This window comes from Streptomyces noursei ATCC 11455 (assembly GCF_001704275.1).
Classification (GTDB): domain Bacteria; phylum Actinomycetota; class Actinomycetes; order Streptomycetales; family Streptomycetaceae; genus Streptomyces; species Streptomyces noursei.
This window is the reverse complement of the sequence record NZ_CP011533.1, coordinates 1,759,710-1,815,722: the sequence shown is the minus strand read 5'-3', so window position 1 is coordinate 1,815,722 and position 56,013 is coordinate 1,759,710. Positions and strand designations below refer to the sequence as shown.

The window sequence follows — 56,013 nt, the reverse complement described above, 5'->3', positions numbered from 1 at the left end:
CCCGCGCACACCTCGGGGTAGTCGTCGCCGAGCACGCTGGGGAACTGCGCGGGCGTCAGCAGCACCGCCGTCAGCACGAACAACTGGTCGCCCAACTGGTCGTCGTCGGCGCTCTCGGTCGTCGGCACGCCGCGCCTCCCTTCCATAGCCGGTCCGCACTTCGCCGCGCACCCTAATTGGCCGGGCCCGGCCTTGTCACCAGCCGTACGCTGCGACGATGCGATCCTGTGACGTGGACCGCGGGATCGCCGGGGCCACGGCCCGTCAGGGCAGCGGCAGCCCGAGGAGCTCATGGGCGACCTCCTGCGGCGACCGCCCGCGCTCCCGGGCCAGCACCAGCACGGCCCGGCAGGCGAGTTCGTTGATGCCGAAGGCCAGCGCCTCGGGCGACACCCACTCCGCCGCCTGGGCACCCCGTTCCTCGTCGCCCTCGGCGCCCGCCGCCACATAGCAGGCCGCCGCCTCGAAGATGTTGTGCGGACGCCCCGCCGGCCGGCCGCCGCGGTGGAACACCGCCGGACGCCTGCCGCCGGCCCGTCTGCCGAGGTGGAGCACCCCGGCCATGTCACGTATGAATCCGGTCATCCCGACCCCCGGCCCCTCGCCCTACACCGTCGTAGAAGTCTGCCCGCAGCCCTTACTGTGGGAACTTCGGCCGAGGAAGGGACGGACAACAGGTGCGGCGCTACGACTGGTTGAGGGAGATCCGACGGCTCGATCCGGAGCGCGACTTCCTGCGGATCCACCGCATCACCTACGCCCACGAGTTCCCCTGGGACATCACCAGGGCGCTGGAACTGGCGCTCTACCGCACCTACGCGGTGCCGAGCATCGGGCGGCTGCTCGCCGAGACCGCCGAGCTGACGGAGCGCGCGCAGAAGCGCTACGACGACACGGCCCTCCTCCTGGACACCGTCATGGAACACGGCTTCGACAGCGGCGACGGCCGGACCGCGATCCGCCGGATCAACCAGATGCACCACGGCTACGACATCTCCGACGAGGACATGCGTTACGTCCTGTGCACCTTCGTGGTGGTGCCGATCCGTTGGATCGACCAGTACGGCTGGCGGCGGCTGAGCGAACACGAGAAGCGCGCGATGGCCGCGTACTACGGCACCCTCGGCCGCTATCTGGGGATCCGCGACATCCCGCAGACCTACCAGGAGTTCGAGGTCTTCCTGGACGCCTACGAGGAGGCGCACTTCGGCTGGGACCCCGGTGCTCGTCGGGTGGCCGACGCGTCCTTGGACCTGATGGCGGGCTGGTACGGCCCGCTCGCCCCGGTGGTGCGCAGTGCGAGCATGGCCCTCCTGGACGACACGCTGCTGGACGCCTTCCGCTTCGACCGGCCCCGGCCCGCGGTGCGGACGGCGGTGCGCACCGCCCTGAAGCTGCGGGCCAGGGCCGTGCGACTGCTCCCGCCGCGCCGCGCCCCGCACTACGGCCGTCAGAACCCGGAGATCAAGGGCTATCCCGACGGCTACCGGGTCGCCGAGCTGGGGACCTTCCCGTCGTCCCGCCGGCTGGGCAGCTGCCCCGTCCACCCGGTGGGCGACGACGCACGCGTCCAGGAGGACCCGGCGGCGTCCTAGCTCGTGTCCGCCCCACCCGGTCCGTCGGGCCGGCCCGCGGTGTGCGGTCCGTCAGGGTGCCTCACCCGTGGCGGACCGCCAGCGCCAGATAGCGGGCGTCCTCGTCGACGTACCGGACGAGGTCCCAGCCGCTGCCGGCCAGGAGGGGACGCAGATTGGGTTCGGCCCTGAGGTCGTCGGGGGTGAGCGGGTGCCCCTTGCGCGCCGCGAGGGCCGCCCGCCCGACGGGGTGGAAGAGCGCGAGCCGGCCACCGGGGCGCACCACCCTGGCCAGTTCGGCCAGCCCGGCTGCGGAGTCGGACAGATGGGAGACCAACCCGGCGGCGAACACGGCGTCCAGCGCGGCCGACGGGAGCGGAAGCCGGGTCACGTCGGCGAGCAGCAGGCCCGCGCAGGAGTCGCGTCCGGCCCGGACGGCGGCCGTCAGCATCTCCGGGGTGAGGTCGGCGCCCAGCACCGCCCCGCGCACTCCCACGGCCGCTCTGAGGGCCGGCAGGGCGCGTCCGGTGCCGCAGCCGGCGTCCAGCACCCGTTGGCCCTCGCACAGGCCCAGTGCGGCGACGCCGGCGGCGTAGGCGGGGCCGTCGTCGGGGAACTTGGCATCCCAACCGGCGGCGCGGGCGCCGAAGAACGCGCGGACGTCGTGCGGGCGTGTGGTGGGCAGGCTGGTCATCGGTCTCCTTCGGGAGCGGTGGGGCGGTGGGCCAGGGGTGCGGTGACGGCATAGAGGATGCCCGCGACGAACAGGGCGGCCACCACCCCGAGGTTCATGGCGCCCAGCGTGCCGTGCGCGGCGCGGTCGGTGAGCAGGAACCCCACGGCCCGGGCGATGTTGGGATCGGCGGAGGTGATCAGGCCGAGCCCGACGACGGTGGCGACGGCCAGTGAGAGGACCGCCGGCCACCCTATGGCCGGCACCGCGGACGGCCCGGAACCGGAGCGGCGGTCGCGCCACCGCTGGACCAGGAAGACGGATGTCCACGCGGCCATCGCCACCCCGACCACCGACAGGAACGCCTGGAAGGTGGCGAAGAAGCTGGGTGAGACGAACAGCACGTACCAGCCGCCGACGGTCATCAACGCCCCGTCCACCAGCACCGCGAGATGCCGCCGGACGGGCACGCCGAGGGCCAGCAGCGACATCCCCGAGCTGTAGATGTCCATGATCGCTCCGGACGCGAACCCCCCGATGGCGGTCAGCAGATACGGCACCAGGAACCACGTCGGCAGCGCTGCCGCGAGTGCGCCCACGGGATCGGCGGCGGCCGCCGCGGCGAGCTTCGGGTCGCCGGCGTTCAGCAGCACCCCGAAGACCAGCAGCGCCACCGGGGCCAGCACCCCGCCCAGCGTCGTCCAGCCGGTGATTGCCCGGCCGCTGCTGCCACGGGGCAGGTAACGGCTGTAATCTGCCCCGCAGTTGACCCACCCCAGCCCCAGCAGGGTCATCGCGAAGACCACGCCCCCGATGGCCGTGCCGAGCCCGCCGGGACGGCCCGCAAGGAGGTCCGAGGGCTGGATCCGGTCGGCCATCAGCACCAGGTAGGCCGCGGTCATCACGGTGATGGCGGCGGTCAGGTACTTCTGCACCTTCATGATCAGCGCGTGTCCGTAGATGCCCACGACCACCACCGAGACGGCGGTCACGGCGAAGCACAGCGCCTGGGCCCCGGTGGTCGGCGTGCGCCCGTCGGCCCGGGCGAAGACCGCCGGCGAGACGCGCGCCAGGATGGCGGCGCCGCCCAGGGAGGAGAGCGCCACCAGGACGGTCTCCCAACCGACGTTGGAGACGTAACTGAACACGGTGGGGAGCTTGTTGCCCTGCCGGCCGAAAGCGGTCCGTCCGATGGCCATGGTGGGCGCGCCGGTCCGCGCCCCGGCCACCGACACCAGGCCCACTAGGAGGAACGACAGCACATAGCCGAGCGTCCCGGTGACCACCGCCTGCCAGGCATTGAGGCCGAGCCCCGTCACGTAGATCCCGTAGGCGATGGAGAGCAGGGACAGCCCGGAGGCGGCCCACGGCCAGAACAGGGAGCGGGGCGTGCCGTGCCGTTCGGCGTCCGGCACCGGGTCGATGCCGTTGCGTTCCACGGCCGCTGCCGAGGTGTTGGCCCCGGCGGACACGGCGCGCCGGCCGGATGACTGCGGTGCCCGCTGCTGCGTCATGCGCACATGATCCCCCAAGGCCGGCGCTCCCGGGGAACGCGTGTGCGGCGACGGGAACGACGGCACCGGCATGGCCGGAAACCACATCATGGCCCGATGTCCGGGCGGCTTTCCCGAATTCGAGAAAATCCCGATCAGCGGGCGGTACGGTCCTCGCCATGGATTTCCGGACGGCACCCGGTGCCGCCCCGGTCCCATCGCTGTGCCCTGGATCCGCACACCCGCGCCTGGCGGGACCCGCACCCTGAAGGAGACGGCCGATGAACGCCGTACAAGGGACCCCGGAGGACGTAGTTCCTCGCCCTGCCCCCGGATTGGCCCTGAAGATCTTAGTCGCGGGCGGTTTCGGGGCGGGCAAGACGACCCTGGTGGGCGCGGTCAGCGAGATCCGGCCGCTGCGCACCGAGGAGCGCCTCAGCGAGGTGGGCCAGGCGTTCGACGACATCGGGGGAGTGGCGGCCAAGACCACCACCACGGTGGCGATGGACTTCGGCCGCATCACCATCAGGTCGGGGCTCGCCCTGTACCTCTTCGGCACGCCGGGACAGGACCGCTTCTGGTTCCTGTGGGACGACCTGTCGGAGGGCGCGCTGGGAGCCGTGGTGCTGGCCGACACCCGGCGGCTGCCGGACTGCTTCCCGGCCGTCGACTACTTCGAGCGCCGCGGCCTGCCGTTCGTGGTGGCCGTCAACTGCTTCCCGGGTGCCGGGTCCTACGGGGCCGACGAGGTCTCCCGGGCCCTGGACCTGAACCGTGGCACACCCGTCGTGCTCTGCGACGCCCGGGACCGCGACTCGGGCAAGGAGGTGCTGGTCCGGCTGGTCGAGCACGCCGGACGGACGCACTCCGCACGGCAGTTGGACTCGGTGGTCTGACCGGCCCGGGGTGCGGCCCCGGCCGCCCCAGGGGGCGCGGAACGCCGAACCGTCCGCGCCCCCCTGCCCCTCAGTCCGCGACCCCGGTGAGCGCGACCACCTTGTCGATCCGGACCCGCACCAGCAGTTCACCCGGGACGCCGTTGCGGGCGCCGTATGCCTCCGCCCGTTCCTCGCCCATGTAGCGGGCCGCGATCCGGGTCGCCCAGTGCCGGACGTCCGACAGCTCCTCGCTGAGCTCCGCCGTCCCCTGCACCACCACGAACGCGAACGGCGGCCGATCGTCGTCGACGCAGAGCGCCACCCTGCCGTCACGGGCGAGATTGCGGCCCTTGACCGTGTCCTTGCCGGTGTTGAACACCAGCTCCTCGCCGTCCACGAGGAACCACACCGGTGCGATGTGCGGAGCGCCGTCGGCCCGCACGGTCGACAATTTTCCGGTCCGGGTGCCCTCGGAAAGGAACGCCCGCCACTCATCCTTCGTCATTGTGTGTGCCATGCCGCCATCCTCGCCGCCGACAGAACGCGAAAGGCACGGGGCACGCCGGGTGCGGAGCCGCTTGCCGACACGGCGGAGGTGGGACAGGCTGGCACGGCGGCCCGCCGACGGGCCGCGAACTGCCGTCCGGCCACACCTGCGGACGGGGATACGGGGAGGAACGGGCATGGCACTGAGCAGCGGACTCGATTGGCTGCTGGACGACCTGACCAAACGGGTGGAGCAGGTACGGCACGCGCTGGTGCTGTCCAACGACGGGCTGGTGACCGGCGCGAGCCAGGGGCTGGCGCAGGAGGACGCCGAGCACCTGGCGGCGGTCGCCTCCGGACTGCACAGCCTGGCGAAGGGATCGGCGCTCCACTTCGGGGTCGGGCGGGTGCGCCAGACCATGGTCGAGTTCGACGACGGGGTGTTGTTCGTGACGGCCGCGGGGGACGGCAGTTGCCTGTGCGTGCTGGCCGGCGCCGACTCCGACATGGGTCAGATCGCCTACGAGATGACGCTGTTGGTCAACCGCGTCGGGGAGCACCTGGGCGTCGCGGTGCGCCGACCGGAGAGTTATCCACAGGTCTGAGTCGAGCGTTGACGTGCTGTCACCGCCCGCGGCTATCGTCGTAACCGTCAGTGATCGACGATCGAGTCGCAGGGGGAAGCACCATGACGGTGACAGTGATGTGCGACGGGCGGCAGACGCTTTCGATGGCGCGGGCCGCCCAGGAACTGGAGCTGCGGACCGGCGAGTTCGAACTCGCCACGCAGCTCGGAGAGGTACGGACGGTACCGGCGGCGCCCGACCGCCGGCCGGGAAGCGCCGGGCCGCCCGCCCGACATCGGGTGCCGGCGGCGGAGGTCGCCCGGCTCCAGGCCGAGCCGGGATTCCCCGAGACGCTCCGCGCGCGCCTGCGCGCGGTCACCACCAATGAGGCCGCGGCGCTGATGGGCATCGGCCCCGGCCGGGCCCTGCGGCTCACCCGGGCCGGATGCGTGGGCCCCGTCCGCTTCTATGTGAACCGCTTCGGTGCGGTGGTCTGGCTCTATCTCGCCTCGGAGATCACCGAGTTCGCCGACCGCGAGCCGGAGTTGCTGCAGGGCAACACCCCCGTCGCGATGCGGGTGATGCTCACCAGCGGACAGGACTGGCGGGCCCGCCAGTGGCGCAGTCGCCGGGTCGCCCAGCTGATGGGGCGGACCGACGATCCATGGGAGTCGGCCGCGGTGATCGCCGCGGTGCTGCCGCCGGAAGAGCTCGCCTCCGTAGCCGAGGACCCGCTGGAGCGTGCCCTGCTGCGCCGGCTGCGGCCCGTCCTCGCTTCCATGATCACGGCGACCCCGGCGGCCCGGGAATCCTTCGAACGGGTCCTGACGGCCGAGGAGTTCGACGAGGTCCTGTGGTATCGGGTCAACCTCTCCCGGGCACTGGAGACGGCCCGCCGCGAGGATCCCGGCCGGGTCCGCCCGTCGGCCACCGTCCGAGCCGGCCGGCCGCCGACCCGGGGGCCGGGCCCGGGGAACAGTCCGACCTGGGGGCCGGACCCCAGAAGCCTCTCCGTGCGGGCGTAGCACCGCGGGCCCGGCACGGCCATGACGGCGGGGCCGCCCGGCGTCAGCCCTGCGGCTCCCCGGCATCCCCGCGGTCGGTCACCACGGCCCGCGCGATGGTGGACAGGGTCAGCGTCCGCCCCTCGCCGACGACGAGCCAGCCCTTGTCCAACAGGGATTGCAGCAACGGGCGGGCCTCGTCGCCGAGCTCGTCCGCCACGTCGTCGTCGGAGGGCGGCACGCCGGCCCGGAGGCGGAGGGCGACATGGCGGACGACGGTCTCCTCCGCCGCGGTGAGGGTGAAGTCCATGAGGCGAGCGTAAGGCGGTGCGGCCGCTGCCGCCCACGCGCCCCTCAGTCACCGAGCCGGCGGAACAGCCCCTCCTGCACCACGGAGACCAACAGGCGGCCGGCGCGGTCGTAGATGCGACCGCGGGCCAGGCCCCGGCCGCCGGTGGCGATCGGGGACTCCTGGTCGTAGAGGAACCACTCGTCCGCGCGGAAGGGACGGTGGAACCACATCGCGTGATCGAGGGAGGCCATGTCGAAACCACGGGGGCCCCACAGGGGCTCGATCGGGATGCGGACCGCGTCCAGCAGCGTCATATCGCTGGCGTAGGTCAGCGCGCAGGTGTGCACCAGCGGGTCGTCGCCCAGCGGGCCGACGGCGCGCATCCAGACGGCGCTGCGCGGTTCCGCGCCCTCGATCTCGTCCGGCGTCCAGCGCAGCCGTTCGACATAGCGGATGTCGAACGGCTGGCGGCGGGCCATCCGCTCCAGCGCCTCGGGCAGACCGCCCAGGTGCGTGCGGACCTCTTCCGCGACGTTCGGCAGCTCTTCCGGGTCGGGTACGGCCCGGCGCATCGGCAGTTGGTGTTCGAAGCCGGGTTCCGGCTTGTGGAAGGAGGCGGTCAGATTGAAGATCGTGCGTCCCTGCTGGACGGCGACGACCCGACGGGTGGTGAAGGACCGCCCGTCACGGACCCGCTCGACCTGGTACACGATCGGCACCCCCGGCCGGCCCGGCCGGAGGAAGTACGCGTGCAGCGAGTGGACCGGGCGGTCCCCTTCCGTGGTCCGCCCGGCGGCCACCAGCGCCTGGCCGGCGACCTGCCCGCCGAAGACCCGCTGGAGGCTCTCCTGCGGGCTGCGGCCACGGAAGATGTTCACCTCGATCTGCTCCAGGTCCAGCAGATCGACCAGCTTCTCGGCCGGATTCGTCATGACCGGTGGCCCTCCGTCATCTCCTTCGGCGGCCTCGGTCGAAGCCGTCGGCTCACAACTGCCCCACGTCGGTGACCCGGACCACCGCGCGTCCCTCCTCGTCGGAGGCGGCCAGGTCCACCTCGGCCGAGACGCCCCAGTCGTGATCGCCCTTCGGGTCGGCGAAAGTCTGCCGCACCTTCCACAGTCCGTGCGCGGTGTCCTCGTCGATCCGCAGGAGTTTCGGGCCGCGGGCGTCCGGCCCGGTGCCCAGTTCGTCGTACTCGTCCCAGTAGGCGTCCATCGCCTCGCCCCAGGCGTCGGCGTCCCAGCCGGACTCGGCGTCCATCTCGCCGAGCTCCTCGACCTTGTCCAGCGCCGCCAGCTCCACCCGCCGGAACATCGCGTTGCGGACCAGCACGCGGAACGCCCGCGCGTTGGCGGTGACCGGCCGGACCTGATCCGCCCGCTCGGCCGCCTGCTCCGCCGTCTCCTCCTCCGGGTTGGCCAGCTGCTCCCACTCGTCCAGCAGGCTGGAGTCGACCTGCCGGACCATCTCGCCCAGCCAGGCGACGATGTCCTGGAAGTCCTCCGACTTCAGGTCGTCCGGCACGGTGTGGTCCAGCGCCTTGTACGCACTGGCCAGGTAGCGCAGCACGATGCCCTCGGTGCGCGCCAGCTCGTAGAAGGAGGTGAACTCCGTGAAGGTCATGGCGCGTTCGTACATGTCGCGGATGACCGACTTCGGCGACAGCGGGTGGTCGCCGACCCAGGGGTGGCTCTTGCGGTAGAGGCCGTAGGCGTGCGACAGCAGCTCGTCCAGCGGCTTGGGGTACTCGACGTCCATGAGGCGCTCCATGCGGTCCTCGTACTCGACGCCGTCGGCCTTCATCTGCGCGACCGCCTCGCCCCGTGCCTTGTTCTGCTGGGCGGCCAGGATCTGCCGGGGGTCGTCCAGCGTCGACTCCACGACCGAGACCATGTCCAGCGCGTACGACGGCGACTCGGGGTCGAGCAGGTCGAACGCCGCCAGCGCGAACGTCGACAGCGGCTGGTTGAGTGCGAAGTCCTGCTGGAGGTCCACGGTGAGGCGGACGATCCGGCCCTCCGCGTCCGGTTCCGGGAGCCGCTCGACGATCCCGCCGTCCACGAGGGAGCGGTAGATCGCGATCGCGCGGCGGATGTGCCGCAGCTGGTTCCGGCGCGGCTCGTGGTTGTCCTCCAGCAGCCGGCGCATCGCCTCGAAGGCGTTGCCAGGCCGGGCGATCACCGACAGCAGCATCGCGTGCGTCACCCGGAAACGCGAGGTCAGCGGCTCGGGGTCGGAGCCGATGAGCTTCTCGAAGGTGTTCTGGCCCCAGTTGACGAAGCCCTCCGGCGCCTTCTTGCGGACCACCTTGCGGCGCTTCTTCGGATCGTCGCCCGCCTTCGCCAGCGCCTTCTCGTTCTCCACGACGTGTTCCGGGGCCTGTGCGACCACGAAGCCTGCGGTGTCGAAGCCGGCCCGTCCGGCGCGGCCCGCGATCTGGTGGAACTCCCGCGCCCGCAGCGTCCGCACCCGCGTCCCGTCGTACTTCGTCAGCGCGGTGAACAGCACCGTACGGATGGGGACGTTGACGCCCACGCCGAGCGTGTCGGTGCCGCAGATCACCTTCAGCAGACCCGCCTGCGCCAGCTTCTCCACGAGCCGCCGGTACTTCGGCAGCATGCCCGCGTGGTGCACGCCGATGCCGTGCCGGACGTATCGCGAGAGGTTCCGCCCGAACTTGGTGGTGAAGCGGAAGTTCCCGATCAGCTTGGCGATCTCGTCCTTCTCGGCCCGAGTGCACATGTTGATGCTCATCAGCGCCTGCGCCCGCTCCACGGCGGCGGCCTGCGTGAAGTGCACGATGTAGACCGGCGACTGGCGGGTCTCCAGCAGCTCGGTCAGCGTCTCGGTCAGCGCCGTGCTGCGGTACTCGTACGACAGCGGCACGGGCCGGGTCGCGGAGCGGACCACCGCGGTCGGCTTGCCGGTGCGCCGGGTCAGGTCCTCCTCGAAGCGCGACATGTCGCCGAGCGTCGCCGACATCAGCACGAACTGTGCCTGCGGCAGCTCCAGCAGCGGGATCTGCCAGGCCCAGCCCCGGTCCGGCTCGGCGTAGAAGTGGAACTCGTCCATCACGACCTGGCCGATGTCGGCGTGCTTGCCGTCACGCAGCGCGATCGAGGCGAGCACTTCGGCGGTGCAGCAGATCACCGGAGCGTCGGAGTTGACCGACGCGTCGCCGGTGAGCATCCCGACGTTCTCGGTGCCGAACAGCTTGCACAGGTCGAAGAACTTCTCCGAGACCAGCGCCTTGATGGGCGCGGTGTAGAAGGTGACCTGGTCGTTGGCGAGCGCGGTGAAGTGCGCGCCGGCCGCCACCAGGCTCTTCCCGGAGCCGGTGGGGGTGGACAGGACGACGTTCGCCCCCGAGACCACTTCGATCAGCGCCTCCTCCTGGGCAGGGTAGAGCGAGATGCCCTGCTGTTCGGCCCAGCCCGAAAAGGCTTCGAAGAGGGCGTCGGGGTCGGCGGTGTTCGGGAGATGATCGATGAGGGTCACGCCCCCCATACTGCCTGCCTTCGGCCCGGATCCGGGAACCGGTGCTCCGGATGGAGATCAACTGGAGGCCGACGGCGGCCGGCGAGGGCGGCTCCGCGCCGCCGTCGGCAGGGGTGTGCACACCCCGCGCACGGCCGGGTGCGGATCGTGTTCGCCCCGTCGCCCACCCGTGTTCCGGCCCGCCACCCGCTCCTCGACCGTAGATCATCTGACGCTACGCTGTGTCGCCGACCAGGCGTCAGAAGCGCAGAACAAGGGGTGGGGAACGACCATGATGGGACCGGCGCACTCGCTGTCCGGAGCCGCGGCCTGGCTGGGGGTGGGCGCGGCGGCCTACGGTGCCGGCCATCCGATGCCCTGGCCGGTACTGGTCAGCGGCACACTGATCTGTGCCGGGGCGGCACTGGCGCCGGACCTCGACCACAAGGCCGCGACGATCTCGCGTGCCTTCGGGCCGCTGTCGCGCTGGCTGTGCGACGTGGTCGACACCCTCTCGCACGCCGCCTACAAGGCGACCAAGATGCGCGGCGACTCGCACCGCTCGGGCGGGCACCGGACGCTGACCCACACCTGGCTGTGGGCGGTGCTGATCGGCGCCGGCATGTCGCTGCTCGCCATGGAGGGCGGACGCTGGGCGGTGCTCGGCATCCTCTTCGTCCACATGGTGCTGGCCATCGAGGGGCTGCTGTGGCGGGCGGCGCGGGTCTCCAGCGATGTGCTGGTGTGGCTGCTCGGCGCCGCGGCGGCGTGGATCCTGGCCCAGGAGATGGACCTGCCGGGCAACGGCGCGAGTTGGCTGTTCACCGAGCCGGGGCAGGAGTACCTCTGGCTCGGCCTGCCGATCATGCTGGGCGCGCTGGTGCACGACATCGGCGACGCGCTGACCGTCTCGGGCTGCCCGATCCTGTGGCCCATCCCGATAGGCCGCAAGCGCTGGTACCCGCTGGGCACGCCCAAGCCGATGCGCTTCCGGGCCGGCAGCCGGGTGGAGATCAAGGTGCTGATGCCGGCGTTCATGCTGCTGGGCGGCCTCGGCGCGCTGGGGGCACTGGGCTACATCTGACCCGTGCGACCCGCGCGACGCCGGCGGGTCTGCGGCCCCGCCCGGCCCGTCCGGTCCCGTTCCCCGGTGGCGCCCCACGCAGCCGTGGGGCGCCACCGTGCGTCCGCGGCGGCTCAGCCGTGCCAGGACCGCCACAGCGCCGCGTACGCGCCGTCGGCCGCGACCAGCTCCCGGTGGCTGCCCAGTTCACTGATCCGGCCGTCCTCGACGACCGCGATGACATCGGCGTCGTGGGCGGTGTGCAGCCGGTGGGCGATGGCCACGACCGTGCGCCCGTCCAGGACCTTGCCCAGCGACCGCTCCAGGTGACGGGCGGCGCGCGGGTCCAGGAGCGACGTCGCCTCGTCGAGCACCAAGGTGTGCGGGTCGGCCAGCACCAGGCGGGCCAGCGCGACCTGCTGGGCCCGGGCCGGCGTCAGGGCCGTGCCGCCGGAGCCGACCTCGGTGTCCAGCCCGCCGGGCAGGGCGCGGGCCCAGCCGTCCGCGTCCACCGCGCCCAGGGCCGCCCAGAGTTCGGCGTCGGCCGCGTCCGTGCGGGCCAGCAGCAGGTTGTCGCGCAGCGTTCCGACGAAGACGTGGTGCTCCTGATTGACCAGGGCGACGTGCTCCCGCACGCGTTCGGCGGGCATCGCGGAGAGCTCGGCGCCGCCCAACGACACCGAGCCGGCCCGCGGTCCGTAGATGCCGGCCAGCAGTCGGCCCAGCGTGGACTTCCCGGCACCGGACGGACCGACCAGCGCCACCCGGCTGCCTGGGCGCACGCTCAGCGAGACCTGGCGCAGCACGTCGACGCCGGCGCGGTAGCCGAAGCTGACGTCCTCGGCGCGCATCTCCCGGCCGCCGGGGACCACGGAGGCGTCGGCGGCCTCCGGCTCGATCTCGCGGACGCCGACGAGCCGGGCGATGGACACCTGGGCCACCTGGAGCTCGTCGTACCAGCGCAGGACCAGGTTGACCGGTTCGGTGAGCATCTGCGCCAGCAGCGCGCCGGTGGTCAGCTGCCCCGGGGTGAGCCAGCCGTGCAGCACGAACACCCCGCCGAGCACCACGACCGCGCCGAGGATCACCACATGGGTGACGTTGATGACCGGGAAGAGGACCGAGCGGAGGGAGAGGGTGTAGCGCTCCCACTGGGTCCAGGCACGGATCCGGTGCTCCGACAGCGCGATCCGGCGGGTGTTCAAGCGGTGCGCCTCGATGGTGCGGCCGGCGTCCACGGACTCGGTGAGGACGGCGGAGACCGCGGCGTAGCCGGCGGCCTCGGAGCGGTAGGCGGCGGGCGCGCGCTTGAAGTACCAGCGGCAGCCGACGATCAGCACCGGCAGCGCGATCAGCACGGACAGCGCGAGCGGCGGTGCGGTGACGGTGAGCCCGCCGAGCAGCAGACCGGCCCAGACGACGCCGATGGACAGCTGCGGTACGGCCTCCCGCATCGCCTCGGCGAGCCGGTCGATGTCGGTGGTGATCCTGGACAGCAGGTCGCCGGTGCCGGCCCGCTCCAGGACGCCCGGTGGCAGGGCCACCGACCGGACGAGGAAGTCCTCGCGCAGGTCCGCCAGCATCCGTTCGCCGAGCATGGCCCCGCGCAGCCGCACCATGCGGACGAACGCCGTCTGGACGACCAGGGCGAGCGCGAACAGGCCGATGGTGCGGCCGAGTTGGATCTGTCCGCCGCGGCCCGCGGACAGGTCCTCGACCAGGCCGCCCAGGAGATAGGGACCGACCATCGAGGCGATGACCGCGACGGCGTTGACGGTGACCAGGACCGTGAAGTCCCGGCGGTGGCGGCGGATCAGCTCGGCCACATAGGCGCGCACCGTCGCCGGCGAGCCGACCGGCAGGGTGTCGACGGTCGTGGGCGCGTTGGGATCGTGCTCCGGCGGGGCCAGGCCGATCATGCGGTCTCCTCGATGACGGTGCGGTCGGTGATGTGCGGCGCCGCGGGGGCGGGGTCCGGTTCGCGGGTGACGACGGCGCGGTACTCCGGGTGGGTGTGCAGCAGTTCGCGGTGCGCTGCCTCGCCGGCGACCTTGCCCTCCTGGAGGAAGACGACGTGGTCGGCGCGGTCCAGCAGGAGCGGGCTGGAGGTGAGGAGCACGGTCGTGCGGCCCGCCCGGATCTCCCGCAGACCGTCGGCGACCCGGGCCTCGGTGTGCGCGTCGACGGCGCTGGTCGGTTCGTCCAGCACCAGCACCTCGGGGTCGGCGACCAGCGACCTGGCCAGGGCCAGCCGCTGGCGCTGGCCGCCGGAGAGCGACCTGCCGCGTTCGGTGATGTGGGTGTGCATCGGGTCGCCGGAGTCGTCGGCGGACGCCTGGGCCAACGCGGCCAGCACATCGCCGCATTGGGCCGCGTCGAGCGCCGCCTCGTTGGTGACCCGGCCGGACGCCGGGACGTCGAGGAGTTCCCCGAGCGTCCCGGAGAGCAGTACGGGGTCCTTGTCCTGGACCAGGACGGCGGTCCGGGCGGTGCCGCGGGGGACGTCGTCCAGCGGGGTGCCGCCGAGGACGACGGAGAGCGGACGGTGCGACTCCGCCTCGTCGGCGTCCGGGCCGGTGGCCGCCGGAGCCGCCGGGGCCGCGCCGGGGGACTCCGGGACCGGGGCCGGGTGCGGGGCATGGCCGCCGAGGCGCTCGGCGAGCCGGCCCGCGGCGTCCGGGTCGCCGCATACCACGGCGGTCAGCCGGCCGGCCCGCGCGGTCAGCCCGCTGACCGGGTCGTGGAGGTCGCCGGACGGCGGTTCCGGGTCGGTCAGCCGCCCGCCGGCCGGCCGGCTCAGTGCCAGGACGCGCGCCGTCCGCTCCGCCGACGGCCGGGAGAAGGACCAGGACATCGTCATCTCCTCGAAGTGGCGCAGCGGGTAGAGCAGGAAGGAGACCGCGCCGTAGATGGTGACGAGTTCACCGACCGCGATCCGGCCGTCGAGCGCGAGGCCGACGCCGTGCCAGACGACGGCGATCAGCAGCAGGCCGGGCAGGGCGACCTGCACGGCCGAGATCAGCGACCACATGCGGGCGCTGCGGACGGCGGCCCGACGGACCTCCTGGGAGGCGCTGCGGTAGCGGCCGAGGAAGAGGTCCTCGCCGCCGATCCCGCGCAGGACCCGGAGCCCGGCGACGGTGTCGGAGGCGAGTTCGGTGGCCCGCCCGGCCTTCTCGCGCTGGGCGTCGGCCCGGCGGGTGGCCGGCGGCAGCAGCGGCAGGACGGCCAGCGCCAGGAGGGGCGTGCCGAGGGCCACCACGAGGCCGAGCTGCGGCTGGTAGACGACGAGCGCGAGGCAGACGCCGACCGAGGCCACCAGGGCCGCGCCGAAGCGGGACAGCGTCTCGACGAACCATCCGATGCGCTCCAGGTCGCCGGTGCTGACCGCGACGATCTCGCCGGCCGCAACCCGGCGGGTCATCGCCCCGCCCAGTTCGGAGGTCTTGCGGGCGAGCAGCTGCTGCATCCGGGCCACCGTGACGATCCAGTTGGTCACGGCCGCGCGGTGCAACATGACGTCGCCGATCGCGACCAGCCCGCCGAGCACTGCCAGCAGGCCGCCCGCCAGCACCAGCCGGGCGCCGTGGCCGTCCACCGCGGCCTGCACGGCGAGGCCCACCGGCAGCGGGAACGACGCCATCGAGGCCATGTGGACCAGCCCCCAGAAGAGGGCCTTGGCCTGCCCGCCGCGCTGTTTCCGGCACAGCCACACGAGGAATCTGCCGCCCGTACGGACGTCGGGGACGCCGGGGTCGGGGTGGGGAAGATCGCGAATGCGCATGATGTCCAAGGAGTCGTCGCGGCGAGTGGGGTGGGCCGCGCGTGCTCGGCGGGCCGGCAGCGGCGGCGGTGGTCGTCGGGGGAGTGGTGAGACGCCGTCCGGGCAGGCCGGCGTGACCCTCGCGCCTTGGTGACAGGCCCCGGCGCGAGCGGGGGCACAGGGAAGGTTCGCGTGCCGGGCGGCCCGGTTTCAAACCGTTTTTCCACCGAAAGCCGGTAAGGCCGACGGTTCCTCCGGGCCGTGGACGCCGGCGGGCCCGCGGACGCCGACAGCGGACCCGCGGACCCGGCGGCCGGCGGGTGAACGGTCGTCAGGGCGCGGTGGGAGCATGGGCGTCATGCGGACAGCGGGCGGTGCGGTGCGGATGGCGGCGGTGGCCGCGGCGACGGCGTTCCTGGTGGCGGGCTGCGGAGCCGGTGGCGAGGACGGCCGGGACGGCAAGGGCGGCAAGGGCGCCGAGAGGGACGGCGTCGGGGCGCGGCCGCATCCCGGAGGGTCGGCCGGCGGCGGGTCGGACACCGCGCACTCCGCGGGCGTCCCCGGCGTCGGCGCGGCGCTGCGGGCACGGATCCCGGCCGCCACCCGCCAGGTCGTCGCGGTCTACGGCGCGGGCCCGAACTCCCCGGACGCGACGGTGGTGCTGTACGAGAAAGGCGCCAATGGGTGGGAACGAAAGGGGAGTTGGCCGGCGCACAACGGGCGGCGCGGGTGGACGCTGGACCATCACGAGGACGACCAGCGCAGCCCGGTCGGGGTCTTCTCGCTGACCGACGCCGGTGGGGTGCTCCCCGATCCCGGGACCCGGCTGCCCTACACGCACGCGGCGGCGTTCACCCCGCCGGCGTACTGGTCGAAGAACACCCGTCACGATTTCGACTACGTGGTGGCGATCAACTACAACCGGGTCGTCGGGGCGTCCCCGCTGGATCCCACGCGCCCCCAGGGGCAGTCCAAGGGCGGCGGGGTCTGGCTCCATCTGGACCACGGGACCGGGACCTCGGCCTGCGTGAGCGTGGCGAAGTCCGCGATGGCGGCGCTGCTGCGGGCGCTCGATCCGGCGCGGCACCCGGTCGTGGTGATGGGGGACAGGGCGCACCTGTCCGGCTGAGTCCGCCGCTCCCGCCGCGAGGACGGAAGTCCGCGGGCGCCGCTCCTTGGATCAAGCTCCAAGATTTCACGGGAAGTTCCCTGCCCTCTTTCGGGAGAAACGACAACCGGCCATAGTGACGGACCGCGGAAATATGTTTCCGCATTTCAAAATCCGTCCATGGAGGAGTGCCCGTGCCGCACGCCACCGGAAGCATCGCCCGCCGTGCCGGGCGGTTGTTGCGCACCAGTCTGTTCGCCCAGGTACTGCTCGCCCTGCTGCTCGGTGTCCTGGTCGGACGCCTCTGGCCGCAGGCGGGCTCCTCGCTCCAGCCGCTCGGGGACGGCTTCGTCCGCCTCATCAAGGCGGTCATCTCCCCGCTCGTCTTCTGCGTCGTCGTCGCCGGCATCACCAAGGCGGGCGACCTCAAGTCCTTCGGGCGGATCGGGGTCAAGGCCCTGATCTGGTTCGAGGCGGCGACCAGTATCGCCCTGGTCGTGGGCCTGTTGGCGGCCAACGTCTTCAGCCCCGGCGCCGGGATGCACGTCGATCCGGCCTCCCTCGACAAGGGGGCGGTGGACGCCAGGACAGGTGGCGGGAAACTGCCCTCCGCGAGCCAGTTCGTCCTGGAGGCGCTGCCGGACAGCGCGGTCGGCGCGTTCGCCGAGAACTCGCTGCTCCAAGTCCTGGTACTGGCCTGCCTGGTGGGGGCGGCGCTGCTGCACCTCGGGCAGCGGCGTGTGCCCCAGTTGCTGCCGCTGATCGAGCAGACCCAGGACGTGGTCTTCACCATCGTCGGCTACATCATGAAGCTCGCCCCGCTCGCGGTCTTCGGAGCCACCGCCCACCTCGTCGGCCAGTACGGGCTGGGCGCGATGTCGACGTACGGCAAGCTGATCGCGGTCTGCTACGGCGTCGCGCTGGTCTTCCTCGTCCTGCTGGGGCTCGCCCTCAAGGCCGTCACCGGGCTCAGCCTGTGGAAGTTCGTCCGCTACACCCGCGAGGAACTGCTGCTGGCGCTGGGCACCGGCTCCAGCGAGACCGTGATGCCGAGGATGATGCAGAAGCTGCGGGCCGCCGGCTGCCGGGACGACGCGGTCGGCCTGGTGCTGCCCACCGGGTACTCCTTCAACCTCGACGGCGCCGCCATCTACCTCTCCGTCGGAACGCTCTTCATCGCCCAGGCCATCGGCGTCCACCTCTCGCTCGGCCAGCAGATCACCGTCGTCCTGGTGCTGATGCTGACCAGCAAGGGCATGGCGGGCGTGCCCGGTTCGGCGTTCCTGGCGCTGTCCGCGACCGCCACCGCGCTGGGCGTCATCCCGGCCGCCGCGGTCGCCCTGCTGCTCGGCGTCGACCGGATCATGGACTCCATGCGGGTGGCGACCAACCTGCTCGGCAACTGCGTCGCGGTCTTCGCGGTGTCCCGCTGGGAGGGGGCGCTGGACCGGGTGACGGCCAAGCAGGTGCTGGCCGGCGCGGCCCCGGCCGGCAGGGCGCCGCAGCCGGCCCCCGCCCCCGCCGGCCAGGAGGAGCCGGACGACGCCCCCGTCGCCCCCGGAGAGAGGTGACGGCCGGAGGGGAGCGGCGGTCGGAGGGCAGTGGTCGCGGCATGTGGTGACGCCCGGGACCCGGTGGTGGACGGCCTGTCACCGGGTCCCGGACCTCTGCCGGAGCTCAGGAGGCGCGTGGGAGCCCCACGCGCCCCGTCACTCGGCGGGCTTCTGGGAATCCATCCCCGGCCGCGCCTTCCGCCACAGCCCCCGGGTGAAGTCCGGGATCTCCTGCGGGGCGCCCTGCGCCTTGATCGAGCGGTCGCTCAGTGCCACCGGCGCGGACCAGGTCGCCGCGTCATAGACGTCGAAGTCCGGTACCAGGCCGAGACGCAGGCACTGGGTCAGCCGGAGGACCAGCATGTAGTCCATCCCGCCGTGGCCGCCGGGTGGGTTGGCGTGCTCCTTCCACAGCCAGTGGTCCCACTCCGCGTACCGGCCGAAGTCGCCCCACTCGTCGTTGTTCTGGTCGGGCTCCAGGTAGATCCGCTCGGGGTAGTCCTCGAAGAGGCCCTTCGTGCCGCCGAGGCTGTTGATCCGGCTGTAGGGGTGCGGGGTGGAGACGTCGTGCTCCAGCCGGATCACCCGGCCCTTGGCGGTCTGCACCAGACTGATCGTCCGGTCGCTCTCGATGTAGGACTCCTTCCAGCTGGGGTCGCCGGGCGGCATGTGCTCCTTGCGGTACGCGGCCAGGCCCCGCGCCTGCGAGCCGAAGCTGGCGATCCGCACCGCCCGGTCGCCGCGGTTGACGTCCATGTAGTTGGCGACCGGCCCGAAGCCGTGGTTGGGGTAGAGGTCGCCGCGCAGCCGGGTGTGCCACAGCCGGCGCCAGGGCCCCTCGTAGTACGTCGGATCGAACATCAGGCCCCGCAGGTCGTGGATGTACGCCCCGGCGCCGTGCAGCAGTTCACCGAAGAGGCCGGCGTGCGCCATCCGCAGCACCCGCATCTCGTTTCTGCCGTAACAGCAGTTCTCCAGTTGGAGGCAGTGTCTGCGGGTGCGCTCGGAGAGGTCCACCAGTTCCCACAGCTGGTCCAGGCGCAGCGCCAGTGGGCATTCCGTGCCGACGTGCTTGCCGTTGAGCAGGGCGGTCCTTGCCATCTCGAAGTGCAGGTCCCAGGGCGTCGCCGCGTAGACGAAGTCGATGTCGGTGCGCCGGCAGAGGTTTTCGAAGTCGTTCTCGCCGTTGGTGTAGACGGCGGGCGCGGGCTGTCCGGCCTTGGTGACCTTCGCCGCGGCCTTGACGACCTTGTCCTTCACCGGGTCGCAGAGCGCCACGACCCGGACGTCCGGCATCGCCAGGAACAGGTCGATCATGCTGCCGCCCCGGTTGCCGAGGCCGATGATGCCGACGCGGACCGTGCTGCGCGGCTCGAACGGCACCCCGATCATGGTCCTGCCCTGGGGCCTGGGGGGCGCGGCGGCGGCCTCGGCCGAGCCGGCCGCCCCGGGCGCGGCGGCGGCCGCCGGCCCGCTGCCCAGCCCGGCGAACCCCAGTCCGGCGCCCGCCGCGCCGGCGGTCCACAGGACCGAACGGCGGCTGGGTCCGGCCTCGTTGGGCTCCTGGTTCTGCGGTTGTGCCTCGTGCATCGGTCCTCCAAAGGAGCGGATCGTACGCGGGACAGTCGTGAACCTCGTTGAGGACCCTGTCGGTTGGGTGGCCTGGGGCACAAGAGGGCCCATTGGACTCTTGGTACGCGTATGTGGACTCTTCGCAGCCGTCCGCGGAGGCCGCACGGCGGTGCCCCGCCCGCTGCCTTCAGTACCTTTCGCAAGAGCCTGAAAAGCCTTGCCGAAAGTCTTGACGTGTCCACGCGCGAAAAGGCAGGCTCCGAAGCGGAATCCCCCCATGGCGGCCTGGCGCGTGGCTGCTCTCGTGGGCGCGGTCCCCGTGCCCCATGACGAAGGAGCCGCAACAATGCAGCGACGCAGGAGCCGCCACCGCGCCGTGCCGAAGGAGCCGCGTGGCGGGCACCGCTCCCGGATGCTGGGCAGAACGCTGACCGGCGCACTGGCAGCGGCGGGCCTCGCCGCCCTCGCCCCCTGGCCCTCGCAGGCCACCCCACCCGGCGACCGGACCGTCACCGCCACCCTCTTCGAGTGGAAGTACGCCGACGTCGCCCGCGCCTGCACCGACCAACTCGGCCCGGCCGGCTACGGCTACGTCGAGGTCTCGCCCGCCTCCGAGCACATCCAGGGCGACCAGTGGTGGACCTCGTACCAGCCGGTCAGCTACAAGATCGCCGGCCGGCTGGGCGACCGCGCCGCGTTCGCCTCGATGGTCGGCACCTGCCACGCCGCCGGCGTCAAGGTCATCGCCGACGCCGTCATCAACCACATGGCGGCCGGATCCGGTACCGGCACCGGCGGAACCCAGTACACCAAGTACAACTACCCCGGCTACTACCAGGACTGGGACTTCCACGGCTGCCGCCGGAACATCTCCGACTACACCAACCGCGACGACGTCCAGAACTGCGAACTGGTCGGCCTCGCGGACCTCGACACCGGCAGCGACTACGTCCGCACCACCCTCGCCAAGTACCTCGACGACCTGCGGTCACTGGGCGTGGACGGCTTCCGGATCGATGCCGCCAAGCACATCGCCGCCGCCGACCTCGCCGCCATCAAGGGCAAGATGAAGGACCCGGGGTACTGGGTGCAGGAGGTCGTCTACGGCGCCGGCGAGGCCGTCCAGCCCGACGAGTACACCGGAACCGGCGACATCGACGAGTTCCGCTACGGCACCCACCTCAAGAGCGCCTTCCAGAGCGGCAACCTCGCCCAGCTGAAGTCCGTCGCCGACGGCAAGCTCGGCGGCGACCGGGCCCGCACGTTCGTCGACAACTGGGACACCGAGCGCAACGGTTCGACCCTGACGTACAAGGACGGCGCCGCCTACACCCTCGCCAACGTCTTCATGCTCGCCTCGCCGTACGGCTCGCCGAACGTCTACTCCGGCTACCAGTGGTCCGACAAGGACGCCGGACCGCCCGCCTCCGGAAGCTCCGGCTGGACCGACGAGCACGCCAAGCGGGAGATCACCGGCATGGTGGGCTTCCGCAACGCGGTGGGCTCGGCGGGGCTGACCAACTGGTGGGACAACGGGGGCGACGCGATCGCCTTCGGGCGCGGCTCGGCCGGGTTCGTCGCCCTCAACGCCGGGGACGGCGCGGTGAACCGGACGTTCGCGACGTCGTTGCCGGCCGGGACGTACTGCGACGTCGTCGCTGCGGTGCCGACGTCGTGCGAGGGGCACACCGTCACGGTCGGGCAGGATGGTTCGGCGCAGCTCACCGTGCCCGCGCACGGGGCCGTGGCCCTGCACATCGCTCGCTGACGCCCGCTCGTCCTCAAGCGCCGGACGGGCTGGTGTCCGGCCGCGTCGCCCACTCCAGGGCGAGGAGGGCCGAGCGGTACCCCCGGCCGTCCGTGGCGTGGTCCATGCCGATCTCGCACATGCGGTTGGCCGAGAGGTGCGCGTCGAAGTGGCGGGCGGTGACCTCGGCCGCCTCCTTCGCGGTGGCGGACTCGGTCAACTCCCGGTGCAGCAGGCCGCGGTCGCCGGCGAAGGCGCAGCAGCCCGCGTCGTCCGGGACCATCACCTCGTGGGCGCACGCCTCGGCGACCCGCCGCAACTCCTCCTCGTCGCCCAGGTGCTGCATGGCGCAGGTGGGGTGGAGGACGGCGGAGCCGAGGGTGCGGCGGACCGCCAGGTCGGGGAGGAGGTCCGCGGCCCAGACGACCGAGTCCACGACGGTCAGTTCGGCGTGCAGCGAGCGGTTGAACGGGGTGAGGTGCGGCTCGACCTCGTGGGCCAGGCCCAGGGCGCAGGAGGACGCGTCCACCAGCAGCGGCAGCTGTCCGCCGGCCGTCCAGCCCCAGGCCGCCTCGACGACGCGGTTGGCCATCAGGCGGTTGCCCCGCTCGTAGCCCTTGGAGTGCCAGATGGTGGCGCAGCAGGTGCCGGCGACGTCCGGCGGGATCCACACCGGGCGGCCGGCCCGCCGGGCGAGCGCCACCACCGCCTCGGGGAGGGACGGCCCGCGGTGGTCGGCGGGTCCGCCGAAGATCCGGTTGACGCAGGCCGGGTAGTACACCGCGGTCGCGTCGGTCCGGCGCGTGGCGGGCAGCCGGCGGGCCGCGGCGCCGGGGAGTCGCGGCAGCCACTCCGGCACCAGGTCGGGGCGGACGGCCCGGCGGGCGGCGCCGGTCACCGTCGTCAGCCACCGGTCGTCCAGCCGCTCGGCGGCGGCCACCGCCAGCCGGGCGGCCCGCTCGACCGCAGCGAAGTGCCGGGCGGTCCGCTCGGCGATCCGCTCCTCGCGCGGGGAGTGCCGCCGGTGCCGGAAGTCCCTCATCAGCGCGCCGGTGTCGATGCCGACCGGGCAGGCCAGCTTGCAGGTGGAGTCGCCGGCGCAGGTGTCCACCGCGTCGTAGCCGTAGGCCTCCAGCAGCGCGTCGTCGACCGCGGAGCGGGGCGGCTGGCGGTGCATCTCGCGGCGCAGCACGATCCGCTGGCGGGGGGTGGTGGTCAGGTCCTCGCTGGGGCAGGTCGGTTCGCAGAAGCCGCACTCGATGCACGGGTCGGCGACCGCCTCGACCCGGGGGATCGTCTTCAGACCGCGCAAGTGCGCCCGCGGGTCGCGGTCGAGGAGGATCCGCGGGGCGAGGATGCCCCCGGGGTCCACCGTCTCCTTGATCCGCCACATCAACTCCGTGGCCCGCGGCCCCCATTCCAGCTCCAGGAACGGCGCGATGTTCCGGCCGGTGGCGTGCTCGGCCTTGAGCGAGCCGTCGAACCGCGCGACGGTCAGCCGGCAGAAGTCGTCCATGAAGGCGGCGTAGCGGGCCACATCGTCGGGGTCGGCGGCGTCGAAGGCGAGCAGGAAGTGGAGGTTGCCGTGGGCGGCGTGGCCGGCGACCGCGGCGTCGAAGCCGTGCCGGTCCTGGAGCTCCAGCAGCGCGGTGCAGGCGTCGGCGAGCCGGGCCGGCGGGACCGCGAAGTCCTCGGTGATCAGGGTCGTACCGGACGGGCGGGAGCCGCCGACCGCGGTGACGAACGCCTTGCGGGCCTTCCAGTAGCCGCCGATCACGGCCGCGTCCCGGGTGAAGGCGTTGGCGACCGACGGCACCGGGGCGACCAGCTCCAGCCCGTCCAGCGCCCGCGCCGCCGCCTCCTCGTACGCCCGCTGCGCCGCCTCGTCCGGCGCCCTGAACTCCACCAGCAGCGCGGCGGTCTCCTTGGGCAGCTCCGCCCAGTCGGCGGGCACCCCGGACACCCGCACCGACGCGCGCAGGGTGTTGCCGTCCATCAGCTCCACGGCCCGGGCGCCCGCCTCGGTGAAGCGCGGGACGGCGGCGGCCGCGGCGGCGAGGGTGGGGAAGAAGAGCAGCGCGCTGGAGGTGTGCCGGTCCAGCGGCAGGGTCGTGAAGACCGTCTCGGCGATGAAGCCGAGGGTCCCCTCGGAGCCGACCAGCAGCCCGCGCAGGATGTCCACCGGTGTCCGCCCGTCGAGGAACGCGTCCAGGCGATAGCCGTTGGTGTTCTTGATCGTGTACTTGGCGCGGATCCGGGCGACCAGCTCCGGGTCCGCCTCGATCTCCGCCTTGAGGGCCAGCAGTTCGGTGCAGAGCACCGGTTCGGCGCGCGCCAACCGGGCGTCGGCGTCCGGGCGCGCGGTGTCGACGACGGTGCCGGACGGCAGCACGAAGGTCAGCGAGTCCAGCGTCCGGTAGGAGTTGCGGGTGGTGCCGGCGGTCATCCCGGAAGCGTTGTTGGCGACCACCCCGCCCACGGTGCAGGCGATGGCGCTGGCCGGGTCGGGACCCAGCAGTCGGCCGTACCGGGCGAGCGTGACGTTGGCCCGCAGGACGGTGGTGCCGGGCCGGATCCGGGCCCGGGCGCCGTCGTCCAGCACCTCGACCCCGGTCCAGTGGCGGCGGACGTCGACGAGGATGTCCTCGCCCTGCGCCTGGCCGTTGAGGGACGTCCCGGCGGCCCGGAAGACCACATGGCGGCCGTGGGCGCGGGCGTAGGCGAACACCGCGGCGATGTCCTCGGTGGTCTCGGCGACCACCACGACCTGCGGGAGGAAGCGGTACGGGCTGGCGTCGGAGGCGTAGCGCACCAGGTCGGAGACCGTGTGCCGCACCTTGTCCGGGCCGAGCAGCGCGATCAGGTCGCCGCGCAGCGGCTCGGGGGTGCCGGCCGCCAGCCGCTCGGGCACCCGGTCCGGTGCGGGCCGGGTGGTGCGGGGCCGCAGGGCCTCGGGCGTGGGCTCCAGCAGGGGCACGGTCACCTCCGGTTGACTGCGCGTCAGGTGGCGCGGCAGGCCAGTGCGTCAGGTCAGTGCGGTTCGCCCGGTCCGTCGACGAGGGTGGCGAGCAGACCGCCGAGCACCTCGCGCTGTTCGACGGTCAGCGGAGCCAGGATCTCCTCCGCGGCGGCCCGGCGCGCGCCGCGCAACGCCCGGAGCGCCGACCGGCCGGTGTCGGTCAGCTCGATCCGCACCACCCGGCGGTTGGTCGGATCGGGCACCCGGCGCACCGTGCCGTTCGCCTCCAGCGCGTCCACCAGCGTCGTCACCGCCCGGGGGACCACCTCCAGCCGCTCGGCCAGGTCGGCCATCCGGGGCGGGGTGTCGCGGCAGTGGCCGACGATCCGCAGCACGCGGGACTGCGCGGGGGTGAAGGGGACGTCCAGGTGGGCCATGTGGCGCTTCTGGGCGCGCTGCATCCGGCGGGTCAGCCGCACCAGCTGCTCGGCCACGTTGGCCTCGTTGACGCTGATCGACGGCTCGGGGGAGGGCATGGCCCCAGGATACAGGACAAGATTCATTGTGAGTATAGGTAACAATGAGCTAGGCTCGGCAAAGTTTCGTCCTCCCGGCCTCCCGCTTCCCCCTCCCGCTCTCGTTAGGAGCCCATGCGTCCCGAAGAACCGAACTGGACCCCGCCCCCCAAGGACCCGGACGCCCCGGTCCAGCTGCGGCGGATCCTCGCGCTGTTCCGCCCCTACCGCGGCCGGCTGACCCTGGTCGGCCTGCTCGTCGCCGCCTCCTCCCTGGTCTCGGTGGCCTCCCCGTTCCTCCTCCGCGAGATCCTCGACGTCGCCATACCCGGCCGGCGCACCGGCCTGCTGACGCTGCTCGCCCTCGGCATGATCGCCACCGCGGTCACCACCAGCGTCTTCGGCGTCCTGCAGACCCTGATCTCCACCACCGTCGGCCAGCGCGTCATGCACGACCTGCGCACCGCCGTCTACGCCAAGCTCCAGCGGATGCCGCTGGCCTTCTTCACCCGCACCCGCACCGGCGAGGTCCAGTCCCGGATCGCCAACGACATCGGCGGGATGCAGGCCACCGTCACCTCCACCGCGACGTCCCTGGTCTCCAACCTGACCTCGGTCACCGCCACCGTCGTCGCCATGATCGCCCTCGACTGGCGGCTGACCGTCGTCTCGCTGCTGCTGCTCCCGCTCTTCGTCTGGATCAGCCGCCGTGTCGGCAACGAACGCAAGAAGATCACCACCAAGCGGCAGAAGCAGATGGCGACCATGTCCGCGATGGTCACCGAGTCCCTCTCGGTCAGCGGCGTGCTGCTCGGCCGCACCATGGGCCGCGCCGACTCGCTCACCAAGAGCTTCGCCGGCGAGTCCGAGCGCCTGGTCGATCTGGAGGTGCGCGCCAACATGGCCGGCCGCTGGCGGATGGCCACCATCGGCATCGTCATGGCCGCCATGCCCGCGCTCATCTACTGGGCGGCCGGCCTGGTCCTGCAACTCGGTGGCCCGGCCTTCTCCCTCGGCACCCTGGTCGCCTTCGTCACCCTCCAGCAGGGCCTGCTGCGCCCCACCGTCTCCCTGCTGGCCACCGGCGTCCAGATGCAGACCTCGCTCGCGCTCTTCCAGCGCATCTTCGAGTACCTCGACCTGCCGGTCGCCATCTCCGAACCCGCCGAACCCGTCCACCTCCCCGCCCCGCGCGGCGAGATCCGCTTCGAGAACGTCTCCTTCGGCTACGACCCGGACGCCGCCCCCACCCTCGACGGCATCGACCTGACCGTCCCGGCCGGCACCAGCCTCGCCGTCGTCGGCCCGACCGGCAGCGGCAAGACGACCCTGAGCTACCTCGTCCCGCGCCTCTACGACGTCACCGGCGGCCGGGTCACCCTCGACGGCACCGACGTCCGCGACCTCGGCTTCGGCACCCTCGCCCGCGCGGTCGGCGTGGTCTCCCAGGAGACCTACCTCTTCCACGCCTCGGTCGCCGAGAACCTCCGCTTCGCCAAGCCCGACGCCACCGACGAGGAGATCGAGCGCGCCGCCCGGATCGCCCAGATCCACGACCACATCGCGGCCCTCCCCGACGGCTACGACACCGTCGTCGGCGAGCGCGGCTACCGCTTCTCCGGCGGCGAGAAGCAGCGCCTGGCCATCGCGCGGACCATCCTGCGCGACCCGCCGGTGCTCGTCCTCGACGAGGCCACCAGCGCCCTGGACACCCGCACCGAACACGCCGTCCAGCGGGCCGTCGACGCGCTGTCCGCGGGCCGCACCACCCTCACCATCGCGCACCGCCTCTCCACGGTCCGGGACGCCGACCAGATCGTCGTCCTGGACGGTGGCCGGATCGCCGAACGCGGCACCCACGACGAACTGCTGGCCGCCGACGGCCGCTACGCCGCCCTGGTCCGCCGCGACACCGACCGGGAGGCCGCGGACGACGACGCGGCCGACCCCGCGGGCGACGGCCGCGCCCCAGGGATCCTGGTGTGACCGCTCCCCGGGGCGTCCCTCGGCGCGGCCGGGGCGACCCGGGGGAGAGCGACGGCGAGAAGCCGGGCGGTGGTCAGAGCGTGGCCGGATCGAGCGCCCGCGCCATCACCCGGTACCCCTCGTCGCCCGGGTGCTTGAAGTCCCCGCAGTCGTAGGCGGGCAGCAGCGCGTCCGGGTCGGCCGGATCCGCCATCACCGCCGCGAAGTCGACCACCGCGTCGAACGCGCCGCCCGTCCGGATCCACTCGTTGACCGCCCGACGCTTCGCCTCCGCCATCGGGGTGTGGTACTCCGACCCCTTGAACGGCAGGATCGTCGCCCCGACGACCCGCACCCCCACCGCATGCGCCCGCTCGATCAACTCCCGGTAGCCCGCGATGAGTTGCTCCGGCGCGTTGTCCGGGGCGGGCTTGTACGTCGGCAGGTCGACCTCGCTGAACCCGATGTCGTTCAGGCCGACCAGCACGACCACCGAGCGCACGCCCGGCTGCGCCAGCACATCGCGGTCGAACCGCGCCCCGGCCCGCTCACCGAACCACTCCGAGTCGTTCAGCAGCAGATTGCCGCCGATGCCCAGGTTGAGGACCCGCAGCGGACGGCCCTCGGCGGCCAGCCGCTCGGCCAGTGCGTCCGAGTAGCGCCGGTCGGCGTCGACGGTCGACCCGAAGCCGTCGGTGATCGAGTCGCCGAACAGCACCACGGTGTCCCGCCGCGCCGGATCGCCGTCCGCCAGCTCCACCGCGGCCAGGTAGTACCACGACACCGTGGTCTCCCCGAAGACCGCCGGATCCACCTCGCCCAACTGCGCGCCCGCGGCCCGGTACGCGGTGGCCCACGCCTGCGCGTGGAACGTCGCCGGCCCGCTCGGCCCGGCGAAGTACAGCGACACGGTGAGCGATTCCAGCGCCGCCACGGTCACCTCCGCCGGGTCGCTGTGGACCTCCGCGCCCGCCGGGATCCGCACCGACTCCGACCCGCCGAACGTCAGCCGCCGCACCGAACCGGCCGCCACCGCCGCCCCGTCGCCGGACCGGGCGATGCTCGCGCCGGACACCTCCAGCGGCGCGGTGCCGTACCGGTTGGAGAGCTTGATCCGGGCCCGGGTCCCCGCGCCGGTGACCCGCACGGTCTGCCGCAGGGTCTGGTCCGCGAAGCCCTCCTCGGCCCAGTTCTTGTGGAACCCCACGCTCGGCCGCTGCACCGCGGTGGCCCAACCGGCCTGCCAGTTCGTGGAGTTGTCGTTGTTGCTCATGGGTTGTCGTCTGCCTCTCGGTCCTCTGCTCGATCGCGACGACCAGGAGTCTTCCGCCCGGCGCGCGGGGCGCCCAGACACCTGTGGGTGGTACGCATCGGGTGCGTACCACCCACAGGGTCACCCTCCGCGCGGCCCGGCGGCGGGAGGCCGGCCCCGGCTCACCCCTCGCCGTCCGCCGCCATCAGCACCACCTCCAGCGTCCGCGGTCCGTGCACCCCCTCCACCCGGTCGAGCTCGATGTCGCTGGTGGCCGACGGCCCGGAGATCCACGTCAACGGGCGCTCCGGAGCCAGCCGCGGCAGCGCCTCGGGGACCGACCCGACGACCTGATCCGGGACCCGCACCACACAGATGTGGTGGTCCGGGACGAGGGTGATCCGGCGCCGCCCCTGATCCGGTCCGGCGTCCAGCACCAGCGTGCCGGTCTCCGCGACGGCCAGCGCGCACCCCGTCACCACGCTGTCCACCGCGGCCAGGTCCCGCGCGGTGTCCGTGGCCCGATCGGGGCGCGCGGCGACCTCCGCCGCGGACAGCCACCGCGGGTCCAGCCCGGCCGGCACCACCACCGTCCGCGCCCCGCGCGCCGCCAGCAGCCGGGCGATCAGCGCCGGCAGCCCGGCGGGCGCGCAGCGGTGCACCACAGCCCGGTAGTCCGCGAGGTTCTCCGCCAGCAGCTCCACGGTCTCCTCGGCCGTCCGGGAGCCGTGCACCCGGCGGTAGTCCCGGGGGACCGGCGGATCGTGCGGCCCCTCGCCGCGCGGTACGTCGGCCAACGCCCGGCGCACCCGCGCCAACACCACGTCCCTGCCGCTCACTTGACGCCTCCCGTCTCGCTGCCCCCGGCATCGCCCCGGGTGCGCCGCCACCAGTCGCGGAACGACTCGGCCGGCACCGTCGGCAGCGCGCGGGTGTCGGACCAGGCGCGGCCCGGACCCGGCAGCCGCCGTGGATGCAGCCGCCGGGTCCGGGCGGCCAGCCGCATCCCGCCGCGCAGCACGCCCGGGTGGTCGAACGTCCAGGCCGCGGCGCGCATCGCGGCCCGCTCCGCGGCATGCCCCTTGGCCGGTTTGAGGACGACCCGGGCCCCGCGCCGGGTCACCGGGCCGCCCTCGACCACCCGTTCCCGCAGATGCACCAGCACCTCCGGGATGTCGATCGCCACCGGGCACACCTCGTAGCACGCACCGCACAGCGACGACGCGTACGGCAACGACTCCTCCAACGGGCCGGCCATGCCGCGCAGTTGCGGGGTGAGGATGGCGCCGATGGGGCCCGGGTAGGGGGATCCGTAGGCGTGCCCGCCGGCCCGTTCGTAGACGGGGCAGACGTTCAGACACGCCGAGCAGCGGATACAGCGCAGCGCCTGCCGGCCCACCGTGTCGGCCAGGGTGTCGGTCCGCCCGTTGTCGAGCAGCACGAGATGGAAGGCCCGCGGCCCGTCGCCGTCCGTGGTCCCGGTCCAGGTGGTGGTGTACGGGTTCATCCGCTCGGCGGTGGACGAGCGGGGCAGCAACTGCAGGAAGACCTCCAGGTCCTGCCAGGTCGGCACGGTCTTCTCGATGCCGACGACGGAGATCAGGGTCTCCGGCAGGGTCAGGCACATCCGGCCGTTGCCCTCGGACTCCACGACCACCAGGGTGCCGGTCTCGGCGACCATGAAGTTGGCGCCGGAGATCCCCACCTTGGCGGTGAGGAACTTCTCCCGCAGATGCAGCCGGGCGGCCTCCGCCAGCTCGGCGGGGGAGTCGGAGAGCCCCTCCGGCGCCGGACGCCCCCACTTCCCCATCTCCCGACGGAAGATGTCGCGGATCTCGCCGCGGTTGCGGTGGATCGCCGGCACCAGGATGTGCGACGGGAGGTCGTCGCCGAGCTGCACGATCAGCTCCGCCAGGTCCGTCTCGTACGCCCGGATGCCCGCCTCGGCCAGCGCCTCGTTGAGGCCGATCTCCTGTGTGGCCATCGACTTGACCTTGACGACCTCGCGCTCGCCGGTCTCCCGGACCAGCCGGGTGACGATCCGGTTGGCCTCGTCGGCGTCCGCCGCCCAGTGCACATGGCCGCCCGCGGCGGCCACCGACTCCTCCAACTGCTCCAGGTAGTGGTCGAGATGGCGCAGCGTCCGGTCCTTCACCGCGGCGCCGGCGGCCCGCAGCTGCGCCCAGTCGTCCAGCTCGGCCACCGCCCGGGCCCGCTTGTCGCGGATGGTGTGGGTGGCATGGGCGAGGTTGGCCCGCAGCCGGGGGTCGCGGGTGGAGACGGCCGCGGCCCGGGGGAACGCCGGCATCCCGAGGAAGCTGCGGCTCATCGCGCGTCCCCTTCCGCCCCGGCGGCCCGGCCGGCCGCGCCGCCGGCCGCGGTGTCCGCCTCCGTGCTGGCCAGGATCTCCGCGAGGTGCACCGGCCGGACCGGCGACCCCTGCCGGGCGAGCATGCCCCCGATGTGCAGCAGACAGGAGTTGTCCACCGTGCAGACCGCCTCCGCGCCGGTCCCGGTCACCGCCCGGACCTTGTCGGCGCCCATCGCGGTCGACACCGCCGGGTTCTTCACCGCGAACGTCCCGCCGAACCCGCAGCACTCCTCCGCGCCCGGCAACTCCTTCAGCGTCAACCCCCGGACCCGCTCCAGCAGTCGCCGCGGCCGGTCACCGAGCCCCAGCACCCGCAGCCCGTGGCAGGTGGGGTGGTAGGTGACGGTGTGCGGGTAGTACGCGCCGACGTCGGTCACCTTCAACACGTCCACCAGGAACTCCGTCAGCTCGTACGTCTTGGGCACGGCCCGCGCCGCGGCCTCGGTCAGCTCCCGGCCGCGCCCCTCCGCCGCGGCCCTGGCAGCGATCCGCGGATAGTTGTCCCGCACCATCGCCGCACAGGAGCCGGACGGGGTCACCACGTAGTCGTAGTCCCTGAACGCCCGGTCGAAGCGGCGCACCAGCGGCTCGGTGGCGTGCCGGTAGCCGGTGTTGAACTGCGGCTGGCCGCAGCAGCTCTGCTCGGCCGGGAAGTCGACGTCGACGCCCAACCGCTCCAACAGGGTCACCACCGCCCGCCCGGTCCCTGGTCGGAGCGTGTCGTTGATGCAGGTGACGAACAGTGCTACCCGCACGGTGCCTCCTCCTCGCGCTCGCCTCCCGGCGGTCCGCCGGCCGCGGCGGCGGACCATCGGGCTTCGCCCGGACGTTGCCGCAACATTGCCACCGCCTTTCCGCGGTCTTGCGGCGGCGGCCCGACCGCCCTTTTCCCTGGCGCCGACCCGCCTCACCGGTACATGATCACCTGTCGGGTCATCCTGCCCCAGCGGCAGGCCGAGGAGAAGGACGGGAGCTCAAGGACCATGTCGAGCGCACAGCCCATAGCCCAGGACCGGGCACCCGGCGGCGACCGTCCGCCGTCGCGGCTGCGGCAACTGGCCGCCGCCTCCATCGGCAACGCCGTCGAGTGGTACGACTGGTACGCCTACTCCTTCCTGGCCGTCTACTTCGCCGACCAGATCTTCCCCAAGGGCGCCGGCAACTCCCTGGTGCCGCTGCTCTCCACCTTCGCGGTGTTCGCGGTCGGCTTCTTCATGCGACCGATCGGCGGGCTGCTGATGGGCGCGGTCGCCGACCGGCGCGGCCGGCGCGCCGCGCTGACTCTGACCATCCTCCTGATGGGCGGCGGCAGCCTGCTGGTCGCGCTCACCCCCACCTACGCGGCCACCGGCGTCCTCGCCCCGATCGTGCTGGTCGTCGCCCGGCTGGTGCAGGGCCTGTCGGTGGGCGGCGAGTTCGCGGCGTCCACCACGTTCCTGGTGGAGTCCGCCGGGCCGGGCCGGCGCGGCCTGTTCGCCAGCTTCCAGTACGTCTCCACCACCGCCGGTCAGTTGCTCGCCGCCGGCACCGGGGCGCTGCTCGCCGCGCTGCTCACCGAGGACCAGATGGGCCGGTGGGGCTGGCGGATTGCGTTCCTCCTCGGCGCCCTGCTGAGTCTGCTCGGGCTGTGGATCCGGCGCGGCGCCCGGGAGACCCTGACCCAGGGCCCCGACGCCGCGGGGGCCGGGGCCGGGCGGTCGGCCGGCCGTCCCGGCCTCTTCGAGGGCCTGCGCCGCTACCCCCGCCAGTCGCTCCTGATCTGCGGCATCACCGCCGGCGGCACCATCGCGTACTACACCTGGACCACCTACCTCCCCACCTACGCACAGGTCAACGCCGGCTTCGACAAGGGCGACGCGCTCACCGTCGGCACCCTGTCGCTGGCCTTCTTCGCGCTGCTCCAGCCGCTCGGCGGTCTGCTCTCGGACCGCATCGGCCGCAAGCCGATGCTGCTCGTCTTCGCGCTGGGCTTCGCCGTGTCGGCGGTGCCGCTGCTCCACCTGGTCACCGACGCGTTCGTCTCCCTGCTGCTGGTGCAGTGCGCCGGCATGGTGCTGCTCACCGGCTACACCTCGATCGCCGCCGCGGTGAACGCCGAACTCTTCCCAGCCCGGGTGCGCGCCGCCGGCATCGGCTTCCCGTACTCCTTGACCGTCGCGCTCTTCGGCGGCACCGCCCCGTACGTCGGCACGTGGTTCAAGCAGGCCGGCCACCCGGACCTCTTCCCCTGGTACGTCGCGGTGACCTGCCTGGTGTCCTTCTTCGTCTACCTGGCGCTGCCGGAGACCGCGCACCGGCCGCTGGAGAAGTAGCCGGCCGCCGGCCAAGCGGCCGGCTCACCACGGCAGTTGACCCGCCGACAGACGGAAGGCGCCGCTCCCCGCCCGGGACGAGGGGGAGCGGCGCCTTGGGTGTGAGGAAGCATGTTGACTGACAAGAGGGGAGCGCGGGTGCGGTTTCCGTGGCCCCGGCTCTCGGGGTGGCGCGTCGGGGTGGACGGTCACCCGCGCCTCGGCGGTGGGAAACTGACCGTGCGCGCCTGCCCGGGGCGCGGTGCGGGCGGTCGGACCACGGATGCGGGGAGGCGCAGATGGTTGGCAGACAACGGGAGCGGGGGAACGCCGCGGGCCGGCCCCAGCGGCGGCCGGTCGTCGCGCTGTACGAGCGGATGGTCGAGGCCATCCGCGCCGGCACCTATCCGCCGGGCTCGACCCTGCCCACCGAGCCCCGGCTCGCCGCCGAACTGGGCGTGAGCCGTCCGGCGCTGCGCGAGGCGCTGATCCTGCTCCAGGAGGACGGCGTGATCACCGTGCGGCGCGGGGTGGGCCGCACGGTCAGCCACCATCTGCCGCCGCGCGGCTTCGAGTTCCTCAAGCCGGTGGAGTCGCTGCTCGGGGCGGGCCGGCAGGTCGTGACCGTGCCGTTGGCCCGCAGCCGCGAGGAGCCCACCGACTTCTCCACCCAGCACCTGGTCCTGCCGGCCCACGGTGAGGTGCGCTTCTGGGAGAGCGTGATCGAGGTCGGCGGACTCCCGGCCTGCCTGACCCAGGAGTGGGCCTCGGACGAGACGTTGGCGGAGCTGCTGCCGGACGCCGTCGCGGCGTTCGAGGGGCCCGGCGGCGAGGCGTCGTCGATGCTCGGCCTGCTGCTGGACGCCGGGCGCGGGCTGCCGCTGACCGGCAGCAGCACCATCGTGGCCACCACCCTCGGCCGGCAGCGCGGCGCGCAGTTGGGCCGCCCCGCCGACACCCCCGGCGTGCTGGTCACCCAGGTCGTACGGCTGGAGCGCACGCCGCTGCTGGCGGCCAAGCACATGCTGCCGCCGGGCGCCCCCGCGCTCCCGGTGTGGCAGGCGCGCTGACCGGCCCGGACACCGCCGGGCGCGACCGCCCGCCGGGACCCGGTCGCCCGGTGGCGGCGCGACGTGTCATACTCCCGCCCCATGACCTTGTCTGACAAGCTTCCGCCGCAGTCCGCCCACGCCCTCGACCGGGAGCGCATCCGCCGCGCCCCCAAGGTGCTCCTCCACGACCACCTCGACGGCGGTCTGCGTCCGGAGACGATCATCGAGCTGGCCGCGGCCATCGGCTACCGGAACCTGCCCACCACCGACCCCGCCGCCCTGGCCGGGTGGTTCCGCGACGCCGCCGACTCCGGCTCCCTGGAGCGCTACCTGGAGACCTTCGCGCACACCTGCGCCGTGATGCAGACCCGCGCGGCGCTGTTCCGGATCGCCGCCGAGTGCGCCGAGGACCTGGCCGCCGACGGCGTGGTCTACGCCGAGGTCCGCTACGCCCCCGAGCAGCACCTGGCCGGCGGCCTCACCCTCGACGAGGTCGTCGACGCGGTCAACGAGGGCTTCCGGGACGGCGAGCGCCGCGCCGCCGCGGCCGGCCACCGGATCCGCATCGGCACGCTGCTGTGCGCCATGCGGCACGCCGACCGCTCCCCGGAGATCGCCCGGCTCGCCGTCGCCCACCGCGACCGCGGCGTGGTCGGCTTCGACATCGCCGGCGGCGAGATCGGCAACCCGGCCAGCCGGCACGCCGAAGCCTTCGACTACCTGCGCGCCGAGGGTGCCCGGGTCACCATCCACGCCGGCGAGGCGGTCGGCATGGACTCCATCCACGAGGCGGTGCTGCGCTGCGGCGCCCACCGCATCGGCCACGGCGTCCGCATCACCGACGACATCACCATCGGCGCGGACGGCCAGGTCACCCTCGGCCGGCTCGCCTCTTACGTCCGCGACATGCGGATCGCCCTGGAGGTCTGCCCGACCTCCAACCTCCAGACCGGCGCCGCCGCCAGCTACCCCGAGCACCCCGTCGACCTGCTCCGCCGGCTCGGCTTCCGGGTCTGCCTCAACACCGACAACCGCCTGGTCAGCGGCACCACCATGACGCAGGAGTTCCAGCACCTGCGGGACACCTTCGGCTACGGCGCCGCCGAACTGGAGGAGTTCACGGTCAACGCCGCCAAGGCCGCCTTCCTGCCCTTCGACGAGCGGACCGCCCTGATCAACGAGGTGGTCCGGCCCGGCTACGCGCGGCTGCGGGCCCGGGAACTCAGCCGCGTCCCGGTGGACGGGACGGCCGCCGCCCCGGCCGCGTAGCCGGGCGCCCGCCCCACGAGGTCGTCGGCCGGGCGGGGACCGGGTACGGCCGCGCCCCGGATCCCGGCCCCGGGCCGTGCTCCGTCCGGCGCCGATGGTCCGTCCGCCGTCCCGGCCAGCAGCCGCCGGATCTCGTGGACCGCGGACCGGCCCGCCCGATTGGCGCCGATGGTGCTGGCGGACGGCCCGTAGCCGACGAGGTGCACCCGGGGGTCGCGCACCGCCCGGGTCCCGGCCATCCGGATGCCGCCGCCCGCCTCGCGCAGCCGCAGCGGCGCGAGATGGTCGATGGCGGCCCGGAAGCCGGTCGCGTACAGCAGCACATCGGCCTCGACGGTCCGCCCGTCGTCCCAGGCCACCCCGTCCGGGGTCACCCGGGCGAAGAGCGGAAGCCGGTCCAGGACGCCGCTCTCCCGGGCCCGCCGGACCGCCTCGGTCATCGGCAGCCCGGTCACGCTCACCACGCTGCGCGGCGGCAGCCCCTGCCGGACCCGCTCCGCCACCAGCGCGACCGCGGCCCGCCCCTCGTCCGCGCCGAACGGTCCGGTGCGGAACACCGGCGGCCGGCGGGTCACCCAGGTCGTCGCCGCGGCCACCGGCGCGATCTCGATCAGCTGCTGGACGGCCGAGGTGCCGCCCCCGACGACCACCACCCGGGCGCCGCGGAACTCCTCGGGTCCGCGGTACTGCGCACTGTGCAGCTGCCGCCCCCGGAAGCCCTCCTGGCCCGGGAACCGCGGCCAGAACGGCCGGTCCCACGTCCCGGTCGCGTTGATCACCGCCCGCGCCGCGTATTGCCCCTGCGAGGTCTCCACCAGTAGTCGGCCGTCGTCGGCGTCCCGCACCGCGGTGACGCTCACCGGCCGGTGCACCCGCAGTCCGAACCGCTGCTCGTAGGCCGCGAAGTACCCGCCGATCACCTCGGCCGACGGCCGCGCCGGATCGGCGTCGGTCAGCGCCATGCCGGGCAGCGCGTGCATCCCGTGCACCTTGTCGTAGGTCAGCGTGGGCCAGCGGAACTGCCAGGCGCCGCCGGGGCGCGGGGAGTGGTCGAGGACCACGAAGTCCGCGTCCGGCCGGTAGCCGGTCCGCCCCAGATGGAAGGCGGCGGCCAGGCCCGCCTGCCCGGCGCCGATCACCACGACCTCGACCTCACGCACCCCGGTGTAGTTCATGTTTCTACTAACCCGTGGTGGGGTCGGGATCTTCCCGCCCGGCCCCACCACGGGTGCCGCGTCCGGCTCAGCGCCCGCCGGCCACCAGCAGCGGTGCGCCACCCGGAGCCGAGGCCGGCCGCCCGTTCGCCGCCGGGACGCCGGCCAGCGGCGACGGACCGGCGGGCAGCAGCCCCCGTGCGGCGAGCTCCGGCCGGACCCCCTCGCCGAACCAGTACGCCTCCTCCAGATGCGGATACCCCGACAGCACGAAGTGCTCGATGCCCAGCGCGTGGTACTCCTCGATCCGGTCGGCCACCTCGGCATGGCTGCCGACCAGCGCGGTGCCCGCGCCGCCCCGCACCAGGCCGACCCCCGCCCACAGATTGGGCGAGATCTCCAACGCGTCGCGCGAACCGCCGTGCAGCGCCAACATCCGCTGCTGGCCCACCGACTCGCTCCTGCCCAGGGCCTGCTGGGCGGCGGCCACGGTGTCCGGGTCGAGGTCGTCCAGCAGCCGGTTCGCGGTCGCCCACGCCTCCTTCGAGGAGTCCCGCGAGAGGGTGTGCAGCCGGATCCCGAACCGCACCGTCCGCCCCTCCCGCTCCGCCAGACCCCGGATCCAGTCGATCTTCTGCCGCACCTGCTCCGGCGGCTCGCCCCAGGTCAGATAGACATCGACGTTCCGTGCCGCCACCGGCCCGGCCGCCGCCGAGGACCCACCGAAGAAGATCTCCGGCAGCGGGTCCGGCGGCAGCGCGGTCAGCCCGCCCTCGACCTGGTAGTGCTCCCCCTGGAAGTCGAACGGCCGGCCGCCCCACACCCCCCGCACGATCCGCAGGAACTCGTCGGTGCGCGCATACCGCTGATCATGGTCCAGATGGTCGCCGAACCGCTTCTGCTCGGTCGAGTCCCCGCCCGTCACCACGTTCAGCAGCAGCCGCCCCCGCGAGACCCGCTGGAACGTGGCCGCCATCTGCGCGGCCAGCACCGGCGAGATCACCCCCGGCCGGAACGCCACCAGGAACTTCAGCCGCTCGGTGACCTGCGACAACGCCATCGTCGTCAGCCAGGCGTCCTCGCACCACGTACCGGTCGGGGTGAGCACCGCCTCGAACCCCAACTGCTCGGCGGCCTTGGCGATCTGCGTCAGATACCCGACGTCCGGTGCGCGCACCCCGCTCACCGGGGTGATCCGGTCCCGCCGGATGCCCCCGTCGGTGTAGGCGTGCCGGTCCACGAGGGTCCGGCCGTCACCGCCGGTCGGCAGGAACCAATGCAGGTGTACGGACATGTCACTGGGCCTTTCCGTAGGTGCGCGGCGCCGTGCCCGAAGGCGGCAGACCGCCGTTGAAGCGGGGATCGACCAACTCCCCGAAGTCGAAGGACCGCGGGATCAGCTTCAGCGCGGCGAAGGCGTCCACGATGCGCTGCTCGGAGCCGATGGCGGCCCGGTCCACGGCAACCGGCACCGCCGTCCCCCGGGTGCGCCGGACCGCGTCCCGCGCCACCCCCTCCGGCAGCCCGGTCGCCTTCGCCCAGGTCTTCGCCCAGGCCGCCGGATGCCGGAACACCCAGTCCTGGGCCCGCCGCAGCCGCGTCGTGTAGTCCTTCAGCGCCGCCGACTTCGCCCGGTCGTCCAGCGCGGCGGGCGCGGCGACCTGGAAACTCAGCCCGTTCACCAGCCCCTGACCGGTCGTCAGGATCCGGGCGCCAGCCTGGTCGAGCGCCTGCGAGGTGTACGGGTCCCACACCGCCCAGGCGTCGACCTTCCCACGGGTGAACGCGGCCAGCGCGTCCGCCGGCTGGAGGTAGTCGAGCGTGACGTCCTTCGGCGACAGGCCCGATGCCCGCAACGACGCGATCAGCTGGTAGTGCGCCGAACTGCCCTGTGCCACCGCGATCGACTTGCCCTTGAGCTCCGCCGGGGACCGCAGCGGCGAGTCCTTCTTCACCAGGATCGCCTCGCCGTCCGACCGGCTGTGGGACCCCGCGATCACCTTGATCTTCGACCGCGCGGCACCCGCGAACACCGGCGGGGTGTTGCCGACCGCCCCGACGTCCACCGCCCCGGCGTTGACCGCCTCCAGCAGCGGCGGCCCCGAGGTGAACGTCGACCACTTGATCGTGTACGGCAGGTCGTCCAGCTCGCCGGCCGCCCGCAGCATCGCCTCCGAACCCCCCTTCTGGTCCCCGACGTTCAGCGTCGGCGACCCCTTGCCGTCGGTGCGACCGCCGAGCCCGCCCCCGGTCCCGTCCGCCCGCGAGGCACCGCCGCAGGACGTCAGGACCAGGACGAGGGGCAGCGCGGCCAGGGCGAGGGACGGCCGGCGGCGGCTCGCCGCCCGGCCGATGATCGATGCACGTCTCATGAGGGGTCCGTCGCTTCCGTCACTTCCGTCACTGCCGTTCTGCCGTTCCCCACCGGGAGAGGGCGGCGCTGGCCGGGATGGTGGAGCTGCCAGGGATGTGGAGCTGTCCGGGACGGCACCGGGATCGGGTGGCCCGTCAGGGGGCAGCTGCCGGATGCCGGACGTCATGCGTCGGCACCCCGTCCGTCAGGTGTCCCCTGCGCGTCCGCGCCGCCGTCCGCGTCGCCGTCCGTGTCGCTGTCCGCTTCGCCGCCCGTGCCGCCGTCTGCTTCGGCGACGCCCAGACGGCCGAGCAGTCGGGCGCGCAGCGCCGTCCACCGCGGATCCCCGGCGTCCCGCGGCCGGGGCAGCTCCACCGCCGTCTCGTGTGCGATCCGGCCGTCCGCCATCACCAGCACGCGATCGGCCAGCAGCAGCGCCTCCTCGACGTCATGGGTGACCAGCAGCACCGCGCACCCCCGCTCCCGCCACACCTCGGCCACCAGCCGCTGCGCGGTGATCCGGGTCAGTGCGTCCAGCGCGCCGAACGGCTCGTCGAGCAGCAGCAGATCCGGATCGCGCACCAGCGCCCGCGCCAGCGACGCCCGCTGCGCCTCGCCCCCGGAGAGCGTCTTGGGCCAGGCATCCGCCCGGTGATCGAGCCCGACCTCCGCCAACGCCCGTGCCGCCTTGGCCCGTTCGGGGCGCCCTGGCAGTCCCAACAGGACGTTCCGCCACACCCGTTTCCACGGCATCAGCCGTGGTGCCTGGAACGCCACCGCCCTGCGCCGTGGCACCAGCACCTCGCCCTCGATCTCCCGATCGAGCCCCGCCAGCACCCGCAGCAACGTCGACTTCCCGCACCCGCTGCGCCCGAGCAGCGCCACGAACTCGCCCACCCGGATGTCGAGTCGGACCCCGTCGAGGACCCGCCGCCGGTCGAATTCCCGCACCAGCCCGTCGACCCGCACCGCGACCCCGCCGCCCTCCTGCGCGTCCGCCGCGCCGGCGACCGTAGCCGCCGCGACCGACTCCGACGGCCGAGACGACTCGGGAGGCCGGGTCGAGATGCCGGAGGTCACTGCCCCGTGAACGTCGGTCGCCACTGCAACAACAGCCTTTCGAGCGTACGGACAAGGAAATCGGCGAGCAGCCCGAGAACGGCGTAGACCACCAGACACACCACGATCACGTCGGTGCGGAAGAACTCCCGGGCCTGATTCATCAGGAAGCCCAGCCCGTCGTCGGCATTGACCTGTTCCCCGAAGACCAGCGCCAGCCAGGCCGTCGCCAGTGCGTACCGCAGCCCCGTCATGGCGCCGGGCAGCGCCCCGGGCAGCACCACGTGCCGGATCAGCCCCCACCGGCCCAGCCCGAGCGACGTGCCGGCCTCCACCAACTGCGCGTCCACGCCCCGGACCCCGGCGTACACGTTGAGATACAGGTGGAACGCCACCCCGACCGCGATCAGCGCGATCTTCGGCGCCTCGCCGATCCCCAACCAGATGATGAAGAGCGGGATGACCCCCACCCAGGGAATGGACCGCAACATCTGCACGGTCGCGTCGACCAGGTCCTCACCCAGCCGCGAGAGCCCCGACACCAGCGCCAGCGCGATCCCGACGGCCGCGCCGGTCACCAACCCCACCGCGACCCGCTGCAGCGACACCGCCATCGCGGACGGCAGCGTCCCGTCCGCGACCAGGCCGCCGGCCGTACGGGCGATGTCCACCGGAGACGCCAGCAGGTCCGCCGGCAACACTCCACCGCCGCTCAACACCTGCCACACCACGACCAGTCCGACCGGCCCCACGGCCCGCCGCACCCACCGCGGCACTGCCCACCGCCGTCCCGACACCGGAACCACCCGGGACAGCACAACGGCCCCGCCCGGCCCCACCGGCACCCCGGCCGGAACCCGCCCGGCCGCGGCAGCCTGCTCACCGCTCATCGACAACCCCAGACACAGAAGAACGCGAACGCACGCACCGGACCAGGCCGCGCCGCGGCACACCACGGTCAACGCCGCGGCACCGCACGCCACACCACGACCGGCACCGAAGCACCCGACCGAAAACTCAGCAGATCCAACAGATCCAACAGATCCAACAGATTCAGCGAGCAGATCCGCGGATCACGAACGGAAAGAACGTCAACAACCGCGGCCGCGGCGACAACACGCGGCGGAGGCCACCCGCAGCAGGTCGATGTGACCGCGCGTGGTGAGCAGGGCTGACGTAGACATGCCGACGAACGTAGCGCCGCCCCCAGGACCGGTCAAACCCCCGTCTCGGCCCCCGGACCTTTGTTGCCGCGACATTGACCGACCATTGCGCCCACCCCCTCACCCCCTCCCCGCGCCGTATGCCGGTCTCCTGCGCTTTCTTCGTCTTCTTTGTCTTCTTTGAGAACATCACCGCATGGCTGCAACCTTCACGACACGAGAGATTGACGTACGCACCGGCTCCACGGAGACGGTCCACGACCTGACCCGCGAGTGCGTCGACTTCCTACGGGACACGGCACGGGGCCGCGACGGACTGCTGAACGTCTTCACGCCGCACGCCACGATGGGCGTCGCGCTCCTGGAGACCGGCGCCGGCAGCGACGACGATCTGCTCGCCGCCCTCCACGACCTCCTGCCCGCCGACGACCGCTGGCGCCACCGCCACGGCACCCCGGGCCACGGCCGCGACCACGTCCTCCCCGCCCTCGTCCCCCCACACGCCACCCTCCCGGTCCTCGCCGGCGAACTCGCCCTGGGCACCTGGCAGTCGGTGTGCCTGGTCGACACCAACATCTCCAATGTCAACCGTAAGGTTCGACTGAGCTTCCTGGGCTGATCAAGATCGTCCTGGGTGTGGCCGCGAAATCTCCGTACCCTGCGTGCCCTGAACGGAGAAGCCTTGCGCGGTACGGACCTGGACATGATCGAACGACCCTACGACGGATGTGGAAAATGCCTGCTGGGCGTGCGACGGCTGTCGCGTGTGAAGGCGGCCACGTCGTCACCGGAGCGGCAGCGGGAGGACGTCCTCACTGCCGCCGCGTCCGTCGGAGGGCACATCATCGGCTGGGCCGATGACTGGGAGGTGTCGGGCGCCACGGACCCGATGACGCGGCCCAAGCTCGGCCCGTGGCTGCGTGACGAGAGGGGCCCGTACGACGGCTTGGTCGCCGCAGCCGTGGACCGCCTCGGTCGCAATGTCGTCGACTGCCTGAACACCGGCTACAAGATGCGCGACGAGGGAAAGCTGCTCGTCACCTACGGACACGAGGGCCCGTGGGACCTCGACGACCAGGCGGACGAGAACCGCTTCACCATGGAGGCATGGGGCGCGCAGATGGAACTGCGCGCCATCCAGCGCCGCAATCGCAGCGCCACCATCAAGACCCGGGCAGCCGGACGCCCCAAAGGCAAGCCCTCCTACGGATTCCAATTCGTCCGGCGCGTGATGGGCGGCAAGATCGACCACGTCGAACTGCACCCGCACGCCTCGACGGTGATCCGGCTCGTCGCCCGCCGGATCCTGGCCGACCCCGAGCACAACACTCCCAGCAGCGAGGCGGCTCGGCTGAACCGCGCAGGCGAGTTGGCCCCCGCCGACCACCTGGCCGTGATGTACGGCAAGCCCGCCCGCGGCCGGCCATGGCACCCGACGAGCCTGAAGAACATCCTTCTCTCAGAGGCGGCGCTGGGCTACCTGATGCACAACGGCAAGCCCGTCATCGACCAGGACGGACATCCCGTACGCCTCTGCGAGGGCCTGTGGGACTGGACGACACACGAGGCGCTGAAGAGGGCTCTCACGCCTCGGCCGACGCCGTGGAAGGGCCGCCGATCGAACCGCAGCTACCTGCTGACGGAGGTGGCACTATGCGGGCAGTGCCACCACAGGCTGTTCACGCAGACCTCCGCCGATGCACCGCCTCGATACGTGTGCACCGTCCGGAACAAGGGATGGCTGAGCGCGCAGTACTGTCGCCCGGCGCCCCTGATACGTGCCCATCTCCTGGAGGAGTACGTGTCGGTTCCTGCAGAACTTCGGCGATGGCGCGATATTCGAGACCGTCTACGACCCCGGCAATGGGGTGCCGCAACGCATCGCAGAAGTGCAGGCCACGAGGGAGCGGCTACGGCTCGACCGCGAGGCCGGCCTGTACGACGCGGCTGATGATTCTCAGTGGTTTCGAGAGCGATACGCCGCCCTGGGACGTGAACTGGCCGCGTTGGAGGCCGAGCAGGTGCGTCCGCCGGGGATGATCCAGCGACCGACGGGAGAGACAGTCGCCGATCGCTGGGACAAGGCACTCGATGTCCAGGCGCGTAAGGAGATCCTCCTGGACTTCGGGCTGCGGGTCACGCTCTTCCCAGCCGGTGCACCCGTCCGTTACGTGGTGGGTGTGATGCACGGGCCGGAGCGAAATCCTTCCGGCACCCCGTAGCCAGGGAGCACTACACGAATACTCCGGCTCGGCAAAAACCCTGGATTCCTTCGATCGTGAGGCGCCTGAGTCAGGTTCGCACAGAGAGGTGACGCAGTGACTGAAGGAATCCGGCCCGGGCAGACTGCCGGCAGCTTTCGGGCTGAAGAAGAACGGTGTGACGGGCGCACCGTGGACCTGCCGTCATGGCTGGTGACTACAGCAAACGAGCAAGTCTCGGCAACCGTTGCCGGGCTCTACGGTGGACGGCCTCGAAGCCGTGATCGCCAGCAGGGCTCCTTTGAACTAACGCTGGACAGCGGTGCGGTGGCGGTGAGCGTTGATGGCTCGGGAGGCGTGGTCAACCGTCTTGTACTGGACGCGGGGGAGGAACGCGGACCGACTCATATCTGCGATGGGCTCAACTTCCTCGAGCCGATGGACAACGCAGGCGATCCTTGCGGTTGTCCCGATTCGCTCTTCGACCGAAAAGCCGCCGCTCGGTCCGGTCGCGGACCCAAACCAGATGCCCGTCTCACCTTCAGGCTCATGGCGGCACCGGACTTGGGGTTGTTCAACCTGACTTCTTCATCGTGGGCGTTTTCTGAATCATTGAGTGCCGCCGTCGCGGGTATGGAGTGTGGAGTCACGGGTACGCCGATGGAGATATGTCTGCGACGGAAGGTCTTCACAACGAGGTCAGGGATGACTGCCTGCTTTGTGCGTCCGGTCCTTTCGGCCGTTCAGCAAGAGTTCGCCACTCCAAACCAACTCCGACTTGCTGCCTGACTCCGGAGCTGATCTCGGTGCGCTACCGAACCTGGAAGCCTTCTTGATCACTGAGGGCAGGTCGAAGACTCTTGGCGAGGTGCAGGTCTGTACCCGGCGTACAGGCCGGTCTCGTCCGCCCCACCTGGGACTTCACCCCGGAAAGGGCCTCTGACCTGCGTCGGAGGCCCTTTCCGGTCTTTCGGGGCCTTGCCTGTTTAGGTAGCGGAAAGTCCCCGGAAAGTCCCCCTGACAGACCGGAAAGTCCCCGAAAAGTCCCCGGGATGGGCTGCCTGGCGAGCCCTCTGAGCAGGCGATTCGACGTATGGCGCCACGGGGGAAGGCACTGATGGCCTATGGGCTGCCGCCTCCCTTGGGCTGTGGATGCATGCCGGCCGGCGGGCTATGCCGGCTCTCGACCCAGAGGTCAGTGAATGGCCCAGCTCTTCGTTCGGTCTCCGCACTTCAAGGTGTCCAGCCGGAAGGCGAGCTGGGCAGCCGCGTCAAGGTCACCCAGGTCGGCACGACGGATGAACGAGCCGAGCGTGTGAAGGTCCCGTAGTTCAGTGAGTACCGGGATTCCCGGCCAGTCGGCGAGGTCGTAGCCATATGCGTCGGAGAAGGCGCGGAGTTGGGCTGGGGTGCGTCCGAAGCGGACGCCCTGGAAGGTGTTGGCGAGGTCAGCCTCCCGGGGACCGATCGCTGCTTCGTCCCAGTCGCCGAGTCTGGCAGCGGTGCCGTCCCAGAGGGTGTTGCCCGGGTAGGCGTCACCGTGGAGCAAACCATGGCCGAGGGGAAAGTCGAGTTGGGCGTAGGCGTCCAGGAGTTCGTCGGAGCGGTCGAGTATCCACGCGCGGTCGCTGGGTGCGAGGGCGGCGCTGGACTCGACGGAAGGGCGTAGAGCCAGGTGGGGGCGGTAGGCGGGTAGCTCGATGGGAGGCTCGGGGAGCTGGTGCAGCCGGCGGAGCAGGTGGCCGAGGTGTTCCGGGCCTGGCGGCGGGCCTCCGGGCTGTGGGTAGTGCTGCCACAGAGTGATCACGTACCTGTGAACGTCCACGGGCTGCGGTACGTCGAGTGGCTCGGTGATCTCAAGTCCCTGGTCGGCGAGCCACCGGGTGAGGGCGATGGCTCGTTGAGCCGCGGCGCGGTGTTCGTCCCGGCTGACCCGGACGACGGCGTCGGCATGGGGCAGGAGGTAGACGGAGGTGGCGTGGGTGCGCAGCGGCGAGATGCCGCGTCCGGAGAGTCCCCAGACTTCGCAGGCTTGTTGAGCAGCGTCCTGGGGCGTGAGGGATGTCGTGGTCATCGCTCCGACCGTAGCGCGGCTGTGCCGTCGATGACCTGGTAGCCGTGAATGAGGTCCGCCAGCTGTCCAATCGTCCGGTTGCCTTTGAGGTCGGTTCGGCGCATGAGACTGCCCAGACGGTCCATGGCGCTGCCCAGCTGGCGGATGCGCATCCGCGGGGGCAGGTCCAGGACATGCTGGAGGGCGGTCGTCGCCCCGTCGGGGTCTCCCTGGAGGACCCCGGCGGTGATCAGATCGATATGGGCCAGGGCCTCATCCCCGTACGAGCGCTCCTCCCTCGGGCCGCTGCGGTAGGCGGCGATGGCGGCGGTGGCATGCCGGTGGGCCGCCTCGTACTTCCCAAGCAGCGTGTAGGTGCCGCCGAGGTAGTAATCCTGCTTCGCAGGGGGAAAGGTCAGCAGACCGCCGAACTGCTCGACCTCGTCATGAGCCGGCGTCTCCTCCCTTGCCCGCCGCATTCGGTCGATCGCGGCCAGGGACAGCTCGCAATCGCCGATCCGGGCCGCGGCTCGGGCCTCGATCGCGGCGATACGGATACGGGCCTCGCCGGCCGGCGCAAGCCGGGCCGCGTGCTCCGTCAGCCTCAGCGCCATCCGGTTCTGCGGCGACCATTCGGCGATCAGCGCGGCCGTGCCCGCGGCCCATGCCCGTAGCCCGGTGTGATCCGCCTGCTCGGCGCACAGTCGAGCAGTACGGATCTGCGCCATCGCGGATGCCTGTTCACCGAGATTCTGCGAGGCATGCGAGAGCAGCAGGCACGCTGTCCCCGCGAGCATCAACAGCTCGCGACTCTGCTGGGGACGTTGCCTGCCTTGCAAGCGGCCGAAGAGCTCATCCCGCACCTCGACCAGCTCGGTGAACAGGGGGAGCAGCGGCGCGTGGACGTAGTCGGTGGCGATGCGGGCGAGGGTGAATCCGAACTGCTCCAGCTCGTCTGTACTGACGTTGCTGGAGGAGATGAATTCGGCGAACGCGCTGGAGGATTGCGCCGCTCCGGTGGCGAGCGAGCGCAAATGGTCGGATTCCTCACGATCGGGCTCCGGCACCTCGCGCCTGGGCGTACCACCGTGACCGAGCGGACGGAGTTCGGCCGGCACTTCCAGCGCGTCCAGAAACGCCTGGGTCTTGTCGAGGCGCGTGAGGCGGCGGGCTCCGGATTCGAGCTGGGAGAGGTAGCCCTGACTGAGTCCGGTGAGGCGAGCGAGGTCGTCTTGACGTAAACGGGCGTGCTGTCGTAGGAGGCGGCTCACCTGCCCGAAGTCCATTTCCCGTAGGGCTTCTTGGACGACGGGATCCGACCAGACGTAGGGAGGGACAGCGGGCGGATCGGGCTCAGCCGTCGGGACTGGGGTGCTTCGTGCACAGGCCCCGCACAGTTCCCGATCGTCCGGGTTATAGCGGCTGAGGCGGCACCCGCAGTTCAGGCAACGACGCTCACCGCTCATTACCCCTCCCGGCGTCGGCCGACCGATACGGACGCATGGCGCTCATGCTGGCATTGCAGTTGCCATATTGCAGCCCAACTTCCTTATTACCCCGGCGATATGCGATCTCTTCCGCTCCCTGGCAGCGTGCCACCCAAGCCGTTGCCGAGACTCATCGACTCGGCACGGCAGGGACCTTGGGAGGTATGTCCATGGCGGCGAACCACCAGATGGCGTTCCACAATTCCTGCAGGGAATCGGCGGCTCTCCGCCGTCGGCACGGCGGCCGGCGTCGAGCCTGTGGCAGCGGACCACGGCGGATGGCGTGAGGGCAGGTATGGACATCGCCGCCCTGGCCATGGAAGCCATCATCGAACGAGCCGAACTGCAATCCAGCGTCTCACTGTCCTCCGACGACCTCGCACCGCGTCGGGCCCGGGCATTCGCCCGGACCACGCTCACCGAGTGGGGCCTGGACGCGCTCGCCGATCGCGTACTGCTCATCGTCAGCGAACTCGTCACGAACGCACGCCGCCACGGCAGGACCAAGGACGAGGGCCTGTTGGAGGAGATCACCATGACGATCTCCTACCGGAATGACGTCGTAGGAATCGAGCTGGAGGACAACTCCTGCCAGCTCCCCGCCCCGCGTACGGGACCGATCAGCGGGCTCAATGGCCGGGGCCTGCACATCGTGGCAGCCGAGGCAGATGCCTGGACCTCACATCTCAAGCCGGATGGCACAGGCAAACGGGTCCTTGCCTTCCTGCACTGCCCGTCAATGCTGCCGGCCGTCTGACCGCGGCCAGCACCTCTCCCTCGTCACTTCACGCATCCGATCAGACCCTGGAGCTGTTCGTCATGCCCGCACATTCACCGCCTGCGCTGCTGTCCCTCCTGACAGGGAGGGAAACCGAGATTCTGGGCCTGGTCGCCGATGGCCTGGCAAACAGTGAGATCGCGGCCCGCACCGGCTTGGCCGAGGACACCGTCAAGGGCTACCTCCGCAGTATCCGGACCAAGCTGGGTACGAGCCGCCGGGCCGCCCTCGCCGACCTGGCGTGCCGAGCAGGCCATGAAGCCCGGCCAGCTGGCGCGGAGGCCGTACGGCCGGCGCTCTCCGAGGAGGAGACGACCACGCTCAGGCTGCTCGCCCGGGGCGCGGGTGCGAAAGAAGTCGCGAAGGCGCAGCTGATGTCACACCAGGGTGCCAAGAAGCACATCCGGCGGCTGCTGGACAAGATCGGTGCCGCTGACGCCGTGCACGGAGTAAGCCTCGCCTGGAGCTGGGACATCCTCAACGCCGGCGCAGGGGTGGGATCCCGATGACGGCGTCTTCCCAGGGCAGGCGTGCGCTCGTTCTCGATCTCGACGGTGTCCTGCTCGATACGCGACCGATCATGCGGCAGGCATGGCAAGCGGTACGCGAACACCACTGCATCGACGTACCGTTCGAGGCATACGAGCAGCACCTCGGTCGTCCCTTCGACGACATCATGGAACGGCTCGGCCTCGCCGATGCGGACCTTGTTCACGAGACGTACGCGGAGGCGTCGCAGCAGAGCTGCGAGCTGGCCCAGCCGTTCGACGGTGTGGAGGAAGTGCTCCACGCATTCGCTGCTGCCGACTGGTTGCTCGGGGTCGTCACGTCCAAACCCTTTGACCGCGCCGCTCCACTGCTGGCCCGGCTCGGGTGCCCTTTTGCCGCGGTACGGACCCCCAGCGGTGAGGTGCGGGGCAAACCTGCACCGGACCCGCTGATGCTCGCCCTCGTTGATCTCGCCACTGATCCCGCGTCCGCGGTGTTCGTGGGCGATATGGCCGTCGACCGCGAGTGCGCACGGCGGGCCGGTGTCCCGTACGTGCATGCCGTCTGGGGCTATGGCGAGCCCGGCAGCCCGGCACCCGAGATCGCGGATGACCCGCGGGACCTCCTCCGGTTGCTGGGCACGGGCTGCGAGTCGGGTCCCTTTGTCGCGGGGAGCCTGCTGTGAGCACCGTGAAGAGGAGTGCCCTCGGCCTCGCCCGGACGTTCGTGGGGGAGCAGATCGTCTGGGCGCTCGTCGGGGAAGCGCCCCTGCGACACATCACGGCCGCCCACATCACCACGTTGGATCTTGAGGCTCTGCCGGTCGACCGAACAGAGGTGGACCGGTACGTCACCAAGGTCATGTCCGCGCTGGAGGCGTACAGCTCGCGGCTCGCCGAGACGCAGGGTGGGGCCTCGTGGTTGTACGTGCAGCACGTCCCCATACGGCGTCTGATCACGCAGCTGGTGCGGAAGCTCCTGGCCCTGAGTGCCTGGCCCGAGTTCGCTGCGACCCCTGGGCCTTTGACCCTTGCTCCCTACGAGGGGCTTCTCGGGTTGCGGGAATGCAGCTCACGCGAGTACCGCGCCTACACCGTCACCTGGTCGGGCGTTGCGTACGCCCTCGGTGCGCAGGCGCCGCACAATCCGGCGCGCTCCGCCCGGCTGCGAAAGCTCACCGCTCCACATCTCGACAGCCGCCGCGTAGACGCGTCGACGTCTTCGGCCATGGCTACGGCCGAGGTAGTGGCACTGTCCTGGTCATCACGACACGCGCAAACCCTGCTGCCGGTACTGGAGCAACTTGCAGGCGAAGGCCGATCCAGCGTGTTGGTCGACCTCGCCACGGACCCGGTGGAACGCTGCCCAGCCCCCGCAAACGGGTCCGTCACGTTGCGGCCAGCACCCTCTGCGGCGCTCACGGCTTCTGGAACGGTCCCCGGACTGCGGCCAGATGCCGAAGAACCCACCGGAGTCGATAGCACGGTCCAAGTCGGCGTTCACACCGTTCGGTTGGACCGGCTGGAGCGCCTCGCCGCCGCACTTCTCGAAGAGAGCGGTGGATGTACGCAGCCGTCCTGGCAAGCCGTAGCGCGAGTGGAGGAGTGGCTCGACGAGCTGCTCGACGCGGTACGCCCGCATACTGTGCTGCTGAGCAACGACATCAGTCCGCTGGGGGCCCTCGCCGCCCATGTCGCCGAGCGGCACGGTGTGACCACCGTGAACGTCCAGCACGGCGCGTGGACACCTGAGTCGGTCGCCTGGCCCGCCCTCCACAGTCGCCACATCGTGGTGATGGGTGACCGCGACGTCGCCGCGGCGCAGGCGTGGGCTCGGCACCCCGGGGCCGAGATCCACGTCCTGGGGCAGCCGCGCTTCGATGCTCTCGCCGACCTTGGGAGAGAAGCGCAACGCCGCTACCTCCAGAAGTTGCTCGGAGCTTGCAACGGACACGGCCCGGAGCGGATCGCGGTGTGGGCATGTCAGCCGTTCAGCCCGGAGCGCTTGCAGGCCCAGGCGGACATCATCCTCGACGGCCTGATGAATGCCCGGGGATGCTGGGGCCTGGTTATCGCCCCGCACCCAGTCCAAGAGGGGCATGTCTTCGACCGCTTGCTGCGGGAGGGCGGAGAGCCGCCGGTGGCCGTGGCCGACCCGCGCGTCGGAGCGCGCGGTTGCCTGGCGGGTGCGGATGCCGTGGTCAGCGTGTCTTCCACATGCGGCATCGAAGCCGTCCTCCTCGATGTACCCGTCGTCGAACTGGAACGTCCCGGCGACCGCACGCTCGGTCTCGCAGAACATGCCGCCGCGCATCGCTGCCGTACGGCTTCCGACGTTACGGACGCGCTCGACCTCGTGAGCCGGGGGAGCACCCAAGTACCGCGAGAAGCGCGCGATGCGGTGTGCCGCTGGCGAGGCCGCAGCGCTGCTGACGTCGCCCAGCTCATCATGCGCCAGGCCGAGGCCGGCAACTCGCACACCGACCCAACAGACCACCAACCCGAGGGCGCCGACTCCAGCCCGCCCCGGGGCGAGGGAGCCACCGTCCGATGACGAACCTGACCGCCGACAGCGTCGCCGAACTCTTCACCGGGGCCGTCACGTTGGCCAAGAGCGGGGAGAAGATCAGCCCCCGCGGGATGGCCACGCGCGAGGTCCTCGACGTCACCATGCGCCTGACCCAGCCCAGGGCCCGGCTCCTGTACGCGCCGCCCGCCCGCATCGTGAACCCCGCCTTCGCGGTGGCCGAGACCGTCTGGCACCTTTCCGGCACCGATGCTCCGTGGATCTTCGACTACAACGCGCGGCTGCGACAGTACGCGGACGATGGCGTCCTCCGTGGCGCCTATGGGCCCAGGATGCGGAGCTGGGGAGGCACGGTCGACCAGCTCCACCGCGCCGTGGAGATCCTCAAGGATGACCCCGATTCCCGGCGGGCGATCATCCAGCTCTACGACCCGGCCCGCGACACCGCCGGCCATAAAGACGTCCCTTGCACACTCGGCTTCCGCTTCAACCTGCGCGGCGGACGACTGCACATGTCGACCACGATGCGCGGCCAGGACGTGTGGATCGGCATGCCGTACGACCTGTTCTTCTTCACCACGCTCCACGAGCTGGTGGCCGGATGGTTGGACGCCGACCTGGGCGAATACCACCACCACGTCGGCTCCCTCCACATCTACGAGCGCGACATCGAGCACGCCGATGCGTTGACCGGCGTGACGGCGAGCCCGTTGATGCCTGAACTGACCACGCCGTGGGACGGGTTCGAGCAGCTTCTCGACCGGACCCAGGCCGGCGAGGAGACCGGCCACCCAGGTTGGGATGCCATGGCACAGACCATGCGCAGCTACCGGCTGTGGAAGGGCGGTCAGCGGGAGCAGGCGACGCGTATCGCCGGTGCCACGCGTGGGCCCCTCGGGGGAGCGTTGACCGCCTGGTACTCGGAGCTGACGAACCGCGCCGGCAGTTCGCTGACCACCGCAACGGCGGTGAGGAGGTGATGGCTGCCGTGAGCCGCAAGCCGTCCGTGGTGCTGGGCATCTGCTCCTTCACCCACGACTCCGCTGCCGCACTCCTCATCGACGGCGAACTGGTGGGATTCGTCGAAGAGGAGCGCTTGTCCCAGCACAAACACACCCGTGACTACCCCCGTCAGGCCATCGCGTGGCTGATGGACGACGCAGGTATCACGCCCGCCGACATCGACGCCGTCGCGTACAACTTCCAGCCCATGCGCTACCTCGCCGAGACTCCTGCCGCCCTGCGCATGGCGCTGTCGGGTACGACGCGACGGCGGGCCCTTCCGAGGGCCGCGGGTTTCTCCAAGGTCGCCGTACGCACCCGGCGTCGCCTGAAACTCCTCGCTCAGCACTTCCCCGGTGCTCGTGTCATCCCCGTACTGCACCATCGAGCCCATCAACTTGCCGCGTTCACGGCATCGGGCTGGGAGGAGGCGGCCGTCCTCGTCGTCGACAGCCTCGGCGAGCGACAGACCACGACCATCGCCCACGCTCACCACAGCACCCGCCCGCGGGTTCGCATGCTGGAAGAGCTCATGGACCCGGCGTCGCTGGGCTATGTGTACGGAGCGGTCACTGAGCACCTCGGCTGGCGCCGTGGCGACGAAGAAGGCACCGTGATGGCCCTCGCCGCGCTCGGCAACCCCGGTCGATTCCGTCACACCTTCTCCCGCGCGGTCCACACCACTGCCACCGGCTTCACCGTGGACCCGGCGTACTTCCCTCCCCGCGTGCTCACCTCCGGTTACCCGCGCACCTCCCCTCGGCTCACCGTCGAGACCTGCCCGCCCCGGCACCCGGACGAGCCGGTCCAGGAGATCCACCAGGATCTGGCCGCCGCCCTCCAGGAGCGCACCGAGCAGATCATGCTCCACCTCGCGAGACGAGCCCGTGTGCTGAGCGGTTCGCGGCGGCTGTGCGTGGGCGGCGGAGTCGCCACCAACTGCGTCAGCATCGGACGGATCATCGAGGCCGGCATCTTCGACGAGGTCTTCGTTCCGCCGGCTCCCGGTGACGCCGGTACCGCGATCGGAGCCGCAGTCGCCGTGCACACCGACAGCGGCAGCCCACGGCCGTTGTCCGGGATCGCCCGTGCCTGCTACCTCGGCCCGGCCTTCCCGGAGCCGGTGCTGGACCTCACGCCGTGGCCCAACCTGCAACAGAAGCTCCTCGGTGCCGAGGCCGCGGAGTTCCTTGCGGATCAGCTGGCCCAGGGAATGATCGTCGGGCTGTTCCAGGGCCGTGTCGAGGCCGGCCCACGTGCTCTGGGAAACCGGTCCATCCTCGCCTCTCCCCTCGAAGCCGGGGTGGTCGAGCGGCTCAACGCCACGGTGAAGTTCCGCGAGCCCTTCCGCCCGTTCGCGCCCATGGTCACTGCCGCCCGCGCCGGGGAGTTCTTCACCCTCGGCCAGGCCGCGCCGTACATGTCCATGGCCTCCCAGGTGACGGATACCGCCCGCGAGCAGATTCCCGCGATCGTCCATGCCAACGGCACCGCCCGACTCCAGACCGTCACGCCCGCACAGAACCCCTTCGTGCACGCGGTCCTGGAGGCGTTCGCCCGCCGCACCGGAGTACCCGTCCTGATCAACACCTCGCTCAACGTCAAGGGCAAGCCCATCTGCGGCACGCCGGAGATGGCTCTGGACTGCCTGGCGAACTCAGGGCTGGATGCCCTGCTCATCGAAGGGCGGTGGATCTCCAAGTGAAGATCGGTTACAGCTTCTGGGGCTTCCTGGGAAACGGGATCACCAACACCCCTGACGGCGGCCGGAGCCACCGCCGCCCGCTGATCGACGCGCTTCTCGGGCGCGGCCACGAGATCGTCTTTCTGCAGACCAACCGTGATCGGATCGAAGCCGGTGACGCTCTCGGCGACCACTACGCCTTCGACGGCGGCATTCCGGACATCGACCTGCTGTTCCTCGAATGGCGCTGGCCCATCGAAGGGCGCAACACCAGCCCCTGCGGCACCGTGGGACATACCTGTGACCTCCACCGCCAGGCGGAGCTGCTCAAGCACTACACCGTTCGTCGCCGCACCCCCACCGTGATCTGGGACAAGGACCGGCAACTGCGGGAAGACAGCATCTGGCGCAGAACCCCGAACGTCATGGTGTGCGAAGCCGCCCTCGCGCCCACCCCCGGCGCCCACCGCGTGCTCTTCCCCATCGATGACGCGCTTCTGGACGGCGCCGACCCGGTCGCCCTGGCCGGCGAGGACCGTAGGACGCCGCTCGGCTACGCCGGCAACCAGTACGACCGCGATGACGCATTCGACCGCTTCTTCGCGCCGGCCGCCGCCCGCTTCGAGCACTGGGTCGGCGGCAAATGGACCCGCACCGAGTGCTGGCCGCACGTCAGCTTCCTCGGACGGATCCCCTTCACCGATGTCTCCCGCCTCTACAACGGCACCCTGGCCACCGTCCTCCTCCTGCCGGAGCGATACGCAGTGGCAGGCCAGATGACACAGCGGATCTTCGAAGCCGTACTCGCCGGCTGCCTACCGCTCGCGCCGGCCGGCATCAAGCACGTCGAACGGTTCGTCCCCGAAGATCTTGTCGTCACGACGGGCACCCACGTGATCCGGCGCATCGCGGCCTTCCAGCAGATCGCGGGTAGCCAACAGCACGCCGAACTGATCTCGGATTGCCTCGGCCGGCTGGAGCTCTTCCGGCTCAGCCGCCAGGCCGACGCCCTGGAATCCGTGCTGGACACGGCGACTAACGCGGGTGTCGCCCAACGGCAGGCGGTCGCCCGATGAGTGTCCTTGCCCGGGCCATGACGCCTGGATCACGTGGATATGTCCCGATGGGCTTGCCGTCCGGGCGTCCGAGTACCTCTACCCTGGAGCACCATGAAGAAGGTCGCCATCGTCGGCTGCGGAGGCAGCGGCAAGTCCCATCTGGCCCGCCAGCTGGCCACGCTGCTCGATGCACCGGTGACGCACCTGGATGCCGCGTTCTACGACGACGAGTGGAACGCCCTGCCCATGGAGAAATTCGCCGAGGTACAGCGCGACCTGGTCGCGCAGCCGGCCTGGGTGATCGACGGGAACTACAACTCCACGCTGCAGATCCGGCTCGAAGCCTGCGACACCGTGGTGCTGATGGACGTCTCGACCCCGGCCGCACTGTGGGGGATCTTCTCCCGGCAGATCCGGCACGGTGCCGGACACAAGGGCAACGGGGTGCACAACCGCATCCACTGGGGCGTGATCAAGTACGTGGCCACGTATCGGCGCAAGATGCGACCGCGGGTCATGGCCAAGATCGAGGAGTTCGCCTCCGGGCGCGCCGATGTGGTGATGCTCACCGGCCGCCGGCACACGCGGCGCTGGCTGCAGCAGATCGCCACACAGCACGCCTGAGCGCGCCGCGCCCCGAGCGGGGGTGCGGCAGGTGATCACGAACCCGTTTCTCGACCCCGATCGACAGGGCGAGCTGTACGGCCACGACGCTCGGCTGGCCAGCCGCTCCACTGCTCTGATGCGGGCGAGGACCGCCGGCCGTCCCGTCCCCGAGGCCATCGTCCAGCTGGCTCAAGCGCACCAGGCCGGGGCCGGCCGTCGCCTCGGCTTGGTGGCGGACATCGGCTGTGGTCGCGGCACCAGCACCCGAGTCCTGGCCGAGCAGCTGAGGCCGCAGCGCCTCCTGGGCATCGATGCCTCTCCGGCACTGGTGGCCGCCGCCCGCAGGCGTGTCGGCCACCACCCCGGAACACAACTGGCCTTCCTCCAAGGGGACTTCCACCATCTGCCCCTCCCCGACGCGTCGTGTGAGCTGGCTGTTGCCGCGTTCTGCCTCTACCACTCACCCGAACCCGGCCGCGCCATCGCCGAGATCGCCCGCTCCCTGGTCCCCGGCGGGATCGCGGTGCTCGTCACCAAGGCGATCGACAGCTACAAAGAGCTGGACGCCCTGGTGGCAGCAGGACTCGACCCACGCGCCGAGCGGCACGAGAGCCTCTACGCCACCGCGCACGGAGGCAACCTCGCCGACCTGACGAAGCCGACCATGGACGTGGTGGCGATCGAGCACGAGGAACACCGCTTTGAGTTCTCCGATCTCGATCACGCCGCCGAATACCTCGCCACCAACCCCAAGTACGACCTCGCGCCCGGCTTGTACGGCAACCCGGGCGCGCTGGCCGCCGCACTTCATGAATGGCACGTGGACAAGCCGATCGCCACCACCTCGGTCATCACGTACGTCGTGGCACGGTCCGAGAGGGGCCAGTCCTGATGTCGTTCCGATTCACCAAGAACTACGAGACCTTCGCAAAGGCGGCTGCCGCGGCCCGTCACCACGGATGGCTCGCCACCCATGCCAAGCCGCTGCGGCAGCCGGCCCTGACGGCGGTCGGCCCGAACAGTCTCACGTTCGAGTTCATCGACGGTCGCCACGCCCGCAGAGAAGACCTCCCACGCCTCGCCGAGATCCTGGGAGACGCGCACGGCGCCGCTTGGGCAAGCGACCTGCACCGCGCCCAGATGGACAGGCCGCACACCTTCCGGGACGTCACCGTCTTCGAGGATTTCCGCTCGTGCCGGGAAGCGGCTCTGCGTAAACGGCTGCAGCAGGGCTTCCTGCCCAATCCATCTGCCCTGCACGCCATGCTGACGCTGCTGGAGCGCTCCGCCGACGGGCCTGCTGCCTTCTACAAGGACTGCAACCCACGGAACTTCCTGATCACTGGGGACGACACGGTCTTCAGTCTCGATACGGACGACCTCACCCTCGCACCCTTCGGATACGACCTGGCCAAGCTGATCGCGACGCTGATCATGACGCACGGCCCGATCGCCCCGTCCGACATCGCAGCAGCTC

The 56,013-nt window shown here is 71.6% G+C and carries 51 protein-coding genes (2 of these 51 running past the window's edge); 26 read left to right on the top strand and 25 right to left on the bottom strand.

Annotation, left to right across the window (positions count from 1 at the left end; genetic code table 11):
- A protein-coding gene (locus SNOUR_RS07630) for a hypothetical protein (protein ID WP_174717852.1) crosses the window boundary here: on the bottom strand, positions 1–128 show its 5' portion. 670 nt of this gene lie to the left of the window's left edge; 128 of the gene's 798 nt are visible here — the first part of the coding sequence; it begins with the start codon at positions 126–128; its stop codon lies off the left edge, out of view.
- 136 nt (positions 129–264) lie between these two features.
- Complete coding sequence (locus tag SNOUR_RS07625; protein WP_312632102.1) at positions 265–585, bottom strand: hypothetical protein; 321 nt, start codon at positions 583–585, stop codon at positions 265–267.
- Between the two features lie 92 nt (positions 586–677).
- Here SNOUR_RS07625 and SNOUR_RS07620 point away from each other — a divergent pair, with 92 nt between their 5' ends.
- Positions 678–1,595: an oxygenase MpaB family protein gene (locus tag SNOUR_RS07620; protein ID WP_067344895.1), complete on the top strand. Its 918-nt coding sequence runs from the start codon at positions 678–680 to the stop codon at positions 1,593–1,595.
- 61 nt (positions 1,596–1,656) lie between these two features.
- Here the strand turns inward: SNOUR_RS07620 and SNOUR_RS07615 are convergent, their stop codons facing one another.
- Together SNOUR_RS07615 and SNOUR_RS07610 are read right to left on the bottom strand one after the other, a co-directional pair.
- Positions 1,657–2,268, bottom strand: coding sequence for a class I SAM-dependent methyltransferase (locus tag SNOUR_RS07615; protein WP_067344893.1), 612 nt, complete (start codon positions 2,266–2,268; stop codon positions 1,657–1,659).
- Positions 2,265–3,761, bottom strand: coding sequence for a purine-cytosine permease family protein (locus tag SNOUR_RS07610; protein ID WP_079142331.1), 1,497 nt, complete (start codon positions 3,759–3,761; stop codon positions 2,265–2,267). Before SNOUR_RS07610 ends, SNOUR_RS07615 begins: the two co-directional genes overlap by 4 nt.
- A gap of 260 nt (positions 3,762–4,021) precedes the next feature.
- On the opposite strand from SNOUR_RS07610, the gene SNOUR_RS07605 reads away from it, so the two are divergent.
- Complete coding sequence (locus SNOUR_RS07605) at positions 4,022–4,636, top strand: GTP-binding protein (RefSeq protein WP_067344891.1); 615 nt, start codon at positions 4,022–4,024, stop codon at positions 4,634–4,636.
- A 70-nt stretch (positions 4,637–4,706) separates the two neighbouring features.
- Here the strand turns inward: SNOUR_RS07605 and SNOUR_RS07600 are convergent, their stop codons facing one another.
- Entirely contained in the window at positions 4,707–5,135 is a 429-nt protein-coding gene (locus SNOUR_RS07600; protein ID WP_067344889.1) for a PPOX class F420-dependent oxidoreductase, read from the bottom strand.
- A gap of 166 nt (positions 5,136–5,301) precedes the next feature.
- On the opposite strand from SNOUR_RS07600, the gene SNOUR_RS07595 reads away from it, so the two are divergent.
- Complete coding sequence (locus SNOUR_RS07595; protein ID WP_067344887.1) at positions 5,302–5,709, top strand: roadblock/LC7 domain-containing protein; 408 nt, start codon at positions 5,302–5,304, stop codon at positions 5,707–5,709.
- Between the two features lie 83 nt (positions 5,710–5,792).
- On the top strand, positions 5,793–6,695 hold the full coding sequence (locus SNOUR_RS07590; protein ID WP_312632101.1) for a DUF6397 family protein: 903 nt from the start codon (positions 5,793–5,795) through the stop codon (positions 6,693–6,695).
- A 43-nt stretch (positions 6,696–6,738) separates the two neighbouring features.
- Here the strand turns inward: SNOUR_RS07590 and SNOUR_RS07585 are convergent, their stop codons facing one another.
- Genes SNOUR_RS07585 through SNOUR_RS07575 form a run of 3 tightly spaced genes read right to left on the bottom strand, consistent with a single transcriptional unit; the run spans position 6,739 to position 10,464 of the window.
- A complete protein-coding gene (locus SNOUR_RS07585; RefSeq protein ID WP_067344883.1) occupies positions 6,739–6,984 on the bottom strand; it encodes a hypothetical protein in 246 nt (81 codons plus the stop codon).
- Positions 6,985–7,028: 44 nt separating this feature from the next.
- Positions 7,029–7,898 (bottom strand): acyl-CoA thioesterase, encoded by an 870-nt coding sequence (locus SNOUR_RS07580; protein ID WP_067344881.1) that lies wholly within the window; start codon positions 7,896–7,898, stop codon positions 7,029–7,031.
- A gap of 52 nt (positions 7,899–7,950) precedes the next feature.
- Complete coding sequence (locus SNOUR_RS07575) at positions 7,951–10,464, bottom strand: DEAD/DEAH box helicase (protein ID WP_067357848.1); 2,514 nt, start codon at positions 10,462–10,464, stop codon at positions 7,951–7,953.
- 271 nt (positions 10,465–10,735) lie between these two features.
- Here SNOUR_RS07575 and SNOUR_RS07570 point away from each other — a divergent pair, with 271 nt between their 5' ends.
- On the top strand, positions 10,736–11,527 hold the full coding sequence (locus tag SNOUR_RS07570) for a metal-dependent hydrolase (RefSeq protein ID WP_067344880.1): 792 nt from the start codon (positions 10,736–10,738) through the stop codon (positions 11,525–11,527).
- A 113-nt stretch (positions 11,528–11,640) separates the two neighbouring features.
- Here the strand turns inward: SNOUR_RS07570 and SNOUR_RS07565 are convergent, their stop codons facing one another.
- Both SNOUR_RS07565 and SNOUR_RS07560 read right to left on the bottom strand, forming a co-directional pair.
- Positions 11,641–13,425: an ABC transporter ATP-binding protein gene (locus SNOUR_RS07565; RefSeq protein WP_067344878.1), complete on the bottom strand. Its 1,785-nt coding sequence runs from the start codon at positions 13,423–13,425 to the stop codon at positions 11,641–11,643.
- A complete protein-coding gene (locus SNOUR_RS07560) occupies positions 13,422–15,290 on the bottom strand; it encodes an ABC transporter transmembrane domain-containing protein (RefSeq protein WP_067344876.1) in 1,869 nt (622 codons plus the stop codon). Before SNOUR_RS07560 ends, SNOUR_RS07565 begins: the two co-directional genes overlap by 4 nt.
- 337 nt (positions 15,291–15,627) lie before the next feature.
- Here SNOUR_RS07560 and SNOUR_RS07555 point away from each other — a divergent pair, with 337 nt between their 5' ends.
- Positions 15,628–16,398: a hypothetical protein gene (locus SNOUR_RS07555; RefSeq protein WP_312632100.1), complete on the top strand. Its 771-nt coding sequence runs from the start codon at positions 15,628–15,630 to the stop codon at positions 16,396–16,398.
- Positions 16,399–16,571: 173 nt separating this feature from the next.
- The gene (locus SNOUR_RS07550; protein ID WP_067344874.1) at positions 16,572–17,948 is read left to right on the top strand and encodes a cation:dicarboxylate symporter family transporter; all 1,377 of its coding nucleotides are present in this window, start codon (positions 16,572–16,574) and stop codon (positions 17,946–17,948) included.
- A gap of 138 nt (positions 17,949–18,086) precedes the next feature.
- On the opposite strand, the gene SNOUR_RS07545 is transcribed toward SNOUR_RS07550, so the two are convergent.
- Positions 18,087–19,520, bottom strand: a complete 1,434-nt coding sequence (locus SNOUR_RS07545; RefSeq protein WP_067344872.1) for a Gfo/Idh/MocA family protein — start codon at positions 19,518–19,520, stop codon at positions 18,087–18,089.
- 394 nt (positions 19,521–19,914) lie between these two features.
- Here SNOUR_RS07545 and SNOUR_RS07540 point away from each other — a divergent pair, with 394 nt between their 5' ends.
- Entirely contained in the window at positions 19,915–21,270 is a 1,356-nt protein-coding gene (locus SNOUR_RS07540; RefSeq protein WP_067344870.1) for an alpha-amylase, read from the top strand.
- Positions 21,271–21,283: 13 nt separating this feature from the next.
- On the opposite strand, the gene SNOUR_RS07535 is transcribed toward SNOUR_RS07540, so the two are convergent.
- A complete protein-coding gene (locus tag SNOUR_RS07535) occupies positions 21,284–24,226 on the bottom strand; it encodes an FAD-binding and (Fe-S)-binding domain-containing protein (protein ID WP_067357844.1) in 2,943 nt (980 codons plus the stop codon).
- 53 nt (positions 24,227–24,279) lie between these two features.
- Positions 24,280–24,744, bottom strand: coding sequence for a MarR family winged helix-turn-helix transcriptional regulator (locus SNOUR_RS07530; RefSeq protein ID WP_067344868.1), 465 nt, complete (start codon positions 24,742–24,744; stop codon positions 24,280–24,282).
- 114 nt (positions 24,745–24,858) lie between these two features.
- Between SNOUR_RS07530 and SNOUR_RS07525 the strand changes: the two genes are divergently transcribed.
- Positions 24,859–26,709 carry an ABC transporter ATP-binding protein gene (locus SNOUR_RS07525; RefSeq protein ID WP_067344866.1) on the top strand — a complete coding sequence of 617 codons (1,851 nt, stop codon included), beginning with the start codon at positions 24,859–24,861 and terminating at the stop codon, positions 26,707–26,709.
- Between the two features lie 73 nt (positions 26,710–26,782).
- On the opposite strand, the gene SNOUR_RS07520 is transcribed toward SNOUR_RS07525, so the two are convergent.
- The 4 genes from SNOUR_RS07520 to SNOUR_RS07505 form a co-directional block, all read right to left on the bottom strand.
- Entirely contained in the window at positions 26,783–27,961 is a 1,179-nt protein-coding gene (locus SNOUR_RS07520) for an SGNH/GDSL hydrolase family protein (RefSeq protein ID WP_067344864.1), read from the bottom strand.
- 161 nt (positions 27,962–28,122) lie between these two features.
- Positions 28,123–28,779 carry a LutC/YkgG family protein gene (locus SNOUR_RS07515; RefSeq protein WP_067344863.1) on the bottom strand — a complete coding sequence of 219 codons (657 nt, stop codon included), beginning with the start codon at positions 28,777–28,779 and terminating at the stop codon, positions 28,123–28,125.
- Complete coding sequence (locus SNOUR_RS07510) at positions 28,776–30,269, bottom strand: lactate utilization protein B (RefSeq protein WP_067344861.1); 1,494 nt, start codon at positions 30,267–30,269, stop codon at positions 28,776–28,778. Before SNOUR_RS07510 ends, SNOUR_RS07515 begins: the two co-directional genes overlap by 4 nt.
- Positions 30,266–31,066, bottom strand: coding sequence for a (Fe-S)-binding protein (locus SNOUR_RS07505; RefSeq protein WP_067344859.1), 801 nt, complete (start codon positions 31,064–31,066; stop codon positions 30,266–30,268). The genes SNOUR_RS07510 and SNOUR_RS07505 overlap by 4 nt, the downstream gene beginning before the upstream one ends.
- A gap of 228 nt (positions 31,067–31,294) precedes the next feature.
- On the opposite strand from SNOUR_RS07505, the gene SNOUR_RS07500 reads away from it, so the two are divergent.
- The 3 genes from SNOUR_RS07500 to SNOUR_RS07490 all read left to right on the top strand — a co-directional run bounded on the left by SNOUR_RS07500 (position 31,295) and on the right by SNOUR_RS07490 (position 34,923).
- A complete protein-coding gene (locus tag SNOUR_RS07500) occupies positions 31,295–32,623 on the top strand; it encodes an MFS transporter (protein WP_067344857.1) in 1,329 nt (442 codons plus the stop codon).
- 278 nt (positions 32,624–32,901) lie between these two features.
- Positions 32,902–33,672, top strand: a complete 771-nt coding sequence (locus SNOUR_RS07495; RefSeq protein ID WP_067344855.1) for a GntR family transcriptional regulator — start codon at positions 32,902–32,904, stop codon at positions 33,670–33,672.
- Positions 33,673–33,753: 81 nt separating this feature from the next.
- The gene (locus tag SNOUR_RS07490) at positions 33,754–34,923 is read left to right on the top strand and encodes an adenosine deaminase (RefSeq protein WP_067344854.1); all 1,170 of its coding nucleotides are present in this window, start codon (positions 33,754–33,756) and stop codon (positions 34,921–34,923) included.
- Here the strand turns inward: SNOUR_RS07490 and SNOUR_RS07485 are convergent.
- From SNOUR_RS07485 to SNOUR_RS49215, 6 genes are all read right to left on the bottom strand, one after another.
- The gene (locus SNOUR_RS07485; RefSeq protein ID WP_079142329.1) at positions 34,851–36,098 is read right to left on the bottom strand and encodes an NAD(P)-binding domain-containing protein; all 1,248 of its coding nucleotides are present in this window, start codon (positions 36,096–36,098) and stop codon (positions 34,851–34,853) included. The two genes, SNOUR_RS07490 and SNOUR_RS07485, sit on opposite strands and share 73 nt — an antisense overlap.
- A gap of 67 nt (positions 36,099–36,165) precedes the next feature.
- Positions 36,166–37,371, bottom strand: coding sequence for an LLM class flavin-dependent oxidoreductase (locus SNOUR_RS07480; protein ID WP_067344852.1), 1,206 nt, complete (start codon positions 37,369–37,371; stop codon positions 36,166–36,168).
- Between the two features lies 1 nt (position 37,372).
- The gene (locus SNOUR_RS07475; RefSeq protein WP_067344850.1) at positions 37,373–38,449 is read right to left on the bottom strand and encodes an ABC transporter substrate-binding protein; all 1,077 of its coding nucleotides are present in this window, start codon (positions 38,447–38,449) and stop codon (positions 37,373–37,375) included.
- A gap of 164 nt (positions 38,450–38,613) precedes the next feature.
- Positions 38,614–39,534, bottom strand: a complete 921-nt coding sequence (locus SNOUR_RS07470) for an ABC transporter ATP-binding protein (protein ID WP_174717850.1) — start codon at positions 39,532–39,534, stop codon at positions 38,614–38,616.
- Complete coding sequence (locus SNOUR_RS07465; protein ID WP_312632099.1) at positions 39,507–40,379, bottom strand: ABC transporter permease; 873 nt, start codon at positions 40,377–40,379, stop codon at positions 39,507–39,509. The genes SNOUR_RS07470 and SNOUR_RS07465 overlap by 28 nt, the downstream gene beginning before the upstream one ends.
- Before the next feature lie 201 nt (positions 40,380–40,580).
- Entirely contained in the window at positions 40,581–40,673 is a 93-nt protein-coding gene (locus SNOUR_RS49215; RefSeq protein WP_340629387.1) for a putative leader peptide, read from the bottom strand.
- 175 nt (positions 40,674–40,848) lie between these two features.
- Here SNOUR_RS49215 and SNOUR_RS07460 point away from each other — a divergent pair, with 175 nt between their 5' ends.
- From SNOUR_RS07460 to SNOUR_RS46070, 4 genes are all read left to right on the top strand, one after another.
- Positions 40,849–41,271, top strand: coding sequence for a YjbQ family protein (locus SNOUR_RS07460; RefSeq protein WP_067344848.1), 423 nt, complete (start codon positions 40,849–40,851; stop codon positions 41,269–41,271).
- 84 nt (positions 41,272–41,355) lie between these two features.
- Complete coding sequence (locus tag SNOUR_RS07455; RefSeq protein ID WP_312632098.1) at positions 41,356–42,603, top strand: recombinase family protein; 1,248 nt, start codon at positions 41,356–41,358, stop codon at positions 42,601–42,603.
- An 85-nt stretch (positions 42,604–42,688) separates the two neighbouring features.
- Complete coding sequence (locus tag SNOUR_RS48150) at positions 42,689–42,874, top strand: hypothetical protein (protein ID WP_312632097.1); 186 nt, start codon at positions 42,689–42,691, stop codon at positions 42,872–42,874.
- Between the two features lie 96 nt (positions 42,875–42,970).
- Entirely contained in the window at positions 42,971–43,642 is a 672-nt protein-coding gene (locus SNOUR_RS46070; RefSeq protein WP_159425825.1) for a recombination directionality factor, read from the top strand.
- Between the two features lie 406 nt (positions 43,643–44,048).
- Here SNOUR_RS46070 and SNOUR_RS07450 read toward each other — a convergent pair whose 3' ends face one another.
- Positions 44,049–44,927, bottom strand: a complete 879-nt coding sequence (locus SNOUR_RS07450) for a phosphotransferase enzyme family protein (RefSeq protein ID WP_067344846.1) — start codon at positions 44,925–44,927, stop codon at positions 44,049–44,051.
- Positions 44,924–46,192, bottom strand: a complete 1,269-nt coding sequence (locus SNOUR_RS07445) for a helix-turn-helix domain-containing protein (protein WP_312632096.1) — start codon at positions 46,190–46,192, stop codon at positions 44,924–44,926. The genes SNOUR_RS07450 and SNOUR_RS07445 overlap by 4 nt, the downstream gene beginning before the upstream one ends.
- A 496-nt stretch (positions 46,193–46,688) precedes the next feature.
- On the opposite strand from SNOUR_RS07445, the gene SNOUR_RS07440 reads away from it, so the two are divergent.
- From SNOUR_RS07440 to SNOUR_RS07395, 10 genes are all read left to right on the top strand, one after another.
- Positions 46,689–47,150: an ATP-binding protein gene (locus SNOUR_RS07440; protein ID WP_067344843.1), complete on the top strand. Its 462-nt coding sequence runs from the start codon at positions 46,689–46,691 to the stop codon at positions 47,148–47,150.
- A 62-nt stretch (positions 47,151–47,212) separates the two neighbouring features.
- Complete coding sequence (locus SNOUR_RS07435) at positions 47,213–47,680, top strand: LuxR C-terminal-related transcriptional regulator (protein WP_067344841.1); 468 nt, start codon at positions 47,213–47,215, stop codon at positions 47,678–47,680.
- On the top strand, positions 47,677–48,345 hold the full coding sequence (locus tag SNOUR_RS07430; RefSeq protein ID WP_067344839.1) for an HAD family hydrolase: 669 nt from the start codon (positions 47,677–47,679) through the stop codon (positions 48,343–48,345). The genes SNOUR_RS07435 and SNOUR_RS07430 overlap by 4 nt, the downstream gene beginning before the upstream one ends.
- Complete coding sequence (locus tag SNOUR_RS07425) at positions 48,342–50,213, top strand: hypothetical protein (RefSeq protein ID WP_067344838.1); 1,872 nt, start codon at positions 48,342–48,344, stop codon at positions 50,211–50,213. Before SNOUR_RS07430 ends, SNOUR_RS07425 begins: the two co-directional genes overlap by 4 nt.
- The gene (locus SNOUR_RS07420; protein WP_067344836.1) at positions 50,210–51,166 is read left to right on the top strand and encodes a thymidylate synthase; all 957 of its coding nucleotides are present in this window, start codon (positions 50,210–50,212) and stop codon (positions 51,164–51,166) included. Before SNOUR_RS07425 ends, SNOUR_RS07420 begins: the two co-directional genes overlap by 4 nt.
- A complete protein-coding gene (locus SNOUR_RS07415) occupies positions 51,166–52,893 on the top strand; it encodes a carbamoyltransferase family protein (RefSeq protein ID WP_067344834.1) in 1,728 nt (575 codons plus the stop codon). Before SNOUR_RS07420 ends, SNOUR_RS07415 begins: the two co-directional genes overlap by 1 nt.
- Complete coding sequence (locus SNOUR_RS07410; protein WP_067344832.1) at positions 52,878–53,948, top strand: glycosyltransferase family protein; 1,071 nt, start codon at positions 52,878–52,880, stop codon at positions 53,946–53,948. The genes SNOUR_RS07415 and SNOUR_RS07410 overlap by 16 nt, the downstream gene beginning before the upstream one ends.
- A 93-nt stretch (positions 53,949–54,041) precedes the next feature.
- Positions 54,042–54,554, top strand: coding sequence for a P-loop NTPase family protein (locus SNOUR_RS07405; RefSeq protein ID WP_067344830.1), 513 nt, complete (start codon positions 54,042–54,044; stop codon positions 54,552–54,554).
- 31 nt (positions 54,555–54,585) lie between these two features.
- Positions 54,586–55,428, top strand: a complete 843-nt coding sequence (locus SNOUR_RS07400) for a class I SAM-dependent methyltransferase (RefSeq protein ID WP_312632095.1) — start codon at positions 54,586–54,588, stop codon at positions 55,426–55,428.
- A protein-coding gene (locus SNOUR_RS07395; RefSeq protein WP_067344829.1) for a phosphotransferase crosses the window boundary here: on the top strand, positions 55,428–56,013 show its 5' portion. The gene runs 155 nt beyond the window's last position; the window shows 586 of its 741 coding nt (coding positions 1–586); its start codon is at positions 55,428–55,430; its stop codon lies beyond the right edge, outside the window. Before SNOUR_RS07400 ends, SNOUR_RS07395 begins: the two co-directional genes overlap by 1 nt.

What these genes read in the sequence shown, in the direction of transcription:
- SNOUR_RS07460 (WP_067344848.1), top strand. Translation starts at nt 40,849, where the DNA reads ATGGCTGCAACCTTCACGACACGAGAGATTGACGTACGCACCGGCTCC.
- SNOUR_RS07465 (WP_312632099.1), bottom strand. Translation starts at nt 40,379, where the DNA reads ATGAGCGGTGAGCAGGCTGCCGCGGCCGGGCGGGTTCCGGCCGGGGTG.
- SNOUR_RS07560 (WP_067344876.1), bottom strand. Translation starts at nt 15,290, where the DNA reads ATGCGCATTCGCGATCTTCCCCACCCCGACCCCGGCGTCCCCGACGTC.
- SNOUR_RS07580 (WP_067344881.1), bottom strand. Translation starts at nt 7,898, where the DNA reads ATGACGAATCCGGCCGAGAAGCTGGTCGATCTGCTGGACCTGGAGCAG.
- SNOUR_RS07615 (WP_067344893.1), bottom strand. Translation starts at nt 2,268, where the DNA reads ATGACCAGCCTGCCCACCACACGCCCGCACGACGTCCGCGCGTTCTTC.
- SNOUR_RS07595 (WP_067344887.1), top strand. Translation starts at nt 5,302, where the DNA reads ATGGCACTGAGCAGCGGACTCGATTGGCTGCTGGACGACCTGACCAAA.
- SNOUR_RS07555 (WP_312632100.1), top strand. Translation starts at nt 15,628, where the DNA reads ATGCGGACAGCGGGCGGTGCGGTGCGGATGGCGGCGGTGGCCGCGGCG.
- SNOUR_RS07435 (WP_067344841.1), top strand. Translation starts at nt 47,213, where the DNA reads ATGCCCGCACATTCACCGCCTGCGCTGCTGTCCCTCCTGACAGGGAGG.
- SNOUR_RS07540 (WP_067344870.1), top strand. Translation starts at nt 19,915, where the DNA reads ATGCTGGGCAGAACGCTGACCGGCGCACTGGCAGCGGCGGGCCTCGCC.
- SNOUR_RS07420 (WP_067344836.1), top strand. Translation starts at nt 50,210, where the DNA reads ATGACGAACCTGACCGCCGACAGCGTCGCCGAACTCTTCACCGGGGCC.
- SNOUR_RS07585 (WP_067344883.1), bottom strand. Translation starts at nt 6,984, where the DNA reads ATGGACTTCACCCTCACCGCGGCGGAGGAGACCGTCGTCCGCCATGTC.
- SNOUR_RS49215 (WP_340629387.1), bottom strand. Translation starts at nt 40,673, where the DNA reads ATGTCTACGTCAGCCCTGCTCACCACGCGCGGTCACATCGACCTGCTG.
- SNOUR_RS07455 (WP_312632098.1), top strand. Translation starts at nt 41,356, where the DNA reads ATGATCGAACGACCCTACGACGGATGTGGAAAATGCCTGCTGGGCGTG.
- SNOUR_RS07415 (WP_067344834.1), top strand. Translation starts at nt 51,166, where the DNA reads ATGGCTGCCGTGAGCCGCAAGCCGTCCGTGGTGCTGGGCATCTGCTCC.
- SNOUR_RS07590 (WP_312632101.1), top strand. Translation starts at nt 5,793, where the DNA reads ATGACGGTGACAGTGATGTGCGACGGGCGGCAGACGCTTTCGATGGCG.
- SNOUR_RS07510 (WP_067344861.1), bottom strand. Translation starts at nt 30,269, where the DNA reads ATGAGCCGCAGCTTCCTCGGGATGCCGGCGTTCCCCCGGGCCGCGGCC.
- SNOUR_RS07430 (WP_067344839.1), top strand. Translation starts at nt 47,677, where the DNA reads ATGACGGCGTCTTCCCAGGGCAGGCGTGCGCTCGTTCTCGATCTCGAC.
- SNOUR_RS07565 (WP_067344878.1), bottom strand. Translation starts at nt 13,425, where the DNA reads ATGATCGGCCTGGCCCCGCCGGAGCACGATCCCAACGCGCCCACGACC.
- SNOUR_RS07500 (WP_067344857.1), top strand. Translation starts at nt 31,295, where the DNA reads ATGTCGAGCGCACAGCCCATAGCCCAGGACCGGGCACCCGGCGGCGAC.
- SNOUR_RS07450 (WP_067344846.1), bottom strand. Translation starts at nt 44,927, where the DNA reads ATGACCACGACATCCCTCACGCCCCAGGACGCTGCTCAACAAGCCTGC.
- SNOUR_RS07440 (WP_067344843.1), top strand. Translation starts at nt 46,689, where the DNA reads ATGGACATCGCCGCCCTGGCCATGGAAGCCATCATCGAACGAGCCGAA.
- SNOUR_RS07625 (WP_312632102.1), bottom strand. Translation starts at nt 585, where the DNA reads ATGACCGGATTCATACGTGACATGGCCGGGGTGCTCCACCTCGGCAGA.
- SNOUR_RS07545 (WP_067344872.1), bottom strand. Translation starts at nt 19,520, where the DNA reads ATGCACGAGGCACAACCGCAGAACCAGGAGCCCAACGAGGCCGGACCC.
- SNOUR_RS07600 (WP_067344889.1), bottom strand. Translation starts at nt 5,135, where the DNA reads ATGGCACACACAATGACGAAGGATGAGTGGCGGGCGTTCCTTTCCGAG.
- SNOUR_RS07475 (WP_067344850.1), bottom strand. Translation starts at nt 38,449, where the DNA reads ATGAGACGTGCATCGATCATCGGCCGGGCGGCGAGCCGCCGCCGGCCG.
- SNOUR_RS07610 (WP_079142331.1), bottom strand. Translation starts at nt 3,761, where the DNA reads ATGACGCAGCAGCGGGCACCGCAGTCATCCGGCCGGCGCGCCGTGTCC.
- SNOUR_RS07525 (WP_067344866.1), top strand. Translation starts at nt 24,859, where the DNA reads ATGCGTCCCGAAGAACCGAACTGGACCCCGCCCCCCAAGGACCCGGAC.
- SNOUR_RS48150 (WP_312632097.1), top strand. Translation starts at nt 42,689, where the DNA reads ATGATCCAGCGACCGACGGGAGAGACAGTCGCCGATCGCTGGGACAAG.
- SNOUR_RS07480 (WP_067344852.1), bottom strand. Translation starts at nt 37,371, where the DNA reads ATGTCCGTACACCTGCATTGGTTCCTGCCGACCGGCGGTGACGGCCGG.
- SNOUR_RS07485 (WP_079142329.1), bottom strand. Translation starts at nt 36,098, where the DNA reads ATGAACTACACCGGGGTGCGTGAGGTCGAGGTCGTGGTGATCGGCGCC.
- SNOUR_RS07570 (WP_067344880.1), top strand. Translation starts at nt 10,736, where the DNA reads ATGATGGGACCGGCGCACTCGCTGTCCGGAGCCGCGGCCTGGCTGGGG.
- SNOUR_RS07605 (WP_067344891.1), top strand. Translation starts at nt 4,022, where the DNA reads ATGAACGCCGTACAAGGGACCCCGGAGGACGTAGTTCCTCGCCCTGCC.
- SNOUR_RS07520 (WP_067344864.1), bottom strand. Translation starts at nt 27,961, where the DNA reads ATGAGCAACAACGACAACTCCACGAACTGGCAGGCCGGTTGGGCCACC.
- SNOUR_RS07490 (WP_067344854.1), top strand. Translation starts at nt 33,754, where the DNA reads ATGACCTTGTCTGACAAGCTTCCGCCGCAGTCCGCCCACGCCCTCGAC.
- SNOUR_RS07530 (WP_067344868.1), bottom strand. Translation starts at nt 24,744, where the DNA reads ATGCCCTCCCCCGAGCCGTCGATCAGCGTCAACGAGGCCAACGTGGCC.
- SNOUR_RS07405 (WP_067344830.1), top strand. Translation starts at nt 54,042, where the DNA reads ATGAAGAAGGTCGCCATCGTCGGCTGCGGAGGCAGCGGCAAGTCCCAT.
- SNOUR_RS07445 (WP_312632096.1), bottom strand. Translation starts at nt 46,192, where the DNA reads ATGGACTTCGGGCAGGTGAGCCGCCTCCTACGACAGCACGCCCGTTTA.
- SNOUR_RS07495 (WP_067344855.1), top strand. Translation starts at nt 32,902, where the DNA reads ATGGTTGGCAGACAACGGGAGCGGGGGAACGCCGCGGGCCGGCCCCAG.